The following is a 57,671-nucleotide window of genomic DNA, read 5'->3' on the forward strand; positions in this document are numbered from 1 at the left end:
AGGTTATCAATAACTCCATTCATCAAAAGAATAATTATTTGACTATAGATCGCGGGACTAAACACGGCATTGCAAAGGGCATGGGTGTTACATCTGCTAAAGGTATTGTAGGAATTGTCTTAAATGTGAGTCCAGATTTCGCTACCATACGTTCCATTCTACATAGCGAAACTAAAGTGAGCGCACAAGTTAATGGAAACATAGGTTCTTTAGTCTGGGGGGAAGGTAATAACGACTCCCGATATGTTTATTTGAAAGATATTCAGAGTCATTTGATTATAAAGAAGGGAGATAGAGTAGTTACATCCGAATTTTCATTATTCCCTGAAGGAACCAATATCGGTTATGTGGTTGAAAACAGAAAAAAAGGTGGTGATGGCGAAATGGACATCAAAGTAAAGCTAGATACAGATTTTTCGACTTTACAATATGTTTATGTGATAAATAATCTGCTATCTGCTCAACAAATTGCTTTAGAATCTCAAAATAAAATTGAATAATGGGACGAGTAGTAATCATTAACTTCATTCGCTTTTTTCTACTAATTGCCACTCAGGTATTTTTGTTGAAAAACATTGGCTATTACAACCTCAGCATCCCCTATTTATACATCCTTTTTATACTTCTACTTCCCTTTGGAATTCCGAATTGGCTTTTATTTTTCTTGGCATTTTCTACAGGAATAACAATTGATGTATTTTATGATACTTTGGGATTAAATGCTGCTGCATGCACGGTTATGGCCTTTATCAGAATCATTTATATCAGCATAACGGTACAGCGCGATGGATTTGACAATGAACCAGAACCAAGCTTGGGCGCTATGGGATTTAGATGGTTTATTTTCTACTCCACTATACTCACTATTTCTCATCATTTTATCCTTTTCACATTCGAAAATTTTAAGTTTGGTGAATTAGGATATACCCTCATTAGAGTATTATTAAGCTCTATTTTTACAGTTACACTCATTTTAATTAGCGAATTTGCATTCTTTAGCAAAAAAACACGTTAATCTATTTTGTCTTAGCAATATTCGCATACAATTTCTTTTGTACTTTTGTAAAAGAATTATACAATTTTCTTAAAAGATTGAAATTGTATGAGAATATTTAAATCTAAAATTAGAGAAACACAACATATAATTTCCTAAAGGTTAATGAATAGTTTTTTTGCCCGAAAGTATGTAGTCCAAGGAATATTCATTGTAATCATCCTTATTTTACTTAGCCGACTGTTTTACATTCAGGTAATAAGCGACGAATATTTTCTTTCGGCAGAAAACAATGTCATCCGAAGATTACCCATCTATCCTGCTCGAGGAGTAATTTTAGATCGTAATAACAAAATCCTTACTCAGAACGAACCTGTTTACGATCTGATGCTTATCCCCCGCGAGGTAAAAGCTTTTGACACTTTAAAATTTTGCGAATTAATAGGAATCGACAAAAAGGGATTTGATAAACGCTTCAAAAAGGCAAAGAATTATTCTCCTTATAAAGCCTCCATTTTCGAGAAGCAATTATCGGTACAAACTTATGCCTCATTTCAGGAGAAGCTTAGTGAATTTCCAGGCTTTTATGTCCAAAAAAGAACGGTAAGAAGGTATCCCGATAGTATTGCGGCGCATTTTCTTGGTTATATTGGCGAGGTAAATCAAAAAGTAATCGAAAAATCTAAAGGCTTTTATAGTCAGTCGGATTATCATGGCATTACAGGCATTGAACGCTCTTATGAAGAATTATTGAGAGGCCAACGAGGTGTATCAAACTTCATGGTGGATGCTTTAAACAGACCTCAAGGAAAATATGCAGAGGGCAAATATGATACTGTGGCCGTTTCAGGAGATAATTTAATATCCTCATTAGACAAAGACCTTCAAAAGTTTGGTGAGCAATTGATGCAAAATAAAATCGGTAGCGTTGTTGCCATCGAACCCGCTACAGGCGAAATTTTATCCTTTGTTAGCAGTCCCGGTTACGACCCCAATTTAATGGTTGGCCGTCAGAGAGGCAATAATTATATGGAGCTGCTTAATGACCCATACAAGCCCATGTTTGTTAGGCCCATACAAGCAGAATATCCACCAGGATCAATTTTTAAGCTTGTAAATGCGCTAATTGCTCAGCAATACGGATTGATTAATGAAAATACGGTCTTTTCCTGCCCTGGAGGCTATCGATATGGCCGTAAGGGATTTATGGGCTGCACACACGTTCATGGTGCTGTAGACCTTAGAAAGTCTATCTCTGAGTCTTGTAATACTTATTATGGCTATGCCTACAGTCGTATGATTGATTTTGCCGGCATGCGCCCTGTAAATGCCTTTAAAAGATGGCGGAATTCTGTTTCGGCCTTTGGAGTTGGTTCTAAACTTGGAATTGACTTGCCAGGAGAACGCGATGGACTTTTACCAAGTGATGAACTTTATACTAAGCGATTTAAAAGTGATCGCTGGGGATCAGCCTTTACCATTTCGCTTTCCATTGGTCAGGGGGAGCTCGGAATTACACCGCTACAGATGGCGAATATTGCAGCTATTGTGGCTAATCGAGGTTTTTTCTATAAACCACATCTTATAAAAGCTATTGGAGAAAAGAAAATCATCAAAGAAGAGTTTGTTAAGAAAAACGATGCAGGAATCAAGCCTCAGTATTTTAAAACTGTAATTGATGGCATGAGCGATGTGGTAAACCAGCCCAATGGTACAGCATGGTATTCAAAAATTGTGGATATTGAGATGTGTGGTAAAACAGGTACCGTTCAAAATCCTCATGGTAAAGATCACTCGGTATTTATAGCCTTTGCTCCGCGCGATAATCCTAAAATAGCTATCGCCGTAGTAGTAGAAAATGCAGGATACGGTGCTACATGGTCGGCACCAATTGCCAGCCTCATGGTAGAAAAATATATTAAAAAGAGCATTAGCAGGCCCCAAATTTATGTAGATCGTATTCTTGAAGCAAACTTATTACCTGGCGCAGCGGTTAAAAGCAAGCCTAAGACTAAAATAGCAAGCGATAGCATTGCCGCTAAACAAACAAATACGCCCAAAAACGATAATGTAAAAAATGAATAATCAAAGAAGCCTATTTTTCAATGTCGATTGGCCCATTATCTTGACTTATATCACGCTATGCATTATTGGCTGGTTCAATATTCATGCTGCAGTTTATGATCCCTCGAATCCCAGCATCATTGATCTAGACACCAATTATGGTAAGCAGTTCTTTTTCATTATTTCGGCTTTCATAATCGGATTGGCTATTTTACTGCTCGATAGCCGATTTTTTAATACATTTTCACCAATTTTTTATGGGATAACCATCCTGCTACTGATTTTAGTGCTCATAATCGGCCGGAATGTGGGTGGTAACCAAGCATGGATTCCTATTGGTAGTTTCCGACTTCAACCCTCCGAATTTGCGAAATTTGCAACCTGCCTAATGTTGGCTAGATACTTAAGCTCTGGAACCATAAAAATTCAGGATATTAAAACACAGCTTTTTGCTGCTTTCATCATTCTTATTCCTACAGCGCTCATACTCCTACAACCCGATGCTGGTTCTGCACTAACATTCAGCTCTTTGATATTGGTTTTATATCGTGAGGGGCTTTCGGGTTATTTCTTGCTTATTGAAGGATTAGCCATCATTCTTTTCGTTTTGACAGTACTTTACAATAAATATTTAGTCCTTGCAGGTGTTTTAGTAGCGGCAGGAACTTGGGTCTATTTCAACCGAAAAAGCCAAAATATGATTAAAGTGACAGGCTGGGGCGTACTTTTTTCGGTACTTTTTATCTTTTCGGTAGATTTTGCCTACAATAAAATACTAAAACCGCATCAAAGAAATAGAATTGACCTGATTCTAGGGAAAGTTGATGATCCACGCGGAATTGGCTATAACCTCAATCAATCAAAAATTGCAATTGGCTCTGGCGGACTATGGGGCAAAGGTTATCTTCAAGGAACACAAACAAAATACGATTTTGTGCCTGAGCAGAGTACCGATTTCATTTTTTGTACTGTAGGTGAAGAATGGGGATTTGCAGGAAGCTTTATGGTGGTGATTCTCTACCTCTTCCTCCTCATGAGAATTGTTAATATCGCAGAGCGACAAAGATCATCCATGTCGCGCATTTATGGCTATGGAGTGGCATCCATCCTATTTTTCCATATTTTCATAAATATTGGAATGACCATCGGATTAATCCCAGTAATTGGAATACCACTGCCATTTTTAAGCTATGGAGGTTCTTCGCTATGGAGTTTTACGATTTTATTATTTATTCTACTCAAATTCGACTCTAATCGAATGGGAATTAATTAGAAAATCGGCGATTTAAAATTTCGTAGAATTTATCAGCAACATCCTGCTTTTCAGCCCAATTATTCTTAATAGCATAATTTTGCTTCAAGAAATTATCGGCAGCATCAAAGTTATCAAAACGATTGATAAGCTCTATCGCTTCGCTATAAGCTAAACTATAACCGTTAAAAAGATCACGCACAAATTGAAGTTTATCATTTAAGCTGATTAAACTCTTTAAATCTTTTACTTGCCTTTGGTTAAACTGCCCTGAGACAGTATTTTGAGAGGTTTGAGCAGAAAGCATCTCATTTAAAGTAAGTGATGGAGCCTCTTGTTCGGTCGCCTTAACTGGAGACTCATTTTCAATAGGCTTGACCTCCTCTTTTGGCTTTTCAATTTGTGAAACAATCGGCTTGAAAGAAACTTCAGGTATAAACTCTTCCTCAGGAATGGTTTTCAATCTTGTTTTCTCATCAATCACCCGCATCTCTTCTTCGGTTAAAGGTCGGTCAAAAAGCTCCTCTGCCGACTTATCCTCAAATTCAAACGTTTCGATCAGGTCATCCTGAATTTCTAATTTCCATTCAGGAATTTTAATCTCTATTTTTCCCTCTTCAAAAGCCTCAATTTCCTGAGCTTCAATCGTAAAATTGTGCACCACAGGCATTTGCTCTTCTTCTGGCTCTGGCTCAGGAACAATAGGTTTTGAAATAACAGGTTCTGAAACTATAGGTTTTGAAACTATAGGCGCTGAAACCTGTGTAGATTCAGCATTTAGCTTCAAAAGAATTGAAATATGATCGGAAAGAAAATCAGCATTTGCAGCAAAAAGTTCAAGCTCCAAATCATTTAAATGATCTGCATTTTTGGAAAGGTATTCAAATTGTTCGTTGAGCTCAGAAATAATACCAGCAACTCTATTAAAAATCTCTCTCTTATTCATCATTATTACAACATGTTTTTGGGTCTCAAAAATGCCTCCAATGGGCTTTGGGTTAAATAGATTGGTTCAAATATAAGCACATTTATCCTAAATAGGTATTAATATTAAAAGCGCTTAGTCCTCAATCTGCAAGAAATTTCGGATATTAGCGCAAAGAAAAACAGGGAAAATAGCATGTTATTTAGTGAGCAAAATTTTAAACGTAGAAATGAACTTGGTGGAAGCATTGAAGTAATTTGTGGATCTATGTTTTCCGGAAAAACGGAAGAACTAATCCGAAGACTTCGTCGCGCACAAATTGCCAAGTTGAACGTTGAAATTTTTAAACCTAAAACAGACACCCGCTACGATGAAAACTCAGTCGTTTCGCACGACCAAAACTCTATTCACTCCACCCCCGTTGAAAATGCCGCATCCATACTTCTATTAGGCGCAAATACAGAAGTTGTAGGAATCGACGAAGCCCAGTTTTTTGACGACGAACTGCCCGATGTATGCAATAAACTGGCAAACCGTGGCATTCGTGTGATAATTGCCGGATTGGATATGGATTATCTTGGAAATCCTTTCGGTCCGATGCCTGCCCTCATGTCGATTGCCGAAATAGTAACAAAAGTACATGCAGTTTGTTTGCAATGTGGCGGACCAGCAACTTATTCGTTCCGGACTTCCAGCAGTGAGGCGAAAATACTTCTTGGTGAAAAAGAAAGCTATGAACCGCGTTGTAGGACATGCTATAATAGCGTAGGCTAGAATTATCTCACAAACCCATCTTTTCAAATTTCTTGCGCTATTCTTTTCAATGAAATTAATTTCATTACTGAAAACTTAGGGATCCAAATATTACGTATATCAAAATAAAATTTCTTGTTTTAAATTATTACAAGCTATTGTTACCTTATTTTATATTTGATAAATCTTGACTCCACAATAATGAAAAATACGTTTAAAGTGCTATCTACCATTCTCTTCATTGTGGTTATTGCTGCCAGTTGTAGAAAAAATACTAGCGAAATTGATGCAGTATTAAGCTTTCCTGCTATAAAAGCGGCATTTGGAGGAAATATTGATTTAAATAATCTGAGTAATTATGCGGGGCAAAGCAAACCACCTTATATTGTTAAAGATAATACAGGTGCAAATCCAATAGTTAATGCAAAAGCAACTCTAGGAAGGGTTCTTTTTTATGATAAAAATCTAAGTATAAACAATTCAATTTCATGCTCCAGTTGCCACAAACAGGAATTTGCATTTAGTGATACCGCTTTAGTAAGTAGCGGCATTCTTGGGGGTGTCACTACAAGACATTCCATGAGATTGGTTAATTCAAGATTTGCAGTAGAGCAAAAATTTTTCTGGGATGAACGAGCAGCAAGCCTAGAACTACAAACTACCCAACCGATTGCAGATCATTTAGAAATGGGTTTCAGTGGGCAGAATGGCCGACCAGCCCTTAGTACCTTATTAAGTAAATTACAGGGAATTAGTTATTATAATGAACTTTTTAAATTCGCATACAATGATGTGACTGTCACTGAAGCGCGTTTACAAGAGTCTTTAGCACAGTTTATCAGAAGTATTCAATCATTTGATTCCAAATATGACGCAGGAAGAGCATTGGTTGCTAATGGCAATCAAAATTTCCCGAATTTTACTGCAGAAGAAAATTTGGGGAAAAATATATTTACAAACCCACCAGTTTTTGATGCAAATTCAATGAGAATTTCAGGTGGTGCAGGTTGCAATGGCTGTCACAATGCACCAGAGTTTGATATTGATCCCAACACTCGCAATAATGGAATTATTGGAGTGATAAATAGCACAAACAGAGACCTAAGCGTTACTCGTGCTCCTTCCTTAAGAGACTTAACCAGGGTTGGCGGAAAAGTTAATGGTCCGATGATGCATACCGGAGCAAACCGAACCTTAAGGGCAGTGCTTAACCACTATAATACCATAAACTTAAACCAAAATCAGAATCCAAATCTAGATCCAAGGTTGGCACCTAACAGAATAGGTCAGAATTTAAACCTTAGTGAAACTGAAATAAATGCACTCATCGCATTTTTACAAACACTTTCAGGAACAAACGTTTATGTTGATAAAAAATGGAGTGATCCTTTTCTATAAAATTGGAAGATTAAGGCAAGATTAATTTTATCGAGAAATAATCATTTTCAATGATTTCTCTTTGCCTCCATAAAGCATTTTATAGATATAAATACCAGGAGATAAATCGCTTAAATTAGGGCTAATGGTATGGAAACCTCTCGTAGTCAATCCATTATATAATTCCCTAACAGACTGTCCGACTGAATTATACAATTGAATAGAAACCATTCCCTCTACAGCCACACCAAACTCAATGGTACTTAAATTAATTGCTGGGTTGGGATAATTTTGCTTGAGTATAAATCCAGCAGCAGTAAGCTCATTTAGTTCCTTATATAATTCATCGTATTTTTTCTGAGCCGCAGCTGCAGATGCTTGTAAATCAGTGAGATTATCGCCTGCCAACAAGGCAAAAGCCACCTTCACCGAACCGTTCGGAGGAATATTAAATGGTCCGTTGCCCGAAACAAACATCACATCATAACCATTTGCAGAATTTTCGCCTAAACTTGTCGACTTAATACCACTTGATAAAGTAGAAAATTTCTCTGAAATGCTGAAGCCACTACCCGTCTCCAGTGGGTCGCCCACCACTTGATATGACATAGGATAATAAATCGGTCTGCCAGTGGTAGTCAGTTGCTTAACACCTGCATAAGGAGTAGCACCAAACTTACCATAAACATATCCCAAACGATTAAAAACATCATATTGAGTAACATCCCTTCCATTGGCATCCACATCCCAATCCGTAAAAAGTCCCAAATAGATGCCATTTAAAGCTGTAAAACTTGTATTCTTAAGCTCATATTCGGCGAGGATATATTTATCATCTGGGGACTTAGAATAGGCTCTAATAGTGTTTTTAACGGAAATATTAATGGGTTTGGGACTTGCAGAATCATCAAACTCACTTTGGCCAAAGAAAGCCACATCAACCGCATCATTTTCAAAGACCTTAATTTTCTTAAGAAAATGTTCATCGGCACTCCCCAAGTCATTTCTTGTATTATTTGATACTTGGGATGAAGAAGCACCGATCATCAATGAGGCTTCATACAATAAAGGATCATTTTTATAGATAAAACCTAAACCCTTTTCGGCATTGGCATCACTAAATCCAATACGACCGATGCTTGTCATGCTGCTAGAAACCTGATTTACCTCAATATTTAGGTAGTCAAGTGCAACATTAATTTGAAACTTTTCTTGATCAGTATATGGATTTGATGCAGTATAAGTAATGGTAAATTCAACAAGCTCATTTTCAGTGATTGTTGGTTTTAGATACACTCGGAAAGGGCCAACCATTCTTTTAATCTCTGAGGTGGCCATATTACCGACGGCAAGTTCTTGATCTAAAATTTGAATATTGGGATTGCTGGAGCTCAATTTAGCTATCACTGCGCTTGCTGGTGATAAAATATTCTTGAGGTCGAAAAATAGACGCAAGGTATCCTCTGCTGGTCGGGAGCCATTGGCCTTATCCAAAATAGTCAATTTTTGATTACGAATGGCAGGTCTAGTATCCGAAACGGCACGAAAAACATTCAAGCGACCTCTACCCAATTTCCCAGCAAAACTAGGGTTTAAGGCATCAATATTATCTGCGGTAGCCAATAACTGTTCACGCACCTGCACCATATCAAAAAGAGGAAAACGTGCTTTCACCAGTGCGGCGGCACTTGAAACGATGGGAGCAGATAAGGAAGTCCCGCGACTAAAGCCGTATCGATTTGCATTGGCAGTGCTAAACACATCGCCAGGAGCTAGGATAGAAATCGTGCTTCCATAATTAGAATAACTTGCTTTACGGTCGCTAGCATCTACTGCCGCCACCCCTAGCACTCCTGGGTAACTTGCAGGGAAACTAGGTGTAGTACTATTTTCATTTCCTGCGGCAGCAATTACAAGGCTCCCACGCGAAATGGCATAATTGATAATATCCTGACCGAAAGAACCCCCTCCTGGACCGCCCCATGAACAATTAATAATATGTGCCCCATTATCAGCAGCATATTTAATGCCCTCATAACCCCTATAAATTGCCTTCCCATTATTATCAGCACCAGCCTTAACAATCATTAATTTGGCATTAAAAGCAACACTCGAAATACCAAGTCCGTTGTTAGAAACCGCCGATGCAACACCACTCACGCGCACCCCATGATCGGTACTATCACTCTTCACATCCGGATCATTATCCTCTATGGGATTGCTTCCGCTAAGGCCCACCAAATCCTTCCCAGGCAAAATAATATTGGCCTTGAGATCCACATGGTCTAGATCTGAACCCGAATCAACAATGGCAATAATTGAATTTGAGGAGTTCCGAATGATATCCCAAGCCTGATCTGCCTTAACCTGACGTAAAAAATTCTGATTAGAGAGGTAAAATGGATCATTTGGGACAAAGTCTGTCGAATAAATATAGCTGGGCTCCGCATACTCGACCTTAGGATCTAAAAGTAGTTCGTTTATAAGCTCAACAATATTTTTCTTCGAGGAATAATTAAGCTCATAAATTCGATTTAAACCGATGCTATCCGCCTTTGGCGAATTATTGAATTCTGGATTAGCTTTTGTTTGCAAAGCATCCTGAAAAAGAGCTTTGAAAGTATTTATATTGGCTGACTTCAATTTCAAATCTTTCACACTAAAGCTTTGAATAGTTGAACGAAGCTCAGAGTCAGACTTGGCTTCCTTAAATTTGACGATAATGGTATTAGGAAGGTAATTCTTGGAGCTTACACCAATTGGCAAAGTAAATTTCCGTGGCTGAATAGACTTAGGATCATCATTCCCAAATGAAGAAAAAGCAGCGAAAAAAAAGAATAGCAGAAATACAGCTCTCATAAAGGAATATTTACAAAAATACTAAAATATAGCGATATTTTCATTAAAACCGGATCAATACGAATTAAATCGAATTTTTATTAATTGTAAATTAATATTTTAAATTAGAACAGTCAATTGATTTCAATCCATTGCAAAAAAGATTATTTAGCAGTCTCTCATTGACGAACCATTTACCGTTCACGTGGGTACAGAACAGGAATAAATTCTTGCCTTAAAATATGGCTCTTTTCTGTATTTACCAGTATAGAACTATTTACCAGTCCCATCGGGACGACCCATCTTGTAGCAATGGATTTCAATCCATTGCAATAAATAAAATCAATCAGTTGAAAATTTATTACATTACAATTTAACGTCATTTATATTGATTTTTATAACATTGATTAACCCTCGCAATGGCATGGTGCTTAAAACATTAAGAAATTAAGGGTCTTAAGAAAGATTGGTTTTCATGAAAGAGGACAGGTCGCGACCTGTCCCTACGAGCGATCTCATATCTCATATCTCAAGTCACGACCTGTCTCAAAATTTGGTTTAATTTTAAAACATTAAGAAATTAACGGTATTAAGAAAGAACAATTGGTTTTCATGAAAGAGGACAGGTCGCGACCTGTCCCTACGAGCGATCTCAAATCTCATATCTCACATCTAATATCTCAATACTACCTACTAACTACTATTTTCCCTATTTTTATTCCAAATCCCAAACTCATGAAAAAATTACTCATTCTCTTAATCTTCATTCATCAGCTTGCCATTGCGCAAAAGAATCCCAAGGAAAGTCCCAATTTGATCGTCATTACCACCGATGGTTTGAGGTGGCAGGAAGTGTTTAATGGCGTGGATAAAGACATTTTGACCAGCAAAAGTGTGAATAAGAGCGATAGCGCAGCCATTGCTAAGAACTATTCGGCGGTTAATCCCCAAGAAAGTAGAAAGAAATTAATGCCTTTTTTATGGTCGAGCGTGCAGGAAAAGGGCATGATTTTCGGAAATAGAAATCTAAATAGTCTGGCGGAAGTGGCTAACCCCTACTGGTTTTCCTATCCCGGATATAGCGAATTGCTGACGGGTTATGTGGATACTTTAATCAATACGAACGACTATAAACCAAATCCGCATACAAATTTATTTGCCTTTTTAAACAAGCAGAATGCTTACAAAGGAAAAGTAGCTGCTTTTGGAGCTTGGAATGCCTTCAACCGTATTTTGAATGAAGAAAAGTCAGGTTTTCCGGTTATCAATGCTTTTGAGCCTTTAAATAGTATTTTGAAAGATGAGCTGAGTAATCAAATTTCTGCCATGTTAAAAGACAGTTATAAGCCTTTCCATGAGGTGGAATGTTTGGATGTATTTACTCATTATCAGGCGCTTCACTATTTGAAATCTCAGAAGCCTAAGGCGATGTATATCTCTTATGGCGAGACGGATGAATGGGCGCATCATGATAAATATGCGAATTATTTGGATGCCGCACATCAAGTGGATCAATGGATTGGCGATATCTGGACTTGGGTGCAAAACACTCCGGGATACAAGGATAATACTTATATTTTAATTGCTACGGATCATGGCAGAGGTTGGAGAAATGAGTGGACAAGCCATGGTGCTAGTATCAAGGATGCCAATTATGTTTGGTTTGCATTAATGGGTCCGAATTTAGCTAGCAAAGGTAAATTAGGAGAGCAGGAAGGTGGAGATAAGATTTTTCAGAAGCAGTTGGCGGCAAGTATGTTGGAATTGATGGGGTTGGAATTTAGGGTGGAGCATGAGGTTGGGGTTGGGATTTTCCGGTAGAGGCACACGGCCGTGTGTCTCCTATCATCCCATTTCAAACACAATTATCCGTTTCAATGAAAATTAAATGAAAATCTGGGTGGATGAAATAAAATAAACTGGGGATTGAATTGATGGTTGGAAAAGACACACGACCGTGTTTCTCTACGTATTTCGGGCTAATTATGCGTTTTAATTGGATAAATGGATGGATGGTAGAGACACACGGCCGTGTGTCTCTACCGTGCAAAAATGCCAATTTCACCAAATAAAAAAGCCCCAGATCTACATCTGAGGCTTTTTGTACCCAGCGCCGGAATCGAACCGGCACAGTTTCCTATCGGTGTTTGAGACCGACGCGTCTACCAGTTCCGCCAGCTGGGCATTTTAATTGGCTTGGTTTTGGATCACCAAGCTCAGCGGTATTTGAAGAATTAATCTTCGCGACAAACATAAATAAAATTTTAATATTTTAAAGGCCTTTTGAGCAAATTCGCTCCAATTTTAGCCCCTAAATTTATTCATGCTCTCTCGTATCCTAAGCAAATATTTTTGTCGGTACCATATATCTTTGATAGTCAGAAGGATAGAATCCACATCCTTGCCCTCTCTCCTATCAAACTCATCTGTAGATTGCTTCAACTCATCAAAAAGGCTGAGCTCCATACCATCCACCATTTGCGTTAATTCGGCTAATTTCACCTCATCATGGTCAAATTCCATCTCCATCAAAGCTTCATTCACATCCATCATATCCATCAGGAAGTCCTGCGGCAATACATATTTATCGCCATCGGCAAGTAAATTTTGTAAAGCAAGAATATATTCAATGCGCTTTAAAGGATCAGAAAGCACCTGAAAAGCCTTATTGTTTAGGGTAGAAAGCTCTAATATTTCGGCCTGTTTCTCCTCATCTTCATTCACATAAAAATCAGGATGATAGCGCTTGCTCAGCTCATAGAATTTCTTCTTAAGCTTTTGCTCGTCTATCCCAAAACTTATGGGCAAATCATAAAATTCGAAATAATTAATCTCGCTCATGATGCTTTTAAATGATTCTAATTAATTCGCTTGAAATGGACTTTAATTGATGATGTGCTTGAAAATATCACTTCCAAATACGAATACCATCAGGCTGACTAAAATCACGAATCCTACCATTTGAGCACGCTCCATAAACTTATCGCCCAATGGCTTTCCTTTAATCATTTCAATGATCAAAAAGACTGCATGACCACCATCCAAAGCTGGTATCGGCAATAAATTCATTAGGGCTAGGGCCATAGAAAGTAATCCCACTAGGCTCCAGAATTTCACCCAATTAACGGTCCCACCAAACATAGTTGCAATGCCTATCGGTCCCGTGAAAGCCTTATTTGCCTGCACCTGTCCCGTAGCCACCTTTCCTAAACCTTTGGCATTATCCATGAATGAACCCCAAGCTTTTGAAGCTCCCACAGGCAATGAACTCAAAAATCCGTATTCAACGGTCTCAATTGGGAGATTAAAATATTGAGGAATCGCAATGCCTATCGTTCCATCTTCCCCTACATTGGTTGGTACTTCCAAAGTTTTATTGTCGCGCACAAGACTCAGTGTAATTACCTTGTTTTTATTGGCTTGTACTTCAGATTTAAACTCATCATAAAATACTACAGGCTTCGCATTGACAGCTAAAATACTGTCTCCCACCTGAATTCCTGCTTTTTCGGCATTTCCACCCGGTGCAATTTGAGCTATTCCTGATAATTTTACTCTTGGCTCCACAAACTGTGAAATACCTAAATCTGAAACTTTTTCAAGGATATTTCCAGGAACCTGAATTGTTTTTGTCTCAGCACCACGTGCAACACTCAGTTCGGTATTTCCTAAAAGGACTTTAGAGCTTGTTAATTCATCAAAACGGGCAATAGGCTTACCATTTACCGCTGTAATTTTATCGCCACTTTGAAGTCCGATTTCCTTTCCAATCAAGCCTGGCGCAATCCCATTAGGCAATTTATCATTGGGAATGAAGGTTTCTCCATTTTTTAGGGTGAGCATCCAGAAGATGAAAATACCTAAAACGATGTTTACAGTTACGCCACCAAGCATCACAATTAAGCGCTGCCAAGCTGGTTTTGAACGGAATTCCCATGGTTCTGGCGGACCAGCCAATTGTTCGGTATCCATCGACTCATCGATCATACCTGAGATCTTTACATAACCACCCAAAGGAAGCCAGCCAATACCATATTCGCAGCCTTTATAATTGAAACTGAATAATTTAAAGCCCCAAGCATCAAAAAACAGGTAAAATTTCTCTACCCTGATGCCAAAAGCACGAGCCGCAAAAAAGTGCCCTGCCTCGTGTAAAATGATTAAAATTGATAATCCCAATAACAGCTGACCTGTCATTACTAATCCATCCATGCCTTTTCTTCTATTTTATTTAATTTAATAACTATTATTTATCACTAATTCTTGCGCATAAATGCGTGTATTTTTGTCGCTCTCCATATAATCTTGGAGTGTCGGATTGGCCACAAAAGCCATTTCGCGCATACATTTTTCTATCACATCGCTCATTTGTAGGAATCCAATACGCATATTCAAAAATTCGGCCACAACCACTTCATTGGCTGCATTGATCACACATGGCATATTTCCGCCCTTATTTAAGGCCTCAAATGCTAAAGCCAGGTTGCGGAACGTCTTTTTGTCAGCCTCCTCAAAACTTAAATTGGGATAATCCATAAAGTTAAATCGTGGGAAGCTATTTTCTATCCTTTGGGGATAAGCTAAGGCGTATTGAATGGGTAATTTCATATCGGGAAGTCCCATTTGCGCCTTCATTGAGCCATCTTTAAACTGTACGATGGAATGTACAATGGATTGGGGATGTACAATCACATCAATTTGTGAAGCATCTAGATCAAAAAGCCATTTAGCCTCAATCACTTCCAAGCCCTTGTTCATTAAACTTGCCGAGTCGATGGTAATCTTCTCACCCATCACCCAATTGGGGTGTTTTAGGGCTTCCTTGCGGGAAATGGTGGATAGAAATTCGGCATCCCGCCCACGGAATGGTCCGCCAGAAGCCGTTAAATATATCTTCTCAATGGGATTATGGTCCTCACCTGCCAAACATTGAAAAATGGCTGAATGTTCCGAATCTACGGGTAAAATCTTTACGCCATGTTCCTTCGCCAAACTATAAACTAACTCGCCAGCAACTACTAAAGTCTCTTTATTCGCTAAGGCGATGTCCTTCCCAGCTTTAATGGCAGCTAAGGTGGGAATCAATCCCGCAAAACCGACCATCGCTGTTAAAACTAAGGTGATTTCAGGCTTCGAAAGTACCTCGCAAAGCTCATCTATCCCACATAAAACCTTGGTTTGGCTACTGCTCAAGGCATTTTTAACCTCCGCGAACTTAGATTCATTAGTCACCACAACAAATGGCGGATTAAACTCCAATGCCTGTTTAACGAGTAAATCAGCATTATTATTGGCGGTAAGCACAAAAACTTTAAAGCGATCCGAATTTTGACGAACCACCTCCAATGCCTGCGTGCCAATGCTTCCTGTAGAGCCCAGAATAGCAATATGTTTCATGTTAAATGCTTCGCCAAAATTTGTTGCCATCAAAGGAAATCGGTTATTTTTTAAGCCTGAAAATCAGGAATTGGTTAAAATATTAATTTTTTGAGGAATTTACACTATTTGATAATCCATTTATTCAATTCTTCTGCGATATGTCTGTCATTTGACAAACGCGGGACTTTATTTTGTCCGCCCAGCTTACCCTGACTTTTCATATAATTCCGGAAAGCGTCTTGTTCTAGTTCGCGCATCACTAAAGGCCTCAAAATCTTCCCTTCAATCAGATCGAAATAGTAAACATTCTTCTTTTGGAGGGCTTCATCCACCTTCAGACTAAAACTCGCTAAGTCGGCCGGGGGGCGTGCAAATTCAACGTACCATTCGTGGTAGGGTAGTTCGGAGCCTTCGGGACTAACCTGCGGGGCGACCGTAAATTCGGTGATTTCTACACCTTCTTGGCTTGCCACCGACAAAATAGCATGTTCAACCTCTTCCCCAATTACATGCTCCCCAAAAGCAGAAATAAAGTGCTTAATTCGCCCAGAAACGATGATACGATAGGGGTCTTTCGATACAAATTTCACGGTATCACCGATGCTATAGCCCCATAAACCGGCGCTTGTATTCAGGATTATGGCGTAATTTTTATTCAATTCGACCTCTTCAAGTGAAATACGGGTCGGATTTTCATTAAAATATTCATCTGTGGGGATAAATTCAAAAAAAATACCCGCATCAACGAGTAAAAGCAATCCTTTTTCCTCTTGAGAATCCTGAAAAGCGATAAATCCTTCGGAAGCAGGATAAGTTTCTATAGAATCTACTCTCCTACCGATACTTTCCTCTAAACGAGCACGATAAGGCTCAAAATTTACCCCTCCATAGACAAAAAGTGAGAAGTTTTTGAAGATTTTAGCGATTTTCTTACCTCCCGAACGTGCAATTAAACGGTCGAAATACATCTGCACCCAAGGTGGAATACCAGAAATGAGTCGCATATCTTCGTGGATAGTTTCTTCCACAATAGCATCTACTTTCTCTTCCCAATCATCAATACAATTGGTTTTATAGGATGGTAAACGGTTCTTTTGGAGGTATGCAGGTACGTGATTGGCTACAATTCCAGATAGACGGCCGGTATTTATTCCGTGAATCTTATCTAAAAGCGGACTCCCCTGTAAAAATATAAGCTTTCCATCCACAAAATCAGCCTTACCTGTTTCATGAATATAGCACAAAAGCGCATTTTTTGCGGCCTTAATATGCTCAGGCATAGACTCTTTTGAGATGGGAATATATTTTACACCGGAGGTTGTTCCTGAAGTTTTAGCGAGGTAAAGAGGCTTCCCTGGCCACATCACATGCTCTTCGCCAGCAACTACGCGGTCAATATAGGTACGAAGCTCTTCATAGTCGGCCACAGGCACATTCTTCTTGAAATCTTCATAATTCTTGATTTCTGCGAATGCATGATCCTTGCCAAAAGCGGTGTTTTGTGCCTTGGAGATTAAATGTTTTAACACCTTTTTTTGAGCCTCAAGGGGATTTTTTTTCCACTTTTCAATCTGCTTTACAGCGAGTGCGGCAATCGGTTTTGCTAAAAAAGACTTAATTCCCATCCTTATCCTCCGGATCGTTTAACATAATTTCTTCTTCATCAGTATAATTATTTACCAAATGACGATATGCAATGATCAGAATTATACTTGAGAAAGGAACAGTGAATAGTAGTCCAATAAACAGCGCCATCGCACCCAAAATATTAAGTCCCAACATGACCAAAAACAGCAAGCTGATGAACCAAAAATGGCCTTTTGTGAGGGTCCAACTCTGACTAATTGCCTCTGATGAACCTGATTCCTGATCTACGATAAAACATACCACAAAGCAAAAACGGATGGTAAAAAAGATGATTGGAATAGCAATTAGGATGAATACTGGTAAAAGTTCCCAGCTGAAAGGCTGACTAGTATCAATTTCGGGGGTATTTATGAAATAGATGGAGCTGATAATGGCAATGATACCCACAAGAATTAATCCCACAATCAGTTTAACAATCAAAAAATTGACCGCTTTCAATAAATTGGGCACAAAATCAGGTAGTTCTGGATGATCATCATCATCAATTAACTTAAAAAATACCTGGTAAAATGCGACGGTAAAGAAGGCATCGAACAAGCTAAGAACCACATTTTGAATGAGGGCGGCAGTCCCGGAGCCACCTCCCAAAACCACACCCAATACCCCAGTTATTGTTAAAATAAACAGAAATTGAACGATAGTAAAACCGAGCAAAATCCAAATATTTCTTTTTGCTAGTTCCCAGGCATCCGACAAAATAACGCTCACAGACATCCGCTGATCCATATTTTCTTATTTTCTTAAAATTATTCTCTTCCAAAAATCCTGCATAAAACCTAAGCCGTAGGCAGTGAGCTGCACGAAGGATGCAGCAATGCTCAAAAATGCAACTTTTGCTGATTTGTTTACCTTCCAAGAGTGAAAAAATATCAACAAAATGAAAATTGCTATTAAAGTATTGCAAAATTCGGCTAAAGGGTGAGCAAAAGCATTTAATATCAAGCTAGCCATCAAAAAAAGAGTAAATAATGCCGGGAAAAAATGCACCATTTTCAATTCTGAGGGGAAGTGTTTATAAATATTGATTCTTGCGCGCCCAAAAAAGTGCAATTGCTTATAAAATTGCTTTAAATCTGTCCTGCGTTTATGAAAAACTATTGCATCGGGAATTAAACCTATTTTAAAACCCATGGACTGGATGCGAATACTAAATTCGATATCCTCACCTAGGCGTGTCAGTATAAATCCGCCAGTGCGTTCCCACACTTCCCTCGAAATTCCCATGTTGAAACTTCTAGGATGAAACTGCCCAATATGCTTTTTATTCCCTCTAATTCCGCCAGTAGTAAATGGTGAAGTCATGGAATAACTAATCGCCTTTTGGACTGGGGTGAATGAAGGGTGGGCACCATCGGGTCCGCCATAAGCGTCTAATTGATGCTCCAAAAGGTAGTTTTTAACGATCTCTAAATAATCTATGGGAATGAGACAGTCTGAGTCGAAAATTACAAAATAATCGCCCTTAGCATGCTCAAAACCAAAATTACGCGCAAAACCTTGTCCCCCATTCTCTTTATAAAAATATTTAATATCCAGACTATCAGCATAGCTGTCCACAATGTCTTTGGCATCAATTTTAGAACCATCTTCAATAATCAACACTTCAAACTGAGTATATGTTTGCTGTGTTAAAGTATGAAGTAACTCATCAATTTCTTGAGGCCGGTTATAAAGTGGAATTATAATTGAAAAGAACATGATAAACGCTTTTATTTAAGCAAATTAGGATATTTATTCACAGCAGAAATTAGATGGTCTTTTCAATCTGATAAACATTCCTTTCGGTCGAATTTCTAGAAACCAATTCGGCGATAAAACCAGTAAGAAACAACTGAAAGCCTACAATTATGGCAACGAGCGCGATGTAAAATAAGGGTTGATCCACCACCTCTCGCGTATAGCGGATATGCATGGTGATGTGGTATAATTTCTCAACGATGATCCACAAGGCCATGATGGTACCTAAAAGAAAGCTTAACGCTCCAATGGTACCGAAAAAGTGCATGGGGCGCTTGGCAAATTTCCCCACAAAAAATATGGAAAGTAAATCTAAAAAGCCGTTTATAAAGCGACTGAAGCCAAATTTTGTCGTGCCATACTTACGTGCACGATGCTCCACTACCTGCTCTCCTATCTTTTTGAATCCCGCCCATTTTGCAATTACGGGGATGTAACGGTGCATTTCGCCATAGACTTCAATGCTCTTAACCACATCCTTACGATAAGATTTTAACCCACAGTTAAAATCATGTAAATTATGTATTCCCGACATGCGGCGGGTAGCAAGGTTAAAAAGTTTGGTAGGAATGGTTTTGCTGAGTGGGTCGTGACGTTTTTGTTTCCAGCCAGAAACGAGGTCGTATTTCTCTTCTACAATTTTCCTGTAAAGCTCTGGAATCTCATCTGGGCTATCTTGCAAATCGGCATCCATAGTGATTACAACATCCCCCTGGCAGGCCTCAAAGCCAACATTTAATGCTGCCGACTTCCCATAATTACGGCGGAATTTAATGCCAATAATGAAAGGATTTTCAGTCTTTAATTGTTCAATTACTTCCCATGATTCATCATTACTTCCATCATCAACTAGGATAATTTCATAGCTAAATGAATGTTTATCCATCACCCTACTGATCCAGCTTGTTAGCTCTGGCAGCGATTCTGCTTCGTTGTAAAGGGGGATGATGACGGAGATGTTCATTGGGAGATGTGAGATGTTAGATGTGAGATTTGAGATGTGAGATGTTAGATTTGAGACGTTAGATTTTAGATTAATTAAAACGTGCAAATTTCATCAATAAATTCGATAAAATCTGCACGCTCATTTTAAATTATAAATTATTCTTGTTCTTCTTCAATTGGAGTGGCAAAAATAGGTTCTTCTTTCTTAAAGATGGCTGCAAAAATTAGTGACATCACAAATTGTACGAGTACAGCAATACCTAAGTTCTTAAAAAACTGACCTACTGTAGGGTTGTACTGTTCTTTTATTCCTTCCATTTGCTTGCTTATTGCTTCATCAATTTGGTCTTGTTCCATACCCATATTTTCTAGGGTTTTGCTTGTCCCAGCTTCCATATAACCAGCAACTTTCTCAAATGCTTGTGGCTCTATAAAATTGTAAAAAGCATAATTTACTACTGAATAAAGTAAACCTGCAACAAAAGCCATTAGGAAAATGCCTTTTAAGGCTTCTCTAAAATTCCAAAATCCACCAATTTTCTTTCTTAAATCAAGCGTGAAAAAAACGTAGATTAAAATTGATACAACCATTGATCCGATTCCGAATCCGATAGATCCTAAAAGTGATGGTGCTGCATAATAAACCACAATTCCTACCACTACGGATAAGATACCTACGATAATACCATTTGTACTAGCTTCTTTGTTTAAGTTTTGTTTAGTTAATTCCATGTTTGTTTAATTTTGGTTGTTAAAAGATATAAGTAAAGCATAAACGGCAGAGTCGAAATCAGGGTTTGCACTATATTTAATAAATTCATTAAAATCCTCATCTACAGGATCAGGATCTCTGAAAAAGCCAATCATTGGGTAAAACAATTCCTTTAGTTCAGAATCTTCTGGAATTGAGGAGCTTACACGTGCAACTTCTTTTAAGCTACTCTCTACCAAAATTTGATTGGCAATAACCACTTCATAGATGCGATGCTCATCTTGGAATTCATCCTCATCTACTAATAAAAATTCACGCAAGAAATCGCTCAACTCAGGCTCAATAGCCTCATCCTGACACTCTTGCAAATAAAGAATTACATTGAGGAGCTCGGTACCACGGTCGATGGTTTGCTCTTCAATTTGTTCCCACTCGGGAGATTCTAAATAATCTTCCTCCAGCTTACGCACATCTTCATTGAAGAAATTAATCAATAAAAGATCGAAAAAGAGTTCGCGCAAAGGCTCAAACATAGGATGTTCATCAAAAGCGGCATCCATAGCGGCAAGCTTTTCCATATAAACCTTGTCCGAACTAAAAACAGATACAAGCACCTTCGAAAAAGCCTCCTGATCCTGATTATTTACCGAAGCAAACTGCGCTAAAGCAGAAAGCATGGCTTCTTTTACACTAGTATTCATATGATCTTTTAAGAGATTAAATATTGTTCATTGTTACAAACAAAATTCACCTTGCCTGTTAATTCCTGCCCCATTAGTGGTGAGTTAAATGATTTAGATTTATTCGAATCCTCATTCAAAGTCCATTTTTCTAAGGGGTTAAAAAGTATAAAGTTAGCAGAAATTCCTAAATCAAAAGATGGAATTTCAATTCCCATTAATTTTCTTGGTGAGATGGCTAATTTTTCTACAATTTGCTCGGGACTTAAGCCTGATTTTAATGCTAGAGGCAATACTGTTTGGAGTCCGATGATACCAAAACTAGCAATTTCAAATTCCACATCTTTAAACTCAATTTCATGCGGGGTATGCTGCGAAACAATCGCATCAATGGTGCCATCTTTTAGTCCCGCAATCAATGCTTTTTGATCAGCTTTAGTGCGGAGTGGTGGCTTAACTTTAAACTGACTGTCGAAACCTTCTAAATTTTCTTCGGTAAAAACTAATTGATGTGCCGCCACATCGCAGCTAACTTTCACACCTGCTTTTTTGGCCTTGCGGATTAAATCTACTGTCCGTTCGGTGCTAATCGTGCTAAAATGTATGCGTGCATCATTGTATTCGGCTAAATAAAGATCACGTGAGACCATTAATTCTTCGGCCAGAGATGGGTTTCCCTTCATCCCTAGGAAGGTGCTCATCACGCCCTCATTCATCTTTCCTTTAGCTGCAATGTCTTGATCCTCAGCATAAGAAAAGATTAAGCCATTGAAAGATTTGGTGTAAAGCAAGGCTCTACTCATCAATCCGGCATTCGAAACTGGCTTATTCCCATCCGAAAAGGCAATGGCACCCGAATCTTTCATATCGAACATTTCGGCCAATTCCTTGCCTTCGCGATGATGACTAATGCATCCAATTGGAAAAATATCGACTAGATTATGTTGAGATTTATTCAGCAGGTAGGAAACCTCCGCCTTCGAATGGATGGGAGGCTGTGTATTGGGCATCAAAGCAACAGCAGTAAATCCACCAGCCGCAGCAGCCGCACAGCCCGTATTCATATCCTCCTTCGTCTCTAAGCCCGGTTCTCCAAAATTGGCATTGATATCTAAAAAACCTGGCGATAAAAACTGTCCCTTTGCATCAATAGTGATTAAATTCTTATCTGAAGCATCAATTTTCTTGGCAATTTCAGAAATCTTCCCATCACTGATTAAAACATCAAGTGTTTGTCCGTTTAAAGGACTTTCAGGATGTAAAATGGTGGCCGACTGAATTAAATATTTCTTCAATTTATTTGAGGTTTAATTTGTATTTTATTGTAAAAACGGATCAATAATATCTCTGCTGCGAAAAATAAAAGAGCTAATATCAGACAAACTTTCCATAGTGAGGTGCCCTGATTTACAGTTTTTATCATATTTTCTATGGATGCTTGCTCTGGCTCTATCATTTCAGGTTTATTAGTCCCAAAATTAGCATTTATCTCATTATTGCTAGCATAGCTTAAATCAGATTCGGCCCCCGCATCGTTAAAGGATAAGATAGCGAGCAATCTATCGCCTTTAAATAATTGATAATGACCACTTTCTCTTATTTGATCTTCAACAAAAATTTGCGATAAATGATCATTTTGCCTTAAATCTGGAATAGTTTCATAGGACTCTTTCTTGAGTTTTAGCGTCTGATTGGGGTTTAGAATAATTTTAGGAAGATTGATCAATGTTTCAGCATTTAAATCATAAAATAGCTGCTGCTTTCTGATAGAAATTAAGGCCGATTGATACATGATAGGCACAAAAATGGCATGCTTAGGCAAATTGCTGGATTCATCGTTGAGTGCTACCGCTGACAAATATATTTTTCCTGTACCGACAGCATACTCACTCAAAAATAATTGATTTCCAGGAAGTTCTAAAATATTCTTACGATTTGTTTTGCTTAAAGAAGAGAATTTTAAATACTTTTTTACGGATGGTAAATCCATTTTCGGGATATTTTTATCAAATACTCCTTCAAAGAGAGGATGTTGTAAATTAATGGATGCTACACGCTCTTCCTTAGAAATTACCTGTTCTGGAAGGTCGGTGTTTAGTCCCTGGAGGAAATTTCTTAATCCCGCTTGATCAGCCTTCAAATCAGGAAAAATCATCAATGTGCCGCCTCTTTTGCAATAATCTTGCAGCTGTTGCGATAGTCCCGCGCTCAGCTCCGGCAATTCATTCAAAATCACCAAAGAGTAAGTATCTAATTCTGAATAGTTTACATTTCCTGAGAGATTATTGGTCACGCGGAAGAAGCTATCAGATTGAAACAAGGCATTCAAATAAGCATTTTCTGATGCACCATTAATAATCAAGATGGGCATGGATTGTTCCACTTTAAAACTGAAATAAAATTGATCATCAAAAATCAAAGGGAAATCGGTAATTTCTACACGTGCCTGCTGCCAGCCCGCTTTTAATCCGCTGAAGCTCAGGGTGTCTATAGCGCTAGACCTAGCTTTAATTGAAAGGCTTCCCAAGGCTTTTTGCTCTTTATTGATGAAAAGTTTAATGGGAATATTGAGCGCTTCTTCCTCAGAATTATTCTTTAACCTGACCATTACTTTCTCCAAATCGCCTGGCTTATGAATGTTAGAATTAAACCAAATGGAGTCGATGGAGATATTAGGCTGCGGATTTGACTTTATTCGTATCAATCTGATTGCGAGGGAGCTATCTGCAGGTATTGCATTCTCTCCTAGTATATTTTTCTGGAAATCTGAAATCAGGTAAATGCTTTTACGCGAGTTTGGTTCCTTCGAGAAAACCTCTTTTTGTCGGGAGATGATTTGGTTTATGTTTTTACTGGCGGGACTAATTTGAATTTCTTCAATCGCATTTTGAAATTCTTCTAGGGAGAGTAAGCGTTGGTCTTTACCTTCAAAATCGTTGGTCAGGATTTGAAATTTATCATTCAGGCTATGGGCCGATGCAATTTCTTTGGCTCTACGTTTAGCTTCATCAAGGAGCGTACCTTCTTTATTTTGCGCTTCCATACTGAAGGAATTGTCGATATAAACGCTCAAAACCTGATTTTGGAATGCATTATCTTGAGAGGCAGTCGGGATATACGGCCTTGCGAAAGCCAATACTAGGAATGAAAGCCCTAAAATCCTTGATGCAAGAATTAAACGATCTTTAAGCTGCCTCTTGGAAAATGTTTGCATGTCCACATTTTTCAGAAAGCGCACATTGCTGAAATAAACCTTTTTGAATTTCCGGAAATTGAATAAATGAATAAGGACAGGAATGACGATTGTCACAAGGGCAAATAAAAATCCGGGGGATAGGAATCTCATTAAGAAACAAAATTAATGATAATTAATGGAGTTTGAAAATGGATTGTTTCGCTATGCTCGCAATGAACTGTGTTAAAAAACAAAAATGTTTCTCAAACTATTGTAATAAAAACCTAGAAACAAGCCATTTAGGTTGGTAGATTTTAAAATACCAAATGATTTTTGTATATTTGTTTTCCTCCCAAGCTAATTGGGCCAAAAATATGATTCTAGTTTTCACACATCACGTACATTTCCATCATCGCTTTGCGGCGATGTGATTTTATATACGTTTCTACGTGAAACTGTTTCTTAATATTTTTTTTGGTCTGATTAAAACATAAAATTTGAAAACTCTCAAAATAGCTATCCAAAAATCGGGTAGATTAAACGAAAAATCTGTCGAGCTTCTAAAAAACTGCGGTTTAAGCTTCGAAAATTATAAAAGTTCATTAATTTCTAATGTCTCCAATTTCCCTCTAGAGATACTATTTCTGCGTGATGATGATATCCCTGAATACGTTCAAGATGGTATTGCCGACCTCGGAATTGTAGGCGAAAATGTAATTAGTGAGACTGGTGTAGATGTAGCCTTCCTGCAAATGCTGGGCTTCGGAAAGTGCACCTTAAAACTAGCGGTACAAACGCATAGTACCATAGAAAATATTGCCGACCTCAATGGCAAATCAATCGCTACCTCCTACCCTGTCATCCTAAAAAAATTCTTAGATGAGCAATCTATCAATGCGGAAATTAGGACTATTTCGGGTTCGGTAGAAATTGCGCCGGGCCTCGGACTAAGTGACGCCATTTTTGATATTGTATCAACGGGTGGGACTTTAAAAAGTAATGGTTTAAAACCCTTTGCGGAAGTAATGAAGTCGGAAGCCGTTTTAATTGGACGCAAAGGCATTGAAAATGAAGACCTTATCGTTGAGCTGATTCAAAGAATCCAGTCGGTTTTACGCGCTAAAGAGACTAAATACGTGGTTTTAAACGCAGAAGCTAAAAACTTGGATCAAATTCTAGCGCTTTTACCTGGAGTGAAGAGTCCCACAGTTGTCCCATTAGCTGAACAAGGCTGGGTAGCAATTCACACCGTTATTCCCGAGCGCGATTTTTGGGAAAAGATTAGTCTGCTGAAAAGTGCTGGCGCTCAGGGCATTGTTGTTATGCCAATTGAAAAGATCATCCTTTAAAAGATAAAAACACATGTTGAAAGTCTATAATTTCAAGGATCTTAATCGCAAAGAAATTGAGGAGCTATGCAAGCGTAACAGCGACTCGAACCAGAACATTCGCAGCACCGTTAATGACATCATTGAAGAGGTAAAAAGCAAAGGCGATGAGGCTTTAATTCGCTATGCTGAAAAGTTTGATGGCATTGTGCTAAACAAGCTTTTTCTCGATAAAGATGAGCTGAAAACGATTGCTCAAGGCGCTGGAGAGGCAGAAAAAAATGCTATTCGCACAGCTTACAACAATATTCGTAAATTTCATGAAACGCAAATTCCCACCGAACAGAAGGTTGAAACCACGAAAGGGGTTATCTGCTGGCGTGAATACCGTGCAATTGAGAAAGTAGGTCTTTATATTCCGGGGGGAACCGCCGTATTACCGAGCACCTTTTTAATGCTTGGAATACCAGCCATCTTGGCAGGATGTAAGGAGATTATCGTTTGCTCGCCTCCCCAAAAAGATGGTAAAGTAAATGCCTACCTCGCTTTTTGCGCCGAACTATTGGGAATTGAACGTATCTACCTTGCTGGTGGCGCTCAGGCAGTAGCGGCAATGGCTTATGGTACTGAAAGCATCACCAAAGTGGATAAGATTTTTGGTCCCGGGAACCAATATGTAACCAAAGCCAAAACAATTATTCAATCGGAAAGCCAAACGGCCATCGACATGCCCGCAGGACCATCAGAAGTGCTTGTCATAGCTGATGAGAGCGCAAATCCGGAATATGTGGCTGCCGATCTTCTTGCACAAGCTGAACACGGGATTGATAGTCAGGCGGTATTAGTATCTAATTCTCAGCGTATTATCAATGAAACTATACTTGAATTAGAGCGTCAATTGCCTTTATTGCCAAGAGCAGAAATCGCTGCCAAAGCAATCGCAAATTCTTATGCGGTTTATTGTGCCGACCTACATGAGTCCATGGAATACAGCAATATTTACGCTCCTGAACATTTAATATTGGCTACAGACCAATGGGAAATGATTATTCCCGAAATTATAAATGCAGGTTCTGTTTTCCTTGGCCATTTAACTCCTGAAAGTGCTGGTGATTATGCATCCGGGACAAATCACACTTTGCCCACAAGTGCCTATGCTAGAGCCTATTCTGGTGTTTCGGTAGATTCATTTATTAAGAAAATCACCTTCCAACATATCTCTAAAGAAGGAATTAAAAATTTAGGTCCCACAGTAGAAATTCTAGCTGCTCTGGAAGGTTTAGAAGCACATAAAAATGCGGTTAGTGTCCGTTTAAAAGACAATTAAGATAAATTATTGAATAAAATACTTTAATACAATACGATGTTCAACTTAGAAAATATACTTCGTAAAAATATCAAGGAGCTTGTCCCCTACTCATCGGCAAGAGATGAATTTAAGGGCGAAGCCTCCGTTTTTTTAGATGCCAACGAAAACGCTTATGGCTCGCCGCTAAGCACTAATTATAATCGCTATCCAGATCCATTACAGTACAAGGTTAAAAAGCGACTTTCAGAAATTAAAGGCGTTCCTCCTAGAAATATTTTTTTAGGAAATGGCAGTGATGAGGCTATCGACATCCTTTTCCGTGCTTTTTGCTATCCAGGGAAAGACAATGTGATTACTGTACCGCCAACTTATGGCATGTATGAGGTTTCTGCCAATATCAATGATGTTGAAATCAGAAAAATCAATTTATTGCCTGATTATCAACTAAATATGGAAGGTATTGCTGAGGCGATAGATGAAAATACTAAAATAATATTCATCTGCTCTCCCAACAATCCTACAGGAAATTCGATCAATAGAGAAGATATTGAAACAATTTTGGCCAATTTTAATGGTTTAGTAGTCATTGATGAGGCCTACATCAATTATAGTCGCCAAAAAACCTTTATTCAAGAGCTTACCGAGTATTCCAATTTGGTAGTTTTACAAACCTTATCAAAGGCATGGGGCTTAGCAGGCTTACGTGTGGGAATGGCCTTTGCCAGCGAAGAAATTATTGAAGTATTCAATAAAGTTAAGCCACCTTATAATATGAATGAGGCTTCACAAGAACTGGCTTTAGCTGCACTTCAAAATGTAGATCAAGTAAATAATTGGATAAAAGAAACGGTGACTGAACGCGAAAAGCTTCGCGCAGATTTAGGCCAAATGTCTTCAGTATTAAGTATTTATCCTTCAGATGCTAATTTTATCCTAGTAAAAACAGAAAATCCCACAGAAATTTATCAATTTTTTGTCGAGCGTGGTATAATTGTCCGCGACCGCTCAAAAGTTGCCCTTTGTGAAGGATGTTTACGAATTACTATCGGTACACCACAAGAAAATACAGTTTTAATGGAAGCTTTCAAAAACTTCGAAGAATCAAAAAAGAAATGAAAAAAGTATTGTTTATAGATCGAGATGGGACTTTAATTGTTGAACCACCAGAAGATTTCCAGGTGGATAGTCTCGAAAAACTAGAATTTCTACCTTTCGCAATTTCTTCATTAAAAAAGCTACAAGACTTTGGCTATGAACTAGTTATGGTAAGCAATCAAGATGGACGAGGCACCAGCAGTTTCCCTGAGGAAGATTTCCAAAAACCGCAGCAAAAGATGCTTAACATTCTTAAAAATGAAGGCATTAGCTTTGCTGAAATATTTATTGACGATTCTTTCCCAGAAGCAAATAGTCCCAATCGTAAGCCAAATACCGGCTTATTGACTAATTACCTCATTTCCAACTTAATAGACCTTCATAATTCTTATACCATTGGGGATAGAGAGACGGATATTCAATTAGCACAAAACCTAGGTTGTAAGGCTATTTACTATTCCGATAAAGCGCATGAGCATGCTATATTAACTAGTAAAAATTGGCTTGAAATCAGTAATTTTTTAACTCGAAAACAAGATCGTTTGGTAGAGTTGGAGCGAAATACGAAGGAAACCAAAATAAAGTTAAGCCTTAATTTAGATGGCAATGGAGAGCATCAAATAAACACAGGCTTAAAATTTTATGATCACATGCTCGATCAGTTGGCAAAACATTCGGGCGTAGATCTCGTTCTTACAGTGGAGGGTGATTTAGAAATTGATGAGCATCATACCATCGAGGATAGCGCTATTGCCCTAGGAAAGGCATTTAAGCAAGCTTTAGGAGATAAAAGAGGTATTGAGCGCTACGGATTTTTATTGCCAATGGATGAAGCATTAGTGCAATGTGCCATTGATTTTTCTGATCGTGCCTACTTCATTTATGAAGGCAAATTTGATAGAGAATATGTAGGAGATTTTCCAACCGAGATGTTTGAACATTGGATGAAATCATTCTCTGAGCATGCAGGAATGAATTTAAACCTGAAAATAATTGATGGAGACAATACCCATCACATGATTGAAGCAAGCTTTAAAGCATTAGCAAAAAGTATAAAACAGGCTATACAAATAACTGGGACTGCCCTACCAAGTACCAAAGGAGTTTTATGATTGGGATAGTTTATTACGGTGCGGGGAATATTTTCTCATTAACATCGGCTTTAGACCGACTAGGTTTAAGCTATGGCATGATTCACCATGTTGAAGATTTTGAGAAGTATGATCGCTTTATTATTCCCGGTGTGGGGCATGCAGGCACGGCAATGCAAAAATTAATTGATAGCGGACTCATACCAGCAATCATTCAATTGAAAAAACCGGTGCTAGGCATTTGCGTGGGAATGCAATTATTAAGTAATCATTCTGAAGAAGGCGACTCAAAATTAACGGGTATTATTCCTTTAGAAACAAAGTTATTTAGTGAAACACTTCAAGTAAAAGTACCACATACAGGCTGGAATAAAGTCTTCCAAAATATTGATAATCAATTATTTAAAGACATAGCCAATGGAACGCACTTTTATTTTGTACATTCGTATTTCTTAGAATTTAATTCTAATTTTACCATTGCAGCGGCAGAATACGGAATAAAATTTTCCGCAGCAATCCAAAAAGATAATTTTTACGGCGTTCAATTTCACCCTGAAAAATCAGGTATAGCCGGCGAACAATTAATAAAGAATTTTGCACAATTAAATTAAAGCCATGTATATAATTCCAGCAATTGATATTTTAGATGCTAAGGTTGTCAGATTACGTGAAGGTGATTATGATCAAGTAACATCCTACGATGTTACCTTAGAGGAGATGATTGAGAAATATCAATCAAACGGGACTGAATTCATACATATTATTGATTTGAATGGGGCGAAGGGAGATTTCAGCAATCAGAAATTTCTGTTTGATATCATCAAAAAAACGGATATTAAAATCCAATATGGTGGTGGTGTTCGCAGCATCGAAAAAGTAAAAGAGCTAATTGATGCAGGAATTCACCGTGTAATTGTTGGTACTCAGGCCATTACCAATGCTAATTTCCTTCAGGAATTAAGTCTTGAGATATGTGGCAAAGATAAATGCCAAGATCAGGTGGTTATAGCCATTGATGTTTTAGATGAAGTCATTAAATATTCGGGATGGATGGAAAGCTCGCCCATCAAACTGATGGATTATGTAGATAAATGCCTCAACCTAGGCTTCTTCCGTTTTTTATGCACAGATATTGATAAAGATGGGAAATTGGGTGGTGCTGGAGTGGAGCTCTACAAAAAATTAATGGAACACTCGCCATTCATTAAGCTGATTGCTTCTGGAGGCGTAAGTTCGATGCAGGATATTGAAGATCTTCAAAAAATAAAAGTTGAATCTTGTGTAGTTGGTAAAGCCATATACGAGGGAAAAATATCCATTGAAGAAATTAAGGCCTGGAATTTAAAATCCCTAATAAGCTTTTAAATTTAAGCCATAAGCATACATATCAAGGGTTTTAGGAATTAGTAATCCATGATTTATAATAAAAGATTTGAATACAGCACTAAATACAAAGCAAAGCATCACGCATTTGGGGACTGAACTCGCCAAGCGAATTATTCCTTGTTTAGACGTTAAAGACGGCCGCACCGTTAAAGGCGTCAATTTTGTGGCTTTGCGCGATGCCGGCGATCCTGTTGAGCTTGCCTATCAATATTCTGCTCAGGGTGCCGATGAATTGGTTTTTTTGGATATTACAGCCACTCATGAACGCCGAAAAACGATGGTTGAATTGGTGCGTTCGGTTGCACGACAGATAAATATCCCCTTTACCATTGGAGGTGGAATCAATGAAATTACGGATGCCGATATTCTTCTGAATTCGGGTGCCGATAAAATTTCAGTTAATTCAGCAGCCGTTAGAAACCCAAATTTTATTGATGAATTGGCCCTTGCCTTTGGAAAGCAATTTGTAGTGGTAGCCATTGATACTAAGCATATTAATGGCAAAAATTTTGTCCACCTAAATGGTGGCAGAATTGCAACCGAAATTGAAACCGAAGACTGGATAAAAGAAGTCGAAAATAGAGGTGCAGGCGAAATACTTCTAACCTCTATGGACCATGACGGCACCAAAGCAGGCTTTGACAACGATTTACTTAAGAAAGTCAATGATTCTATAAACATCCCTTTAATTGCTTCTGGTGGTGCGGGTAGCATTCAAGATTTTGTAGATCTATTTAAGCTAAGCAATGTAGATGCAGCCCTAGCAGCATCGGTTTTTCACTATGGGGAGATATTAATTCCCGATTTGAAAAGCGTTTTGCATGAAAATAATATTGAAATTAGGCTTTAAGCCCAAAAATATAAGAAATGACCATTGATTTTAAAAAAGGTGAGGGATTAGTCCCAGTAGTAATTCAAGATGAAAAAACGCTTGAAGTGCTCATGTTGGGATACATGAACGAAGAAGCCTATCAAAAAACAAAAACTGAAGGAAAAGTTACTTTTTTTTCAAGAAGTAAAAACCGACTTTGGACAAAAGGCGAAGAGAGTGGTAATTTCCTTCATGTAGTGTCTATCAAAGAAGATTGCGATCAAGATACGCTCCTGATTAAGGTAAATCCTGTGGGTGCAACCTGCCATAATGGAACCAGATCTTGCTTTGATAGTGAATATAATCAGAATTTCATTTTCGAGCTCGAAAAAATCATTGACGAGCGATATAATCATCCCCTAGAGGGCTCTTACGTTAATAAATTACGTGCAAAGGGCATCAATAAAATAGCACAAAAAGTGGGCGAAGAAGGTGTTGAGACCGTAATTGCAGCACTAAATGAAACTGAGCATGATTTTATTAATGAGGCTTCCGATTTAATCTTCCACTTATTAGTTTTGATGCGCGAAAAGAATGTAAGTCTGTCGAGTATTGCTAAAAACCTAGAAAATAGAAATTCAGGGAAATAAACGCGTAAAGAGCATTTCAAGGAGTAGAAAATGATAAAAATCGAGCACATTGATACCTTATCGGGACATCAAAACCCTATTTACAGCTTAGAGAATTCTCAAAAAAAAGGCATAATTTTCTCTGCAGGAAATGATAAAGGCGTTGTGGAATGGCGCGTAGATGCTCCAGGATTTATCAAAGTTTTATTTCCAGTTAGCTCATCAGTTTATGCATTACATTGTCCTGAGTCGGCACCGTTATTGCTTGCAGGTGAGCGTAACGGACAAGTAGATGTGTTTAATTTTGAAGAGCAAAGAATTAGCGCTGTTTTGCAGTTTCATAAGCTTCCTGTTTTTGACATCAAGACAATCGTTTCGAAAAACGAAATTCTAATCGCATCAGAAGATGGAAGCGTGTCGGTTTGGGACCTTTCTAGCTTTAAAATGCTCTATAACTTCAAGGTTTCCAATCAAACAGTCAGAGTAATTAGTGTTAGTCCCGATGAAAAAACAGTCGCATTTGGTTGTAAAGACAATAGCATTAAAATCTATAATTTAAGTGATTATAGCCTAAAACATGTATTAGATCAACATAGTCTGCCAATTAGCGCCTTGCAATTCTCACCTGATGGACGACAGCTTATTTCGGGTAGTAGAGATGCCCAGATGAAGGTTTGGAGCACGTCTGATTATTCACTCATTCAAAGTATCCCAGCACATTTATATTCCATTTATTCGATTGCTTTTCATCCTACCCTAGCAGTTCTAGCAACTGGAAGTAGAGATAAGAGCATAAAAATTTGGGATTCAGAAAATTTTCAATTATTGAAAACACTAAGTGTTGAAAAGGGCTTTGAAGGCCATCATTTATCCATCAATAAAATTGTGTGGGAGACTGTAAATCAGAAACTTATATCCGTTGGCGATGATAAACTTTTAAAAATTTGGGATATAAAATTTAATGATTAGCAAATAAAAATTAATTTTTTTCTAGGCTAAGAAAAGCGTTTCACAATCCTAAGTTTATGGGTATATCTATTTAATTCAGCATTAAAAATCCCCTGATTATCAATAGGATCAATTCTGACCGTCCCAGATGCATGAATAATGGTTTGATTATCTAACATGATTCCGACATGCGTAATGCGACCTTCATCATTATCAAAGAAAGCAAGATCACCGGTGCGAGCTTCCTGCAAAAAAGCCACTAATTCACCTTGTTCGGCTTGCTGCCATGCATCGCGTTTCAGCTTTATCCCAAATTGTTTGAATACCATTTGAGAAAAACCAGAGCAATCGATTCCGAAGATAGAACGACCGCCCCAAAGGTAGGGTGAACCAAGGTAGAATTGAGCTGAATCTTTTACACCAGATCGAAATTCAGAATATTTGGGATTTACGATTGTACCTTCAATTTTATATCGAGTATCACCTAAATAAAATAGGTCATCTACATGGTGTGGGATTGTTGAACCTGCCAATAGCTTTAAAAGAAGCTGATTATCAGTCTTGTATGCTTTACAAAAAACCTCCAATCCTAAAATGGACTTAGCATTGCTTAATCCATCAAACGCTGTCTGATTGATCTTTACATATTGTTTATTATCAATCCATCCCTCATATTCATCATATTCAGTCAGAATTCGGCTCCACTTTTCTCCAACTTCCAATAAAGTGAAATGATCACCAAATAATAGTTGCGAGCACATTTCGCTTTTATCAGATGCTTCAGTCCTGAGAGGAACTAAAGATAAATTGCACACCCCAAATGATAGATTCATGTTGCAAATAAACCAAATTTTGAGTAAATTAGCTAAGATGATAAAATTCCTATCATTATAAACGCCTAATATTATGGTGAGCCCAGAAAACATTCATAGAATTCTTATCGCGGTTGAAGACAGTCCCTATTCGGAGCAAGCTGTACATTATGGGGTGCTTTTGGCTAAAAACCTCGGTTCAAAAATTACTTTGGTCCACGTGGATGAAATCCCAATCAGCTCCCCCTACTCTGCCGACCCACTATTAAATGAATCGCCAGTAATGATTCCTGAGTTGATGCATATTCAAGAGGAAGCGAGTAAGGCCTTATTTAAGAAAATAGAAGATAAATATGGATCTGAGGTAAAACTTACAACAGTAACAAAAATTGGAAGAGCACAGGATGAGATTTTGGCTGTTGCCGATGATTGCAAGGCAGATATGATCATTTTAGGAACCCATGGCAGGACGGGTTTCGACCATTTTATTTCAGGTAGTGTATCTCAAAGTGTGGCTCGGAAGGCTAAATGTCCGGTATTGATCATACCTAATCCTGAAAAAAAATAGAACAAAAAAAAATGCGATCCGAAAACCGAATCGCATTTTTTATCTAAGAGTATTTTTACTCTACGTGAAGCCAAGCTTTCTTAGCTAGTAATTCTTCACGAGATTCGCGAACATCTTCATCATCTACACAGCAATCTACCGGACAAACGGCAGCGCATTGTGGTTCATCGTGAAAGCCAACACATTCAGTACATTTATCTGGTACTATGTAATATACTTCGTCAGAGATTGCCGATTGAACTTCTTCAGCCTCCAGATTAGTTCCATCACCGAAGTCGATTAAACCTCTAAGCTTAGTTCCATCCGAAAATCTCCATGTTGCACCCGCATCATAAATTGCGTTATTCGGGCATTCAGGCTCGCATGCCCCGCAGTTAATACACTCGTCGGTGATTTTAATTGCCATTTTGTATAATATTCTATTTGTTACGTTAATTTTGCATCAAAACTGAGCAAAAACTCATTTTTAAATGATAGTGCAAATATAACATTATTTGAAGTAAAAAAATTAGATGAGTAAGATTTTGACAAGCAAACAACGAATCGTGGCATTTATACAACTGGGAAAGTTTCTAAAAAACCCAGATGAGCAATTAAAACAATTAATCGCATCAGCAAAACAGTATAATGCATGGTTTACACCAGAAAGTACCGCACAAGCTGTCGAAGCTATTGCTAAGATGCTTAATGAAAGCGATTTAGAGAAATGGATGGGCCAATATCATGGTAAAAGCGATAAACAAAAAGCGATAGGTTTAATCCTTGCCGGAAATATTCCTTTAGTTGGCTTTCATGATATTTTATGTGTTTTAGCCTCTGGAAATAAGGCATTAATTAAATTGTCATCGCAAGACAAGCTTCTTACACCCTATATTTTGAATAAATTGGTGGAGATAGAGCCCGCATTTGCAGAACAATTTGAGTTTATTGAAAGACTTCAAAATTTTGATGCTGTTATTGCCACTGGAAGTAATAATACCTCACGTTATTTCGACTATTATTTTAGTAAAGTTCCAAATATTATTCGCAAAAATAGAAATAGCATTGCGGTATTAAATGGAACTGAAAGTAAGCAAGAATTACATGCACTAGGACATGATATTTTTGATTATTTCGGACTTGGCTGCAGGAATGTCTCGAAGGTTTTTGTCCCGAAAGGATATAAATTCGATACTTTTTTCGAATCTATCGAAGATTTTAAGTCGATTGCCGATCATCATAAATACAATAATAACTACGACTATAATAAATCCATTTTCTTGGTAAATTTGGATAAACATTTGGACAATGGATTTTTATTGGTGAAGGAAGATGAGCGATTTGCCTCCCCCCTAGCCGTTCTCTATTATGAAGAATATGAAAGTATTACAGCGCTAGATAAAAAATTAGTCGAGCAAGCAGATCAAATCCAATGCATTGTTTCAAATGAAAGTTTAAGCATGGATACATTTGCTTTCGGACAAAGTCAATGCCCTGCATTGTGGGATTATGCGGATGGGGTGGATACGATGGGGTTTTTGGAGGGGTTAGGGAGATGAGTTGTCAGTTATCAGTTATCAGTTATCAGTTATCAGTTATCAGGCTAGCGACATCTGGTTACCTGGTGGCTGAGGTTCTCGAAGCCCGGTGGCTGAGGTCTTCTCGAAGCCAAAGACCAGATACCTGAGAAGCGTTCAAATATTCTCCCGCAGATTGCACAGATAAACGCAGAAATATCATTAAAACATTTAGATCTTAACAAAGATCTGCGAAAATCAGCGACATCTGCGGGAGGCAAATAAATTAGCTGGAATTAAGGCCTTTTGTCCTTTCTCTTTGCTCCTTATTCCTTACTCAAACAAGAGTTGTCAGTTGTCAGTTATCAGGCTAGCGACATCTGAAATTCTTTTGTCCTTTCTCTTTGCTCCTTATTCCTTGCTCTAATCTCCGCAATCACAAAAATCATATAAATCATAGTTCAGACAGGTTGTGAGATGTGAGATGTGAGATGTGAGATATGAGATGTGAGATGTGAGATGTGAGATGTGAGAATTTAGCTTAAATTAACAATAATCCACACGAATTAATAAATTAAACAATTAACTTTGCCTTTGATGTATGTGATTAAAGTTAAGGGAGTTGCAAAAATTCCAGATTACGTTCAACTTCGTGATGAAAAATTCACTTTGTTGGCCTATTTTCGCTTAGACAGACCTGAGAAAGCATTAGAAAAAGCTGGGTATGGAGAGCGTGCAGACTACATTATGGATAAAATTAAAGAATTGCCTTTTGGGCAAATTTTAAAACTTGAATTATGATAAGCAAGTCGGTTATAAAATTAGAGGGTGTTGACATTTATCAGCAGAAACATCTTGTTCTAAACAATGTAAATCTGGAAATCAACCCGGGGGAATTTGTCTTCCTTATTGGTCAAACGGGTTCTGGTAAAAGTAGCTTATTAAAAGTTATTTATGGTGAGCTTCACATAGCGAATGGCGAAGGTCAGGTTGCTGGCTTCGATCTAAAAAATCTGACAGATAAAGAAGTACCATTCCTTCGCAGAAAGTTAGGAATTGTATTTCAAGATTTCCAATTATTAACTGATCGTAGCATTGAGGAGAATTTAGAATTTGTACTTAAAGCTACTGGCTGGAATGATAAAAACCTTATTTCTACACGAATATTAGATGTTTTAGAGAAAGTCGGACTACGTTCAAAAGTTAAAAAAATGCCTCATGAGCTATCGGGAGGTGAACAACAACGCGTAGTTATTGCTAGAGCCTTACTTAATGATCCTGAGTTAATTTTAGCTGATGAACCTACAGGAAACTTAGACCCTGATACCTCTGAAGATATTGTTGGCTTATTGAAAGAAATCAGTCAATCGGGTACTGCGGTATTGATGGCATCTCATGATTATCACATCATCCGTACCTTTCCATCAAGAATTATTAAATGTGAAGGTGGAGCAATTCACCAGGATGCACAGATTTAATTAAATTCCAAAATAAGCATTTATTTTATGTCAGTTTGAGGGTATTTATACCTAAAATGCTGACAGCTTGACTGATTTATTTTTTGGCAAAAAAATTGTCATTAGATAATATGAAATTTTCAGAATTATTGAACAAAAAGAAGAAGAAAAATATGGAAGAGAATCAGACGACTGAAAATACAGATCAAAAAGATATTTTGGATGAAAATGAGGCAATAAGCAATGAAGTCCCTGAGACCGAACAGCAAGAAAATGCTAGTCCCGAAGCTGAACTTTCTGAAGAAGAAAAGCTAAAAGCTGAGGCATCTGAATGGAACAATAAATATTTAAGATTATATGCTGAGTTTGATAATTTCAAGCGTCGTACAAGTAAAGAGCGCCTGGAATTAATGCAAATGGCAGGTAAAGATGTTATTGTTGATATGTTGACAGTCTTAGATGATTTTGAAAGAGCTCAAAAATCGATGGAGACAGCCACAGATATTGAGGCGGTAAAAGAGGGTGTAAACCTGATCCACCTTAAGCTAAAAAACCTTTTAGCAAGCAAAGGCTTAAAGGAAATGAATGCAAAAGGCAGCGAGTTTGATGCGGATATTCATGAGGGTATCACCAATATTCCTGCTCCTTCAGATGATTTAAAAGGAAAAGTTATTGACGAATTAGAAAAAGGTTATTACCTGAATGACAAGGTGATACGTTTCGCAAAAGTTATTATAGGAGCATAAATTTTATGCCAGCCTTCATGCCCGGCTTATAAAAAAGGCATCGTCTTTATTGAAAAAAATGGCAAAAAGAGATTATTACGACATACTTGGAGTAACACGCAGCTCCACTGCAGATGAGATTAAAAAAGCTTATCGAAAAATGGCAATTAAATATCACCCAGATAAAAACCCGGGCGATAAACAGTCGGAAGAGAATTTCAAGGAAGCAGCTGAAGCCTATGAGGTTTTAAGCAATGCTGAAAAGAAAAGAAGATACGACCAATTTGGTCATGCCGGCGGCGCTTCAAGTCCCAATGGTGGCGGTGGCTTCGGCGGTGGCCACATGAATATGGAAGATATTTTCAGCCAGTTTGGAGATATCTTTGGCGGTGGCGGAAGTCCCTTTGATAGTTTTTTCGGCGGTCAGCAACAGAGTCGCGGTGGACGAAGAGCAGCACGTGGCAGCAATCTCCGCATCAAGGTAAAGCTCAGCCTAGAAGAAATTGCAAATGGCGTAGAGAAAAAAGTAAGAGTAAACAAGCAAGTTATTTGTGATACCTGCGACGGTAGCGGAGCAAAAGATAAATCATCATTTAATACTTGCCAGACTTGTAATGGTAGCGGGGCTGTTAGAAGGGTAACCAATACCATTCTTGGCCAGATGCAAACTACTAGCACCTGCCCTACTTGTAATGGCGAAGGAACTCAAATTACTTCCAAATGTACTTCTTGCCATGGCGATGGATTAACACGTGGTGAGGAAACCATCAGCATCAATATTCCTGCCGGCGTAAGTGAAGGCATGCAATTATCCATGGGTGGAAAAGGTAATGCTGCTCCTCGTGGTGGTACTCCTGGCGATTTGATTATTCTTATCGAAGAAACTCCTCATGAATCTCTAAAACGTGAAGGCAACAATGTAATTTATGATTTACACATTAGCTTCATTGATGCAGCTATCGGTGCAAGCATTGAAGTGCCTACCATTGATGGAAAAGCAAAAATTAAAATTGATGCTGGAACACAAGGTGGTAAAATATTACGTTTAAAAGGCAAGGGTGTGCCCGAAGTTAATTCTTACCATCGTGGCGATCAGTTGATTTATGTAAACATCTGGACACCAAAAGCACTTTCAAAAGACGAACTAGAAATCTTAGAACGATTGAAAGACTCTCCAAACTTTAAACCTCAACCAGGGAAAAATGAAAAGAGCTTTTTCGATAAAATGAGAGAATATTTCGATTAAAGAAAATAATTTAATATTTTATTAAAGCCATCCCGCAAGGATGGTTTTTTTATGCGTTCTATCAGCATACATAGAACATGAAAAATTATCCAATTCATTCAAAAATTTTACATCCAGAAGAATAAAATAAAGCCTTTTAACCCTCATTATTGATAGATTTGTATAGCATAGAAATTCAAAGGCATAAAATCTCAAAAATGATTCCAAGCATACTTAATATCAACAAAGGACTAAAATTAAGCGCATTATTTAGTCTCATTTTCAGTTTCAGTTTTGCACAAAGCAAAGTAGATTCGGTGCAAAAGGTAGATGAAATTATTATTCGTGCCTATCTTTCGGAACAAGCCATTTTACAGGTTCCTTCATCAGTAAGTCTCATATCAGCCAAACAATTGAGGAACCAGCCAGGAATTTCTATGCTCCCGGCGCTAAATTCAGTCCCAGGTATAAGAATGGAAGAACGCTCTCCGGGTAGCTATCGCCTATCGATTCGTGGAAGCTCTTTGAGATCACCATTTGGAGTGAGAAATGTTAAAATATACTTGGATGAATTCCCACTAACTGATGCTGGAGGTAATACCTACCTAAACTTAATCGATGTTAACAGCTTGAACAATATAGAAGTGCTAAAAGGTCCGGATGGTAGTCTTTTTGGAGCTAATTCAGGTGGTGTAGTATTAATGAATCCTGTAGATAAACGTGCAGATAGCTCTTGGGTAAATGCTGGAATTACAGGTGGCTCTTACGGTTTGTTTCAGCAGCAAGCGTCATTTCAGAAGAAATTCAAAAATCAATATCTAAACTTTAGTCAATCCTATCAAAGATCCGATGGCTACCGCGAGCATAGTGCCATGAATAGAAGCTTTGCTCAAATGATGTATCGGGTAAATTATGCCAAAGCAAATCAATTTCGTGTTTTAGCATTTTATTCTGATTTGGAGTATAAAACACCTGGCGGACTAACCTTGGCGCAATACAATGCTAATCCGAGAGCGGCGCGACCATCAACAGCAACAATTGCTGGTCCGGTAGCTCAGCAAGCAAGAATTGAAAATAGAACTCTTTATGCTGGGGTTGTAAATGAAGCACAAATTTCGAGCAATTTCAAACATGTTGCAGCTGTTTATGGTTCGAGCACCGATTATTTAAATCCATTTATCACAAATTATGAAATCCGTAAAGAAAATACGGGTGGAATTAGGACTTATTTTGAGTTACAAGGGAATAAAAAACAAGGATTTAATTGGAAGTGGAATGCGGGACTTGAATTACAAAGCACAGGAGCCGACATCGCAAATTATACAAATAACAAGGGGATAAAAGGTCTTCTGCAGGCCCAAGACAATATTATTTCGAATCAATTCTTCTATTTCACACGATTTGCAGCAAATATCAATGAAAAATTAAGTGCAGAAGTAGCAACTAGTTTAAACTACAATAATTATAAATTCTCAAAAGATTTTCAGCGCGGACAAGTCACCGAGCGAAAATTCAACCCTGAATTAATGCCAAGAATGGCACTTTCCTATAAAATAAGTGATAATTTAGCTTTGAGATCTTCCATAAGTAGAGGTTATTCGCCTCCAACAATTGCAGAAATTAGAGCATCTGATAATAAAATTAACACGAATCTGGAATCAGAAACTGGATGGAATTATGAAGCTGGCTTCCGACTCAGAAATAGAACGGATAGACTATGGCTTGACGCTTCCATTTTTCAGTATAAACTAGAAAATGCCATTGTTCGTAGAGTAAATGCTGATGATACCGAATTTTATTTAAATGCAGGTGGAACCGAACAAAATGGTATTGAAACGCAAGCAAGCTATTGGTTAATTGAGCCAGGTTCGAAAGGCATTATTTCGGGCTTGCAAGTTCAGAATAGCTATACTTTAAGTCGCTATTATTTTAAAAATTATATAAATGGAACAAGCAATTATTCAGGTAACCGATTAACAGGAACGCCTAGAACCGTATTAATCAATGGACTAGATATTCAACTCCAAAAGAATTTTTACTTATTCGCACAACACAATTATACCTCCAGAATTGCATTGAACGATGCCAATAGCGTTTTTGCAAAGTCTTTTAACCTAATCCACTTTAAAGCAGGCTGGAGAGCTGCAAAAATTGGAAAAACAGGATTAGATATTTTTGCCGGAGTTGATAACCTTTTAAATGAAACCTATAGCCTTGGAAATGACATCAATGCCTTTGGAGGAAGATTTTTCAATGCAGCGGCGCCGAGGAATTTCTTTGGAGGAATGAAAGTAAGATTATGATAATTTATAATTCATCCGATAGCTGGCTATCGGATGGGTTTACACAAACCTATCTTCCTTCAATTTCTCTGTCGGATTCATCATATAGCTAATCAATGTGCCATCATTTAATAACTCAACAACTCTAAATCCACGGTAAGGCGTGCCCCAATTACCTCCTACGTGAGAATCAAACATGAATGGGATATTATCAATCATTTTCACGCCATCTTGATCATGTTCATGACCATGCAAACCCGCACGCACATTAGGGTATTTCTTCAATAAATCAAAGAAATCAGGAGTATCAATGGCATGTTTTGAGACTTTAGCCTGAGGAATATGAAGAATCAAAATCACGTTCTTTTTGCTTTTGTACTTCTCCAATTGAGTCTCTAACCAAGCTAAATCTGGAGAAATATATTCGCCCTTTTCATTGGATGTATCGGCGAGAACAAATGCGGTATCTTTTACTTCAAAACTCAGGTTCAAAGGCATTCCCCACACCTCATTCCAAAATTCGCTTGTAACCATGTCATGATTACCTCTGGTGACATAATAAGGAACCTCTAATTGATCAATTTTCTTTTTAACAAGAGGCAAAAAGGACTTATCATCATGAATAATATCACCATTTATCACACAAAAATTAAGTTTATTGGTTTTATTAAACAAATTGATCTGACTAATTGCCTTTTCAGTCATTTCTTCAAAGGGAGTCTTGGCTTGACCATAATGAAAGTCGGATGCCACAACAAACCTTAATTTCACTTTCGACTTTAATGCAAAAACTTCAGCGGCCGAAAGATCTGTAAGCTTCCCACAAAGAAGCATGGCAGAAGCCATTGATAAGTGCTTGATAAATAGTCGCCTAGATGACTCTTTGATATTTTTGTCCATAAATTAAAATTGCTTTTAAAAGCTTAATAATCAAAGCGAATTGAAAATAAATTTAAAATATATTTTTTGAACCTAAGACACAAATATTTACCCTATGAATAATAGCTCAACAACATTAACAAGAATAATTACAGTCGTTTTTTTTATTTTTTTAATGGTTAGCGGACTATACTTCGCTAGGCAATTTTTAATACCGATAGCCATAAGTGCCCTACTAAGTATGCTGCTTATTCCCCTTTCAAACTACCTAGAGCGAAAAGGTATACATCGAATGATGGCAAGTATATTTTGTGTTCTTTTTATGATTAGCATATTTGGGGGAATAATTTATATCATTTCCTGGCAAGCAGCAGGAATATCAAGCAATTTGCAGGAAATTAGTCTGCGAATTCAGGAAATAATCATCGAAATCCAAACATTTCTAGCCGAAAGCATCGGAATATCCCAAGAAAGTCAAAAAATATGGATCGATAAACAAACAAGTAATGGAACAAATGACGCCTTTGTTTTGGCAGGATCCTTTTTAAGCTATTTAATGGGAATTATGATAAAAAGCATTTTGGTAATCGTTTACCTCTTTTTATTTCTCAGCTCACGATCGCACATAAAACAATTTATTCTTATGCTTGTCCCAAAAGAGGAGGTTAAAGAAACGGAGCGAATGCTATCTGATGCCGGTAAAGTATCCCAAAATTACCTCTCTGGATTAGGCATTATGGTTGTAATACTCTGGATTATGTATGGCATAGGCTTCAGCATTATTGGTGTGGAAAGTGCGATATTTTTTGCGGTGCTCTGCGGAATCCTTGAAATTGTACCTTTTATTGGTAATTTGACCGGCACAGGATTAACCATATTGATGGTCATCTCTCAAGGAGGAAGCAATAGTATGGTGCTTGGAGTATTCTTAACCTATATATTCATACAGTTTGTCCAAACCTATTTCTTAGAGCCCTTAGTTGTTGGTGCTGAAGTAAATATCAATCCACTTTTCACCATTTTAGTGCTGGTTTTCATGGAAATTATTTGGGGTATTCCGGGTATGATTATGGCTATCCCAATGCTTGGAATTGTAAAAATTATCTGCGACCATGTGAAGCCGCTAAAGCCCTATGCTTTTCTCATTGGGAAACATAAAAAATCATAAATTTTTCTTGAAAAACAGGTACAATTCTGCTAAAAGGGGGAATTAAATGCATATAATTGATGTTTTTTAGTAACAATAATCAATAATAAGAGTCTAAAGGCCAAAAACGAATAAAAATGCTAAGTATCAGAAATATCGTCAAGCAATATGCCAAACACCGTGCTTTAGACAATGTATCTATTGAAATTGAAGATGGATCTATCTTCGGGCTCTTGGGTCCGAATGGTGCAGGTAAAACCTCATTAATCCGCATCATCAATCAAATAACTGCTCCCGATCAAGGTGAGATATTTTTGAAGGGCGAAAAATTAAATCCCAAGCATATCTCCATGATTGGCTATCTCCCTGAGGAGCGCGGTTTATACAAAAAAATGGAGATTGGCGAACAAATGTTGTATTTGGCACAGCTCAAGGGACTCTCAAAATCGGATGCCACTTTAAAAATTAAGCATTGGTTTGAGAAAATGGAAATTGAAAGCTGGTGGCATAAAAAGGTAGAAGATTTGAGCAAGGGCATGCAGCAGAAAGTCCAGTTTATTGCTACCGTTGTACATGATCCTAAACTCATTATTTTGGATGAGCCCTTTTCAGGATTTGACCCAGTAAACGCACAACTCATTACAGATGAGATACTTGACTTAAATAAAAAAGGAGCGACAATTATTTTTTCTACCCATCGTATGGAATCAGTAGAACAATTATGTGATAGCATAGCCCTCATTCACCAATCGAAAAAAATATTGGATGGAAAAGTTAAGGATATCAAAAATCAATACAGAAATAATACCTATCGGATAAGTTTTAGTGGGAAATTAGAGCGCCAAGAAAATGATTTTTTCACTATTAATAGCGAGAAATTAGATGATGGCATTACCCATTTAACCATTCAGATTAAGTCGGGACATTCAGTAAATGATTTACTTCATTATTTAATGCCTCAAGTACAAATTTCTGAGCTCATGGAAATTATTCCGAGCATGAACGACATATTTATTCAGAACGTAAAAAATTAATCCAAGATGAACAAAACGCTACTAATCATACAAAGAGAATACCTAAGTAGAGTAAAGAAGAAAGCATTTTTAATCATGACTTTCCTTGTCCCATTATTAATAATTGCTATGTATGCATTGATATTTTTCCTATCAATGCGTGGCGGCGATAATACTCCAACGGTAGAAGTTATTGACGAAAGCGGAATTTTCAATAAAAGCTTCGAAAATAAGCGTTCCGTAAATTTTAAGTCCTCCACACTTTCGCTTTCTGAGGCCAAAAAAAAGGTTATAAATGAGGAAGAGGCATTTATACTTTTTATCCCTAAGGATATAAAAAGCGGCGGAAGCATTGAGCTTTTTGCTCAGAAGAATGCTGGTTTATCTGTTATCAGCAGCATTGAAAATCAGCTGAATGAACAAATGCGCGTGAAGCTTTTGCAGGATGCAGGAATTGATTCGGAGACGCTCGACAAAATCAAGCCAAACTTAAGCGTGGTTTCTAAAGAATTAACAGTGGAGGGCGAAAAAGATAGTAGCTCAGGAGCTGCCATGGCTGTAGGTTTCGCTGCAGCGATATTAATTTACATGTCGCTTTTTATTTATGGCATCCAGGTGATGAGGGGCATTATTGAAGAAAAAACTAGCCGAATTGTAGAGGTTGTTATTTCATCTGTAAAGCCCTTTCAATTGATGATGGGTAAGATAATCGGTATTGGCTTGGTAGGATTAACCCAATTTTTATTATGGATTGTTCTTTCTGTGGGATTGATGAGCATAGCTAGTACTATTTTATTTAAAGATCAGGTAGAACAAGAAAAATCTGAAATCCCAATGGCTGACCAATCGGCAGCTGCAGCCACACCGAAAGGTCCCGGTACCGACATTCTAAAAGCCCTACAAACCGTAGAGTGGAATTATATTTTGCCTGCATTTATTGTATTTTTCCTTGGCGGATACATGCTTTACTCGGCATTATTTGCAGCCGTTGGTTCTGCGGTAGAAACAGATACAGAAACACAACAATTTATGTTGCCCATTACATTGCCCCTATTATTTACCTATATCATGTCATTTAGCTTTATTGTGAATAATCCTGATAGCAGTCTTTCATTCTGGCTAAGCATTATTCCCTTTACCTCCCCTATTGCCATGATGGTACGACTTCCATTTGGCGTTCCAAACTGGGAGCTAGCCTTATCGATTGTACTTCTAATTGGCGGATTTCTTTTCACCACTTGGGTGGCATCACGAATTTATAGAGTTGGGATATTGATGTACGGAAAGAAAGTTAGCTTTAAGGAATTAGGCAAATGGTTTATGTACAACGAATAGTTATATTTAGCTGGATGAATTAATTAGCAACACATTTCACAATCAAAATGAACAATAGAATAGCCATCATCGATTTAGGCACCAATACCTTTCATTTATTGATTGTAGAAATTAATGGGAAAACTCCGATATTAATTCACCAGGAGACCATTCCCGCGAGCTTAGGCGAAGGCGGAATGAAAGATGGCAATATTAAGTCCTCTGCATTTGAACGCGGCCTAGAGGCTCTAAAACAGTTTAACAGGCAAATTGAGCTCCATCAAGCAAATAAAGTAAAAGCTTTGGCAACATCGGCTTTAAGATCTGCTTCAAATGGTGCAAAATTTATAGATCAAGTGCTTTCTGATACAGGAATCCAAATCGAACTTATTAATGGTGATCGCGAAGCCGAGTTAATCTATTCAGCTGTATCTGCAGCCATTAACATGGGAAGTAATACTAGTTTGATCATGGATATTGGCGGCGGAAGTGTTGAATTTATCATTTGCAATCAAGAGCAAATATTCTGGAAAAAGAGCTATGATATTGGTGCTGCAAGGTTGATGAATCGATTTCACCATTCAGACCCCATTTCAAAATCAGACATGGAGGACTTGCAAGCTTATTTAAATACTGTGTTGGAGGACTTGAAAAATGAGATACAAAAATTCAATCCCATTCAATTAATAGGCTCGGCGGGTGCATTTGAGACTTATGCCTCATTAATTGATGCCAATTTTAAAGCGAGTTTTGAAAAACCAGGGTTCCAGATTGATTTAAAGGAATTTGAAAAGATAGCTCAATATATTATTGAAAGTAAAAAAGAAGAACGAGCTAAAAACCCTGCTATACCAGAAATTAGAGTAAATATGATTGTGGTAGCCTGTTTACTAACGCGTTATGTTTTAAGTTTACACACCTTTCAAGAATTGAAACTTTCTACCTATTCAATGAAAGAGGGAATTTTATTCGAAATGATTAAAAATTAATCGACTAATTTCTGGAGTTCTGAATACAAACGCTGTGTTGGTAAACCCACAATATTGCTATAAGAACCATGAATTTTCTCTACCGCCACTAAGCCTATCCATTCCTGAATGCCGTAAGCACCAGCCTTATCCATTGGCGAATAAGTTGAAATATAATGCCTTATCTGCTCATCGCTTAAGGTTTTAAAAAAGACTTCAGAAATCTCATAAAAGCTAGTAAGCTGATGATTTTTCAAAAGGCAAACTGCTGTAATTACTTCATGCCTTTTGCCAGATAAATCAGAGAGAATTTCGAAGGCATGTTCTTCATTTTCGGGCTTTCCTAATATTTTACCGTCCAAACAAACAATCGTATCGGCAGTAATAACAATTTCATCATGGATTACTTCATCAAATGCCTTGGCTTTTTTCTCGGCAATATGAACAGCAATTTCTGTGGGAATAAGTCCCTCTGGATAAGTCTCATCCACATCTCTAAGCACCACTTTAAAGTCGATGCCCATTAATTGGAGCAGTTCTTGCCTACGCGGTGATTTTGAAGCTAAAATTATGGGTGAAATTTTGTTGAGCATATCCAGATATTTTGGTCAAAAATAAGAAAAGCGGCCGAAAGCCGCTTTTCAATTCAAAATTTTAATTTTTTATTCCTCATTCTGGCTCGATCTTGCTCAAGAATTACCTCAAAGTCTTTCCTTGAGCAAAAGCGAAAATTGAAACACTAATTAAGAGCCCCCAAGTCAAGAATATTTTTTTCTTCTATTATTTAAAAAGAGAAAAGAATATACGAAAAAAAGATGAATTTGTCAATTTTATTTAGTTGCAGAACCATCATCAGCAGATGGAAGCTGATCATGCCAAAGATTTTGAATCTTTAGTACTTTTTCAATAATGTCGCGCACACAACCCTCTCCCCCATTTTTGGGAGAAATATAGTGTGAAATTGCCTTAATTTCTTCGATGGCATCAGCGGGGCAGACTGCCAATCCGGCGAGTTTCATCACTTGAAGATCAGGCATATCATCACCTACAAATAATACTTGTTCTGGAGATAAATTATTCTCAAGGAGATACTTATTATACACCTCGATCTTTGAATCTAGTCCGAGGAAAACATCCTCAATACCTAAACCCTTTAAACGGTATTCAACACCTTTAGAACGTGCGCCAGAAAGTGCGGCAAGCTTCAAACCCCTTTTAACAGCGAGTTGGAGCGCATAACCATCTTTAATATTAAACTGACGCAGTTGCTCTCCAGATTCGGTAAGCAATAAAATCCCATTAGTAAGCACACCATCTACATCCAGAAGAATAGCTTTAATATGTTTAAGTTTTTCTAGAAACATATTTAGGGTCTTTTGTGGATTATAAATTAATGCTTAAGATATATTACTGATTATCACGCCATTCGTAAACCCAGGCGGACTGAATTTGCTCTAAATGCCCTTCATTGCTTTCTTCGCGAGTACCGGCAAAGTTTGGCAGACTTAAAACCCATTCAAGAAGGTCGGTAAACCTGATTCTATAGATTTTTGATTCACCGAAATCATCGCCAAACTTCTCATAAAGTCCCATAGCAATATCTTCATGGTCATTCCAATGAATTGGTAATTCAAATTTATCGTTTGCCATTTCTTATTTATTAATGTCCTAAAAATTGATGCTGATCAGGAAGAGTAACTTCAATATCACCGTTTATCACAACACATTGACATCCTAATCGGGAGTTTATGCGTGGATTTATTGCGCGATCTATAAAATCTTCTTCTTTATCTGAAATCTCTTGTAGAAAATCCATGCCTGAATTTACATATACTTGGCAGGTACTGCAACCGCAAACACCGCCACAATTATGCTGTAGTTCTATCCCATTATCGAGACAAACATCCAAAACCGACTCTCCTTCAGCGATGGGTAACTCCAAAGATGGCTTTGAAGTTTCCTCAAAATTGATTTTTAACTTAAAAATGTTCATTGATGCAAAAATAGCAATTTAAATTCAGCCTTTCGAACGCTCTTGCAAATTGACTATGCTCTGACTTAATTTTTTATAGATATCCTGCATTTCAGGATTGTTTTTCAATAGGTCGAGATGAGCATTTACAGTTTCCTGATCACCGCGCGAAGCCGGACCGGTTTGCATTTTTAAAGGATCATTCGATTGAACTTTAGCTGCTGTTTCGGCAATTAAAGGCCTTAAAAGATCAAAATCTAGGTTCTGTTCTTTCAATAATTCTTGCCCTAGGGCATAAAGATGATTACTGAAATTACAAGCAAATACAGCCGCAATATGCAATGATTTTCTTTGTTCAGAACTTAATTCAATCACCCTTTCTGAAAGACGATCAGCAATAGCATGGATTGTAGATGTTACTTCTGGGGTATTTCCTTCAATAGCAAATGGAATTTGTCTGAAATCTACCACCTTTGTCTTTGAGAATGTTTGTAATGGATATAAAACACCATATTTTGAGGATGAACCCTCTAAAACATCTATTCCAGTCGAACCAGAGGTATGAACAATTAACTTATCACTAACTTTTAATTCACGAGCTAGTACATTGATAGCCTCATCTTTTACCGAAATAATGTATAGATCTGCTTTTCTATCCAAATAATCAAAATCTGAAATAGCTGTTGCAGCCAAATTATCGGCAAGCTCGCTTGCATGCTCAATATCACGGCTCCAAACCTGAACAATATCTTGTCCCGCTAATTTGAAGGCACGACCCAATTGCGTAGCTACATTGCCGCTACCAAGCAATACAATATTCATTAGGCTTGCTTAAATTCTTTGTTCCTACGGAAAATTGATAAAATGAAGCCAATCACCATAATGATTGTACCACCCCAGAATAAATTAATGTATGGGAACTCAATGGCCTTTAATACTACCCAAGCCTTTTCAGCTTTAGGTTTCTGATAAAGCATTAACTCCAATTTATTTTTATCAGGGAAAACATTGGTGAAACGAAATTTTAAGCCCTTTTCATCCACTTTTTTACCAAAATCAAATTTAGAACCATCTTTTAACATGTAAATTGGCTCTGAAGGATATGTTTTACCGTCCGAATTGACTTCCAACTGCAAACCGATGGCAATATCATTCTCGCCAAGAGGAATATTTTGAACTTTTGCATCCCGATTTATCCCTTTCACCACAATATATCCTTCTCTAAATCTTAGGGTATCGCCGATATTTATTTCATAGGTTACAGGCTTCTCATAATTCTCATCATCCGAATGACCTTCATGCTCTTCATGATCTTCCTCTTTAAGAGGAACGCTACTTACGTGCGTATAAATATCATGGAACAAATAATGCTTGGTATCTGGAGATGCAATAATCTGTCGCATTTTAGCATTAACCTGAGCATTTGGATAAAGAGTAAAATTCTCCTTTTCCTTACCTGATTTTTCGTCTAAAACCTTATAATTGATTCTATAATAGGTATTTACACCCTCTACCGAATCACCTAAATAGGTTACAGTATAACGATCCATTTTTACTGGTTCATCTTGGTAAAGAATAATATTTTCACGAGGATTATTGTTTTTTGCGAACTCATCACCAAAGCCAATCCCGGTATTATTGATGGAAACCACTTTATTTGTTGCGGCAGCTACGAGAGCACCGACTAATAAAAGAGCGAATCCGATATGTGCTACTGCCGAACCTGCTAAACGCCATTTACCAGCAAAAGCATCACCTAAAATTCTGGCATTGGCAACAATTGAAAATATAGCCGCAAAAGTTAAGAGGATATACATCACATTAGAATAGATATTCATGATGTAAACTGCCGCTGCGGTAATAAAAATAGATAAGACAAAAGAAACAGAAATACTGATGTAAAACTTCTTAGGATCTGTTTTCTTATACTTCAAATATTGAGAAAAAGCCGAAATTATGGCAATAACTACTGCAAAAGGTACCTGCCATTTATTATAATGTGCGATAACATCAGCTGGAGGTGCAATTTCTGTCCCGAATACTGCATTAAACACCGGAACCGACGTAGAAGCTAGAATTTGCAAGCAAGCGATTGAAATGACTAAAGCCCCAATGAACAACCAAAATTCGCGGGAATAGGTCTCCTCATCTTTTTTAGTAATAGGAAGCTCCTTCCAGCGAATAACCAGAAAGAAAATAGATAGGAAAAAGAAGACGAAAATATATAAAACAAGATGCCAAAACATCCCTAAATCTGTAAATGAATGTACAGAAGTTTCACCTAAAATACCGCTTCTAGTTAAGAATGAAGCATATAAAACTAGCACAAAGCTAATTAGAACTAGGAAAGTAGCTGTAAAATATGAGTGTCCAGAATTCTTGTAAGCAATTAAAACGTGTACCGCTGCAATGAGAGTCAGCCAAGGTATAATGGAAGCATTTTCTACAGGATCCCAAGCCCAGAAGCCACCAAAGTTTAGTGCCTCATAAGCCCAGAATGAACCCATGATGATACCTGTACCCAAAATCATTACCGCGAATAAAGTCCAAGGTAAAGCAGGCTTAACCCATTCAGAATATCTCTTTTCCCATAGTCCCCCGATTGCATAAGCAAAAGGAACAATCATAGATGCAAAGCCTAAAAACAAGGTTGGTGGGTGAATAACCATCCAATAGTTCTGGAGCAAAGGGTTAAGACCATTACCATCAGTTATTACACTTAAATAATCGCCACGCTGAAAAATCGGCCCAGGCATTGCATCTCTCAATAAAATAAAAGGAGAGCTACCAATTTTAAGTCCGAAAACCTCCACCCCTACAAGCATCGAAGCAATAAATGCTTGAGATAACATCATGATAGTCATGACAGAGTTTTCCCAAGATTTGGCTCTCTTAAAAATAATAAAACCTAAGAAAGACTGCCAAAACATCCAAAGCCAGAAACTACCTTCTTGTCCTTCCCAAAAAGAAGAGATGATGTAGTAAACAGGCAAAATTTTAGATGAATGCGCCCATGCATAGTGATATTCGAATAGATGATTGTAAATGATATAATAAAGCGAAGAGCCGATACCAATTACAGCTAGAATATTGATAAGAAAAGCAAGTCTTGCAATTTTCTTCCATCCTTCAGAGCTTGCTCTAACAAGCGAATCTTTTGAAAGATTTGTAGTCGTAGCAAAATAATATGCAATAGTTGACAGCAAGGCTGTGCAAAACGATAAAACGATAAAGAATTGACCAATCTTTCCAGGAAGAAGGTTTTCTCCAATAAATTGTATATCCATTAAGATTTAATTTTGGGCGGTGGTAGCCGAAACTTCAGTAACTTCTACCTCATCGGCTGTATATTTCGATGGGCATTTCATTAAAATTTTTGAGGCATGAAACTCATTACCAACCATTTTACCGGTTAAAACTATTTGTTCAGATCGCTCAAAATCTTGAGGCTTTGATCCATTAAACACCACTTTACTCTCACGCCCTTCATTGTCGCGCATGTAGAATGCAAAGTAATTAGCATCTTGCTTAGGATCATAAAAAAGCTCTTTTTCTTTGTTTAGCTGACCAACAACATGTAATTCTGAAGTCGACTCTTTGGCATCTTTAAATGAGCCATAGGTGCTAGAATCAGCATATGTGCTAATAATTATACCAATCGCTAATGCGATTATTAAAATACCTGCTATAGAACTCTTCTTCATGGCACTCGGTTTATATAACGAATCAAATAATAATGCAAAAATACTAATTAGTAAACATTGGGAGTAAATATAACAAGAATGTTTCTATATTAGAATCATTCTAAATAAAAATGGAGCGAAATATTTAAATCCCGCTCCATTCCCAATATAAAAAGACCAATTATGGCCAAATTCCCATGTTCATATATGAAATTGCAACCTTATCGATTGAGCTTACAAAAGCGGCAGTTCTTAATCCATCAATTTTAGGATTAGCCATTTGCACATCTCTAATTTCATGGTAAGATCTAATCATGGTATCTTCCAATCCAGAATTTACTAATTCAAGTTCGGTAGCACCTTTAATAATCAGACTTCTTTGTACCGCATCAAGAGTAACACCTGTAGTTTTTTCAACCATGTTAACCAAGTTTAGGTTAGCATTTTCTTCATAGCGCTTATCCATTCTTCCGAAAGCAACATGCGAAAGATTTTTAAGCCACTCAAAATACGAAACTGTTACTCCACCGGCATTACAGTACATATCTGGTATAATGATACAACCTCTATTCATTAATACTTCCGCTGCTTCGGGAGTTGTTGGTCCGTTAGCCGCTTCAGCAATAATTTTAGCCTTGATATTAGCCACATTGCTAATTGTAATTTGATTCTCTAATGCTGCAGGCACTAGGATATCACAATCTTGCTCTAATCCTTCGGCAGAGTTTTTAAATTCTTTTTGAGCACCCGGAAAACCTAAAATTGAGCCTGTCATTTTACGATGCGTAAACACCTCATCTAGATTTAGGCCTGAAGAATTATAGATTGCACCTTCGTACTCGCAAATTCCGACTACCGTAGCACCAAATTCAATTAGATACTTAATGGTATGATATCCCACATTACCAAGACCTTGAACAATTACGCGCTTACCCGACATGCCGGCGGTAAGACCCATTTTCTTCATGTCTTCTGCGATATCAACGCACTCGCGAATGGAGATAGCTACTCCGCGACCAGTTGCTTCTTTTCTACCGGCAATGCCATGCAATGCCAAAGGCTTTCCAGTAACACAACCCAAAGCATCCAACTGACCAGGATTCATTGTTTGGTAAGTATCAGCAATCCAGCTCATTTCACGCTCACCTGATCCATAATCTGGAGCTGGTACGTCAATTGCGGGACCGATAAAATTCTTTTTTATTAATTCAACAGTGTACCTACGAGTAATGGTCTCAAGTTCGGCAGTGGTGTATTCTTTAGGATTAATTTTTATCCCACCCTTTGCACCACCAAAAGGAACATTTACAATGGCACATTTGTAGGTCATTAATGCTGCAAGTGCCATTACTTCATCCTCATTCACCATTTCGCTGTAGCGAATACCACCTTTTGTTGGCGATTTATGATGTGAATGCTCTACCCTCCAGGCGTCAATAACCTCGAAACCATTTCCTCTGCGAATTGGGAAACGAAAACGATAAACACTATTGCATGATCTGATTTGGTCAAGCAATCCTTCAGGATGAGAAGTAAATTGTGCTGCATGATCAAAAAACTGGCAAACATCACCGAAAAACGATGTATCTGAGTGCGCTGCGTCTATAGACTTAGCCATAAAATTAATTTATAAGTTTGAATAATTGGTTTTTCTGGTACAAAGTTGAAAGAAAAAAGTCGATACTTAAAATGAAAATTACTTAGTGTATAAAGTACATATTCATCGAAAACAGAAAAATCTTATTTTAAAGATTTTAAAGCTTGATTTTCGACTATTTTTGCTTCTCAATTTTTTTTAATCGATTATCAATTGAGAACAAATAAATTGCAATTCCTATGAAAATAACTGCAAGAACCATCACTACTACATAGATTTTCCCTGATTCTCTGAGTTCGGTTGCCATATCAACCCCATTCGAGTTTTGAGCAAAAGCTACTATTGATAATGATAAGATAAAACAAATTGCGAGGATAACACTTTTCATGTGGCAAGAATTTAATTTAAAAATTTGTTTATATTTTTTATTTAAAAGAAATTAATTTTCTCCTAGTGTTTTATTTTCAATTTTCCGAATACGGTATCGAATATTTGTAATCCAAACACCCATTAATATCCAACCTAAAACTGCGGGATAAAATACAGGTCTCAATTCTGGAGCCATATCCTTTGTATTAAAGCCTGGGTTTCCTCCGTTTCCGGGATGCAGCGAATCGGTTAATCGTGGTAAAATAAATAGTAATACCACCATAATTGGGAAGGCAAAAATATTATAAACAGAAGATATTCTGCCACGTTTTTGTTCTTCTTCAAGAGAATTTCGCAGGACTAAATAAGCTAGGTACACGAGTAGTGCAATTGCAGCACTATTTTGTTTCGGATCATTACTCCAAGCCTCCCCCCATGTAAATTTGGCCCATACTGCACCAGTAACAAGTCCTAATACGCCAAAAACAATGCCAACATTGGCACTTTCAACAGCCATTAAATCATCATTTTCGTTGGAATTCCGCAAGTAACGTACACTGTAAACAAATGAAATTGTTAACATCACAATCATAGAGAACCACATAGGCACATGAAAGTGAATATTGCGAATAGTTTCATTTAAAATTGGCTTCGCGGGAACATGAAAAAGAAAACCAGCAATTATGGAGAATAGTACAAGAAGTACAGCCAAAATCTTCCACCAACTTTTATTCATAGCATTGTATTTTAATCGCGCCAAAGGTAAGGAAATAACAATAAAGAAGTAGTGACTACAATCACATTTATAGCCAAAATAACGCCAATTTCATCATAAGAAACCGACCTATCTAGACCATCCATTGCATTTTTTGAGAATTTGATCAAAACAACCAGCAAAGGAATAACCAATGGAAAACTTAAAATAGCCATTAGTCCGCCACCATTACTCGCCTTCGAAGCAATTCCAGAAATCATCGTGAAAATGGAAGCAAAACTGATGCTTCCCAGCAATACTGAAAGCAGATAAAACATCGGGTCGCCCATAGGATTATTGAAAACGAGGGAATAAAAGCCCAATGCTATCATCGAAAGGAGAATCATCAGGAAAATATTATAAATTATTTTGGAGATGATGATTGCCTTCGGACTAGCGATGGTATAATAATAAAGCTGTCTGGCGCGACTTTCCTGAATAAAACTTTTGGTAATTGCATTTACAGAGGCAAAGAGCATAATTATCCAGAATAGGGCATTCCAAGTCTGGGCGCTACTAACCTGACGAAAAGCTAAGTAGCAGACAAAAACGGTAGAAACCACGTATAAAAGTATTCCGTTCAAAGCATATTTTGAACGCAATTCAAGCATGATTTCCTTCCGGATTAAGAACTTTATTTGATTAAATAAATCCATCGCGACAAATATAAACTTTGAATTTCAGTTTTAGGTATTTAGCTGCTAGATTCCAAGATTTGTATGTAAATTGGAGCAATGTTTTTATCTGCACTAGAGAGTCCGATAGGGAAAATAATCATCAAAGCGACTGAAATTGAAGTTTTTTCAATCAATTTCACAGAAGATATTATTGAAGAAAATCCGAGTAAAATAAGTGAATTAACTAAAAAACAGCTGATTGAGTATTTTGAGGGCAAAAGAAAATCGTTCGATTTCCCAATGGATCAATCGGGCACTGATTTTCAGAAAAAAGTATGGCTTGAGCTTCAAAATATCCCCACAGGAAATACGATAAGCTATGCAACTTTAGCTAAAAGATTGGCAAATCCACTAGCTATTCGTGCCATTGCGGCGGCTAATGGGAAAAATAAGCTTTTGTTAGTCGTACCCTGCCATCGTGTAATTGGCAGTGGCGGGAAGTTAGTAGGATTTTCGGCCGGATTATGGCGCAAAAAGTGGCTTTTAGAACATGAAACAAGAATGACTATGCTGGGACAGTCATTCTTGAATTATAAATTTTGAGGATTATTTTCCTGCTGTTCTCGGCGCTAATTCTACGTGGTAGCGAACAAGCTCATCTATAGGAGAGCGAATAATTTTACCCACTGTCATGCCGTATTCAATAGCAGTTTCTTCTAGTACATTTCTGAAATTATATCCCACAGAACCTATGCAATTGAAGGTATAATCTTTATAATTTGGATAATGACTGACTAAATTTTCAAAGAAATCAACAAAGGAAGTCTTTACAATTTTCCTTGAATACTCAGCATGAACATTATTATCGTAAACAAACTTACTGAAGCTAGCACAAAAACGGTTGGCTAGAGGCTTAGTATAAACCTGATCGGTAATTTGTTCAGGAGTTAATTTATAAGTCTCCCAAAAACGCTCTCTAACTACTTCAGGCATATATCCACGAAGGTAATCAGTCAATAATTTCTTACCGATATAGCATCCACTACCTTCATCACCTAAAATATAGGCTGCCGAATCAATGTTTAATGATATGTCTTTACCATCATATAAACCTGTGTTTGTACCAGTTCCTAATATTGCTGCAAATCCAGTATCCAAACCTAGTAAAGCACGAGCAGCAGCTAAAAGATCATGACCGATGTAAATGCTAGCATTTGTAAAAACATTTGCCATGGCATCAGACACGATTTTTAGTTTATCATCTGTAGAGCAACCTGCACCGTAATAATTTACTTCAGTAACTTGATCTAAATCCAAATCTGAAGGAAGATCCTTAAAAAGAGACTCGGTAATATATTCTGTGCTTACAAAATATGGGTTATACCCTTCTGTATTAAAATAAATTTTTTGACCAGCATCATTTAATAAACACCAATTGGTTTTGGTTGAGCCGCCGTCAGCAATAATGATCATAATTTTATATATTAAAATTTAAAGGTATAAAATATTACTTATTGTCAAAAGGACACTATGTATTTTTATTGAATAGTTGGCAGTTGCCAGTTGTCAGTTATCAGTTGTCAGTTATCAGACATGTGGCATCTGTTATCCGGTGGCTGAGGTTTTCGAAGCCGGGAAATGAGTTGTGAGTTATCGGTTGGCAGTTATCAGTTGTCAGTTATCAGTTCAGACATACGGCATTGGTTAACCGGTGGCTG

General features: G+C 37.6%; 56 protein-coding genes and 1 tRNA gene (1 of these 57 only partly in view). 28 read left to right on the forward strand and 29 right to left on the reverse strand.

Translation table 11 applies throughout. The features are described 5' to 3' along the window. From mreC to rodA, 4 genes are all read left to right on the forward strand, one after another. Nucleotides 1-500, forward strand: the 3' portion of a protein-coding gene (gene mreC / locus QZ136_RS04360) for a rod shape-determining protein MreC (RefSeq protein ID WP_291400748.1). Its footprint begins 328 nt before the window's first position; only the last 500 of its 828 coding nucleotides appear in the window; the start codon falls outside the window, past its left edge; its stop codon occupies nt 498-500. Further along, the gene (locus QZ136_RS04365) at nt 500-1,015 is read left to right on the forward strand and encodes a rod shape-determining protein MreD (protein WP_291400751.1); all 516 of its coding nucleotides are present in this window, start codon (nt 500-502) and stop codon (nt 1,013-1,015) included. Before mreC ends, QZ136_RS04365 begins: the two co-directional genes overlap by 1 nt. A 144-nt stretch (nt 1,016-1,159) precedes the next feature. Then, nucleotides 1,160-3,079, forward strand: coding sequence for a penicillin-binding protein 2 (gene mrdA / locus QZ136_RS04370; RefSeq protein WP_291400753.1), 1,920 nt, complete (start codon nt 1,160-1,162; stop codon nt 3,077-3,079). Next, nucleotides 3,072-4,331, forward strand: coding sequence for a rod shape-determining protein RodA (rodA, locus tag QZ136_RS04375; RefSeq protein WP_291400755.1), 1,260 nt, complete (start codon nt 3,072-3,074; stop codon nt 4,329-4,331). The genes mrdA and rodA overlap by 8 nt, the downstream gene beginning before the upstream one ends. On the opposite strand, the gene QZ136_RS04380 is transcribed toward rodA, so the two are convergent. Next, the gene (locus QZ136_RS04380; protein WP_291400757.1) at nt 4,324-5,259 is read right to left on the reverse strand and encodes a hypothetical protein; all 936 of its coding nucleotides are present in this window, start codon (nt 5,257-5,259) and stop codon (nt 4,324-4,326) included. The genes rodA and QZ136_RS04380 overlap by 8 nt on opposite strands. Before the next feature lie 171 nt (nt 5,260-5,430). Between QZ136_RS04380 and QZ136_RS04385 the strand changes: the two genes are divergently transcribed. Beyond that, nucleotides 5,431-6,009, forward strand: a complete 579-nt coding sequence (locus QZ136_RS04385; protein WP_291400759.1) for a thymidine kinase — start codon at nt 5,431-5,433, stop codon at nt 6,007-6,009. 180 nt (nt 6,010-6,189) lie between these two features. Further along, complete coding sequence (locus tag QZ136_RS04390; protein ID WP_291400761.1) at nt 6,190-7,386, forward strand: cytochrome c peroxidase; 1,197 nt, start codon at nt 6,190-6,192, stop codon at nt 7,384-7,386. A 27-nt stretch (nt 7,387-7,413) separates the two neighbouring features. Here the strand turns inward: QZ136_RS04390 and QZ136_RS04395 are convergent, their stop codons facing one another. Continuing rightward, nucleotides 7,414-10,224 carry a S8 family serine peptidase gene (locus QZ136_RS04395; protein ID WP_291400763.1) on the reverse strand — a complete coding sequence of 937 codons (2,811 nt, stop codon included), beginning with the start codon at nt 10,222-10,224 and terminating at the stop codon, nt 7,414-7,416. A gap of 714 nt (nt 10,225-10,938) precedes the next feature. Here QZ136_RS04395 and QZ136_RS04400 point away from each other — a divergent pair. Then, nucleotides 10,939-12,024: a phosphoglyceromutase gene (locus QZ136_RS04400; protein WP_291400765.1), complete on the forward strand. Its 1,086-nt coding sequence runs from the start codon at nt 10,939-10,941 to the stop codon at nt 12,022-12,024. A gap of 283 nt (nt 12,025-12,307) precedes the next feature. On the opposite strand, the gene QZ136_RS04405 is transcribed toward QZ136_RS04400, so the two are convergent. The 12 genes from QZ136_RS04405 to QZ136_RS04460 form a co-directional block, all read right to left on the reverse strand. Further along, nucleotides 12,308-12,387: transfer RNA gene (locus QZ136_RS04405), tRNA-Leu, on the reverse strand. 120 nt (nt 12,388-12,507) lie between these two features. After that, nucleotides 12,508-13,044: a Fe-S protein assembly co-chaperone HscB gene (gene hscB / locus QZ136_RS04410; RefSeq protein WP_291400767.1), complete on the reverse strand. Its 537-nt coding sequence runs from the start codon at nt 13,042-13,044 to the stop codon at nt 12,508-12,510. A 42-nt stretch (nt 13,045-13,086) separates the two neighbouring features. Further along, complete coding sequence (gene rseP / locus QZ136_RS04415; RefSeq protein WP_291400769.1) at nt 13,087-14,415, reverse strand: RIP metalloprotease RseP; 1,329 nt, start codon at nt 14,413-14,415, stop codon at nt 13,087-13,089. Nucleotides 14,416-14,439: 24 nt separating this feature from the next. After that, nucleotides 14,440-15,600 (reverse strand): 1-deoxy-D-xylulose-5-phosphate reductoisomerase, encoded by a 1,161-nt coding sequence (locus QZ136_RS04420; RefSeq protein ID WP_291400863.1) that lies wholly within the window; start codon nt 15,598-15,600, stop codon nt 14,440-14,442. A gap of 104 nt (nt 15,601-15,704) precedes the next feature. Further along, the gene (locus QZ136_RS04425) at nt 15,705-17,207 is read right to left on the reverse strand and encodes a GH3 auxin-responsive promoter family protein (protein WP_291400771.1); all 1,503 of its coding nucleotides are present in this window, start codon (nt 17,205-17,207) and stop codon (nt 15,705-15,707) included. Next, nucleotides 17,197-17,955, reverse strand: coding sequence for a DUF975 family protein (locus QZ136_RS04430; protein ID WP_291400773.1), 759 nt, complete (start codon nt 17,953-17,955; stop codon nt 17,197-17,199). Before QZ136_RS04430 ends, QZ136_RS04425 begins: the two co-directional genes overlap by 11 nt. A gap of 6 nt (nt 17,956-17,961) precedes the next feature. Then, a complete protein-coding gene (locus QZ136_RS04435; protein WP_291400775.1) occupies nt 17,962-18,927 on the reverse strand; it encodes a glycosyltransferase in 966 nt (321 codons plus the stop codon). A 49-nt stretch (nt 18,928-18,976) separates the two neighbouring features. Next, nucleotides 18,977-19,930, reverse strand: coding sequence for a glycosyltransferase family 2 protein (locus QZ136_RS04440; protein ID WP_291400777.1), 954 nt, complete (start codon nt 19,928-19,930; stop codon nt 18,977-18,979). 137 nt (nt 19,931-20,067) lie between these two features. Then, nucleotides 20,068-20,643 carry a DUF4199 domain-containing protein gene (locus QZ136_RS04445; protein WP_291400780.1) on the reverse strand — a complete coding sequence of 192 codons (576 nt, stop codon included), beginning with the start codon at nt 20,641-20,643 and terminating at the stop codon, nt 20,068-20,070. Between the two features lie 6 nt (nt 20,644-20,649). Further along, the gene (locus tag QZ136_RS04450) at nt 20,650-21,324 is read right to left on the reverse strand and encodes a hypothetical protein (RefSeq protein ID WP_291400782.1); all 675 of its coding nucleotides are present in this window, start codon (nt 21,322-21,324) and stop codon (nt 20,650-20,652) included. Between the two features lie 8 nt (nt 21,325-21,332). Next, the gene (locus tag QZ136_RS04455) at nt 21,333-22,598 is read right to left on the reverse strand and encodes a dihydroorotase (RefSeq protein WP_291400784.1); all 1,266 of its coding nucleotides are present in this window, start codon (nt 22,596-22,598) and stop codon (nt 21,333-21,335) included. Further along, nucleotides 22,595-24,649 (reverse strand): BatA and WFA domain-containing protein, encoded by a 2,055-nt coding sequence (locus tag QZ136_RS04460; RefSeq protein WP_291400786.1) that lies wholly within the window; start codon nt 24,647-24,649, stop codon nt 22,595-22,597. Before QZ136_RS04460 ends, QZ136_RS04455 begins: the two co-directional genes overlap by 4 nt. A 326-nt stretch (nt 24,650-24,975) precedes the next feature. Between QZ136_RS04460 and hisG the strand changes: the two genes are divergently transcribed. From hisG to QZ136_RS04505, 9 genes are all read left to right on the forward strand, one after another. Beyond that, nucleotides 24,976-25,827, forward strand: a complete 852-nt coding sequence (gene hisG, locus QZ136_RS04465; protein WP_291400788.1) for an ATP phosphoribosyltransferase — start codon at nt 24,976-24,978, stop codon at nt 25,825-25,827. Between the two features lie 13 nt (nt 25,828-25,840). Further along, a complete protein-coding gene (gene hisD, locus QZ136_RS04470; protein ID WP_291400790.1) occupies nt 25,841-27,133 on the forward strand; it encodes a histidinol dehydrogenase in 1,293 nt (430 codons plus the stop codon). Between the two features lie 36 nt (nt 27,134-27,169). Further along, nucleotides 27,170-28,231 (forward strand): histidinol-phosphate transaminase, encoded by a 1,062-nt coding sequence (gene hisC, locus QZ136_RS04475; protein ID WP_291400792.1) that lies wholly within the window; start codon nt 27,170-27,172, stop codon nt 28,229-28,231. Next, on the forward strand, nt 28,228-29,322 hold the full coding sequence (hisB, locus tag QZ136_RS04480) for a bifunctional histidinol-phosphatase/imidazoleglycerol-phosphate dehydratase HisB (RefSeq protein ID WP_291400794.1): 1,095 nt from the start codon (nt 28,228-28,230) through the stop codon (nt 29,320-29,322). The genes hisC and hisB overlap by 4 nt, the downstream gene beginning before the upstream one ends. Further along, complete coding sequence (hisH, locus tag QZ136_RS04485) at nt 29,319-29,912, forward strand: imidazole glycerol phosphate synthase subunit HisH (RefSeq protein WP_291400795.1); 594 nt, start codon at nt 29,319-29,321, stop codon at nt 29,910-29,912. Before hisB ends, hisH begins: the two co-directional genes overlap by 4 nt. Before the next feature lie 4 nt (nt 29,913-29,916). Then, entirely contained in the window at nt 29,917-30,666 is a 750-nt protein-coding gene (locus QZ136_RS04490) for a 1-(5-phosphoribosyl)-5-[(5-phosphoribosylamino)methylideneamino] imidazole-4-carboxamide isomerase (RefSeq protein WP_291400797.1), read from the forward strand. Nucleotides 30,667-30,733: 67 nt separating this feature from the next. After that, nucleotides 30,734-31,537 (forward strand): imidazole glycerol phosphate synthase subunit HisF, encoded by an 804-nt coding sequence (gene hisF, locus QZ136_RS04495; protein WP_291400799.1) that lies wholly within the window; start codon nt 30,734-30,736, stop codon nt 31,535-31,537. Between the two features lie 17 nt (nt 31,538-31,554). Beyond that, on the forward strand, nt 31,555-32,148 hold the full coding sequence (gene hisIE, locus QZ136_RS04500) for a bifunctional phosphoribosyl-AMP cyclohydrolase/phosphoribosyl-ATP diphosphatase HisIE (protein ID WP_291400802.1): 594 nt from the start codon (nt 31,555-31,557) through the stop codon (nt 32,146-32,148). A gap of 30 nt (nt 32,149-32,178) precedes the next feature. Next, entirely contained in the window at nt 32,179-33,096 is a 918-nt protein-coding gene (locus QZ136_RS04505) for a WD40 repeat domain-containing protein (protein ID WP_291400804.1), read from the forward strand. A 26-nt stretch (nt 33,097-33,122) separates the two neighbouring features. Here QZ136_RS04505 and QZ136_RS04510 read toward each other — a convergent pair whose 3' ends face one another. Beyond that, the gene (locus QZ136_RS04510) at nt 33,123-33,908 is read right to left on the reverse strand and encodes a C40 family peptidase (protein ID WP_291400806.1); all 786 of its coding nucleotides are present in this window, start codon (nt 33,906-33,908) and stop codon (nt 33,123-33,125) included. A 73-nt stretch (nt 33,909-33,981) separates the two neighbouring features. Here QZ136_RS04510 and QZ136_RS04515 point away from each other — a divergent pair, with 73 nt between their 5' ends. Continuing rightward, nucleotides 33,982-34,455, forward strand: a complete 474-nt coding sequence (locus tag QZ136_RS04515) for a universal stress protein (protein WP_291400808.1) — start codon at nt 33,982-33,984, stop codon at nt 34,453-34,455. A gap of 55 nt (nt 34,456-34,510) precedes the next feature. Here the strand turns inward: QZ136_RS04515 and QZ136_RS04520 are convergent, their stop codons facing one another. Beyond that, the gene (locus QZ136_RS04520; RefSeq protein ID WP_291400811.1) at nt 34,511-34,861 is read right to left on the reverse strand and encodes a 4Fe-4S dicluster domain-containing protein; all 351 of its coding nucleotides are present in this window, start codon (nt 34,859-34,861) and stop codon (nt 34,511-34,513) included. Between the two features lie 106 nt (nt 34,862-34,967). Between QZ136_RS04520 and QZ136_RS04525 the strand changes: the two genes are divergently transcribed. The 6 genes from QZ136_RS04525 to QZ136_RS04550 all read left to right on the forward strand — a co-directional run bounded on the left by QZ136_RS04525 (nt 34,968) and on the right by QZ136_RS04550 (nt 41,661). Then, the gene (locus tag QZ136_RS04525; protein ID WP_291400813.1) at nt 34,968-35,993 is read left to right on the forward strand and encodes an acyl-CoA reductase; all 1,026 of its coding nucleotides are present in this window, start codon (nt 34,968-34,970) and stop codon (nt 35,991-35,993) included. A 555-nt stretch (nt 35,994-36,548) separates the two neighbouring features. Next, on the forward strand, nt 36,549-36,752 hold the full coding sequence (locus QZ136_RS04530) for a fructose-6-phosphate aldolase (RefSeq protein ID WP_291400815.1): 204 nt from the start codon (nt 36,549-36,551) through the stop codon (nt 36,750-36,752). After that, nucleotides 36,749-37,429 (forward strand): ATP-binding cassette domain-containing protein, encoded by a 681-nt coding sequence (locus QZ136_RS04535; RefSeq protein ID WP_291400817.1) that lies wholly within the window; start codon nt 36,749-36,751, stop codon nt 37,427-37,429. The genes QZ136_RS04530 and QZ136_RS04535 overlap by 4 nt, the downstream gene beginning before the upstream one ends. Before the next feature lie 110 nt (nt 37,430-37,539). Continuing rightward, a complete protein-coding gene (locus QZ136_RS04540) occupies nt 37,540-38,154 on the forward strand; it encodes a nucleotide exchange factor GrpE (protein WP_291400819.1) in 615 nt (204 codons plus the stop codon). A gap of 58 nt (nt 38,155-38,212) precedes the next feature. Continuing rightward, nucleotides 38,213-39,379: a molecular chaperone DnaJ gene (dnaJ, locus tag QZ136_RS04545; protein WP_291400821.1), complete on the forward strand. Its 1,167-nt coding sequence runs from the start codon at nt 38,213-38,215 to the stop codon at nt 39,377-39,379. Between the two features lie 197 nt (nt 39,380-39,576). Further along, nucleotides 39,577-41,661 (forward strand): TonB-dependent receptor, encoded by a 2,085-nt coding sequence (locus QZ136_RS04550; RefSeq protein WP_291400823.1) that lies wholly within the window; start codon nt 39,577-39,579, stop codon nt 41,659-41,661. A 39-nt stretch (nt 41,662-41,700) separates the two neighbouring features. On the opposite strand, the gene QZ136_RS04555 is transcribed toward QZ136_RS04550, so the two are convergent. After that, the gene (locus QZ136_RS04555) at nt 41,701-42,540 is read right to left on the reverse strand and encodes a metallophosphoesterase (RefSeq protein ID WP_291400824.1); all 840 of its coding nucleotides are present in this window, start codon (nt 42,538-42,540) and stop codon (nt 41,701-41,703) included. 94 nt (nt 42,541-42,634) lie between these two features. Between QZ136_RS04555 and QZ136_RS04560 the strand changes: the two genes are divergently transcribed. From QZ136_RS04560 to QZ136_RS04575, 4 genes are all read left to right on the forward strand, one after another. Beyond that, entirely contained in the window at nt 42,635-43,687 is a 1,053-nt protein-coding gene (locus tag QZ136_RS04560) for an AI-2E family transporter (RefSeq protein WP_291400826.1), read from the forward strand. A 116-nt stretch (nt 43,688-43,803) separates the two neighbouring features. Beyond that, a complete protein-coding gene (locus QZ136_RS04565) occupies nt 43,804-44,700 on the forward strand; it encodes an ATP-binding cassette domain-containing protein (RefSeq protein WP_291400828.1) in 897 nt (298 codons plus the stop codon). A 6-nt stretch (nt 44,701-44,706) separates the two neighbouring features. Next, complete coding sequence (locus QZ136_RS04570) at nt 44,707-46,014, forward strand: ABC transporter permease (RefSeq protein WP_291400830.1); 1,308 nt, start codon at nt 44,707-44,709, stop codon at nt 46,012-46,014. 47 nt (nt 46,015-46,061) lie between these two features. Then, on the forward strand, nt 46,062-46,982 hold the full coding sequence (locus QZ136_RS04575) for an exopolyphosphatase (protein ID WP_291400832.1): 921 nt from the start codon (nt 46,062-46,064) through the stop codon (nt 46,980-46,982). Here QZ136_RS04575 and QZ136_RS04580 read toward each other — a convergent pair. From QZ136_RS04580 to QZ136_RS04630, 11 genes are all read right to left on the reverse strand, one after another. After that, a complete protein-coding gene (locus tag QZ136_RS04580; protein WP_291400834.1) occupies nt 46,979-47,554 on the reverse strand; it encodes a Maf family nucleotide pyrophosphatase in 576 nt (191 codons plus the stop codon). The genes QZ136_RS04575 and QZ136_RS04580 overlap by 4 nt on opposite strands. A 237-nt stretch (nt 47,555-47,791) precedes the next feature. Continuing rightward, complete coding sequence (locus tag QZ136_RS04585; RefSeq protein WP_291400836.1) at nt 47,792-48,325, reverse strand: HAD-IIIA family hydrolase; 534 nt, start codon at nt 48,323-48,325, stop codon at nt 47,792-47,794. A gap of 43 nt (nt 48,326-48,368) precedes the next feature. After that, nucleotides 48,369-48,611 carry a Fe-S cluster assembly protein IscX gene (iscX, locus tag QZ136_RS04590; protein ID WP_291400838.1) on the reverse strand — a complete coding sequence of 81 codons (243 nt, stop codon included), beginning with the start codon at nt 48,609-48,611 and terminating at the stop codon, nt 48,369-48,371. 10 nt (nt 48,612-48,621) lie between these two features. After that, nucleotides 48,622-48,954, reverse strand: a complete 333-nt coding sequence (locus QZ136_RS04595) for a 2Fe-2S iron-sulfur cluster-binding protein (RefSeq protein ID WP_291400840.1) — start codon at nt 48,952-48,954, stop codon at nt 48,622-48,624. A gap of 24 nt (nt 48,955-48,978) precedes the next feature. After that, the gene (locus QZ136_RS04600; RefSeq protein WP_291400842.1) at nt 48,979-49,755 is read right to left on the reverse strand and encodes a Rossmann-like and DUF2520 domain-containing protein; all 777 of its coding nucleotides are present in this window, start codon (nt 49,753-49,755) and stop codon (nt 48,979-48,981) included. Continuing rightward, nucleotides 49,755-52,220 carry a cytochrome c biogenesis protein CcsA gene (gene ccsA / locus QZ136_RS04605; RefSeq protein ID WP_291400844.1) on the reverse strand — a complete coding sequence of 822 codons (2,466 nt, stop codon included), beginning with the start codon at nt 52,218-52,220 and terminating at the stop codon, nt 49,755-49,757. The genes QZ136_RS04600 and ccsA (QZ136_RS04605) overlap by 1 nt, the downstream gene beginning before the upstream one ends. A gap of 6 nt (nt 52,221-52,226) precedes the next feature. After that, nucleotides 52,227-52,637, reverse strand: a complete 411-nt coding sequence (locus QZ136_RS04610) for a cytochrome c maturation protein CcmE (RefSeq protein WP_291400846.1) — start codon at nt 52,635-52,637, stop codon at nt 52,227-52,229. A gap of 160 nt (nt 52,638-52,797) precedes the next feature. Beyond that, nucleotides 52,798-54,234, reverse strand: coding sequence for a Glu/Leu/Phe/Val dehydrogenase (locus QZ136_RS04615; protein ID WP_291400848.1), 1,437 nt, complete (start codon nt 54,232-54,234; stop codon nt 52,798-52,800). Between the two features lie 154 nt (nt 54,235-54,388). Then, nucleotides 54,389-54,601, reverse strand: a complete 213-nt coding sequence (locus QZ136_RS04620; protein WP_291400850.1) for a CcmD family protein — start codon at nt 54,599-54,601, stop codon at nt 54,389-54,391. A gap of 51 nt (nt 54,602-54,652) precedes the next feature. Further along, nucleotides 54,653-55,318: a cytochrome c biogenesis protein CcsA gene (ccsA, locus tag QZ136_RS04625; protein ID WP_291400852.1), complete on the reverse strand. Its 666-nt coding sequence runs from the start codon at nt 55,316-55,318 to the stop codon at nt 54,653-54,655. Between the two features lie 11 nt (nt 55,319-55,329). Next, entirely contained in the window at nt 55,330-55,992 is a 663-nt protein-coding gene (locus tag QZ136_RS04630) for a heme exporter protein CcmB (RefSeq protein ID WP_291400854.1), read from the reverse strand. A 78-nt stretch (nt 55,993-56,070) separates the two neighbouring features. Between QZ136_RS04630 and QZ136_RS04635 the strand changes: the two genes are divergently transcribed. Then, the gene (locus QZ136_RS04635; protein WP_291400856.1) at nt 56,071-56,556 is read left to right on the forward strand and encodes a methylated-DNA--[protein]-cysteine S-methyltransferase; all 486 of its coding nucleotides are present in this window, start codon (nt 56,071-56,073) and stop codon (nt 56,554-56,556) included. A 3-nt stretch (nt 56,557-56,559) separates the two neighbouring features. Here the strand turns inward: QZ136_RS04635 and QZ136_RS04640 are convergent, their stop codons facing one another. Continuing rightward, nucleotides 56,560-57,426, reverse strand: a complete 867-nt coding sequence (locus QZ136_RS04640; RefSeq protein ID WP_291400858.1) for an N-acetylglucosamine kinase — start codon at nt 57,424-57,426, stop codon at nt 56,560-56,562. Between the last annotated feature and the right edge of the window lie 245 nt (nt 57,427-57,671).

Origin of the sequence: Daejeonella sp., from assembly GCF_017495225.1 — a bacterium.
Lineage (GTDB): Bacteria > Bacteroidota > Bacteroidia > Sphingobacteriales > Sphingobacteriaceae > Daejeonella.

Coding starts and splice junctions, on each gene's coding strand:
- QZ136_RS04365 (WP_291400751.1), top strand. CDS start 500: ATGGGACGAGTAGTAATCATTAACTTCATTCGCTTTTTTCTACTAATT.
- mrdA (WP_291400753.1), top strand. CDS start 1,160: ATGAATAGTTTTTTTGCCCGAAAGTATGTAGTCCAAGGAATATTCATT.
- rodA (WP_291400755.1), top strand. CDS start 3,072: ATGAATAATCAAAGAAGCCTATTTTTCAATGTCGATTGGCCCATTATC.
- QZ136_RS04380 (WP_291400757.1), bottom strand. CDS start 5,259: ATGATGAATAAGAGAGAGATTTTTAATAGAGTTGCTGGTATTATTTCT.
- QZ136_RS04385 (WP_291400759.1), top strand. CDS start 5,431: ATGTTATTTAGTGAGCAAAATTTTAAACGTAGAAATGAACTTGGTGGA.
- QZ136_RS04390 (WP_291400761.1), top strand. CDS start 6,190: ATGAAAAATACGTTTAAAGTGCTATCTACCATTCTCTTCATTGTGGTT.
- QZ136_RS04395 (WP_291400763.1), bottom strand. CDS start 10,224: ATGAGAGCTGTATTTCTGCTATTCTTTTTTTTCGCTGCTTTTTCTTCA.
- QZ136_RS04400 (WP_291400765.1), top strand. CDS start 10,939: ATGAAAAAATTACTCATTCTCTTAATCTTCATTCATCAGCTTGCCATT.
- hscB (WP_291400767.1), bottom strand. CDS start 13,044: ATGAGCGAGATTAATTATTTCGAATTTTATGATTTGCCCATAAGTTTT.
- rseP (WP_291400769.1), bottom strand. CDS start 14,415: ATGGATGGATTAGTAATGACAGGTCAGCTGTTATTGGGATTATCAATT.
- QZ136_RS04420 (WP_291400863.1), bottom strand. CDS start 15,600: ATGAAACATATTGCTATTCTGGGCTCTACAGGAAGCATTGGCACGCAG.
- QZ136_RS04425 (WP_291400771.1), bottom strand. CDS start 17,207: ATGGGAATTAAGTCTTTTTTAGCAAAACCGATTGCCGCACTCGCTGTA.
- QZ136_RS04430 (WP_291400773.1), bottom strand. CDS start 17,955: ATGGATCAGCGGATGTCTGTGAGCGTTATTTTGTCGGATGCCTGGGAA.
- QZ136_RS04435 (WP_291400775.1), bottom strand. CDS start 18,927: ATGTTCTTTTCAATTATAATTCCACTTTATAACCGGCCTCAAGAAATT.
- QZ136_RS04440 (WP_291400777.1), bottom strand. CDS start 19,930: ATGAACATCTCCGTCATCATCCCCCTTTACAACGAAGCAGAATCGCTG.
- QZ136_RS04445 (WP_291400780.1), bottom strand. CDS start 20,643: ATGGAATTAACTAAACAAAACTTAAACAAAGAAGCTAGTACAAATGGT.
- QZ136_RS04450 (WP_291400782.1), bottom strand. CDS start 21,324: ATGAATACTAGTGTAAAAGAAGCCATGCTTTCTGCTTTAGCGCAGTTT.
- QZ136_RS04460 (WP_291400786.1), bottom strand. CDS start 24,649: ATGAGATTCCTATCCCCCGGATTTTTATTTGCCCTTGTGACAATCGTC.
- hisD (WP_291400790.1), top strand. CDS start 25,841: ATGTTGAAAGTCTATAATTTCAAGGATCTTAATCGCAAAGAAATTGAG.
- hisC (WP_291400792.1), top strand. CDS start 27,170: ATGTTCAACTTAGAAAATATACTTCGTAAAAATATCAAGGAGCTTGTC.
- hisB (WP_291400794.1), top strand. CDS start 28,228: ATGAAAAAAGTATTGTTTATAGATCGAGATGGGACTTTAATTGTTGAA.
- hisH (WP_291400795.1), top strand. CDS start 29,319: ATGATTGGGATAGTTTATTACGGTGCGGGGAATATTTTCTCATTAACA.
- QZ136_RS04490 (WP_291400797.1), top strand. CDS start 29,917: ATGTATATAATTCCAGCAATTGATATTTTAGATGCTAAGGTTGTCAGA.
- hisIE (WP_291400802.1), top strand. CDS start 31,555: ATGACCATTGATTTTAAAAAAGGTGAGGGATTAGTCCCAGTAGTAATT.
- QZ136_RS04505 (WP_291400804.1), top strand. CDS start 32,179: ATGATAAAAATCGAGCACATTGATACCTTATCGGGACATCAAAACCCT.
- QZ136_RS04510 (WP_291400806.1), bottom strand. CDS start 33,908: ATGAATCTATCATTTGGGGTGTGCAATTTATCTTTAGTTCCTCTCAGG.
- QZ136_RS04515 (WP_291400808.1), top strand. CDS start 33,982: ATGGTGAGCCCAGAAAACATTCATAGAATTCTTATCGCGGTTGAAGAC.
- QZ136_RS04520 (WP_291400811.1), bottom strand. CDS start 34,861: ATGGCAATTAAAATCACCGACGAGTGTATTAACTGCGGGGCATGCGAG.
- QZ136_RS04525 (WP_291400813.1), top strand. CDS start 34,968: ATGAGTAAGATTTTGACAAGCAAACAACGAATCGTGGCATTTATACAA.
- QZ136_RS04530 (WP_291400815.1), top strand. CDS start 36,549: ATGTATGTGATTAAAGTTAAGGGAGTTGCAAAAATTCCAGATTACGTT.
- QZ136_RS04535 (WP_291400817.1), top strand. CDS start 36,749: ATGATAAGCAAGTCGGTTATAAAATTAGAGGGTGTTGACATTTATCAG.
- QZ136_RS04540 (WP_291400819.1), top strand. CDS start 37,540: ATGAAATTTTCAGAATTATTGAACAAAAAGAAGAAGAAAAATATGGAA.
- dnaJ (WP_291400821.1), top strand. CDS start 38,213: ATGGCAAAAAGAGATTATTACGACATACTTGGAGTAACACGCAGCTCC.
- QZ136_RS04550 (WP_291400823.1), top strand. CDS start 39,577: ATGATTCCAAGCATACTTAATATCAACAAAGGACTAAAATTAAGCGCA.
- QZ136_RS04555 (WP_291400824.1), bottom strand. CDS start 42,540: ATGGACAAAAATATCAAAGAGTCATCTAGGCGACTATTTATCAAGCAC.
- QZ136_RS04560 (WP_291400826.1), top strand. CDS start 42,635: ATGAATAATAGCTCAACAACATTAACAAGAATAATTACAGTCGTTTTT.
- QZ136_RS04565 (WP_291400828.1), top strand. CDS start 43,804: ATGCTAAGTATCAGAAATATCGTCAAGCAATATGCCAAACACCGTGCT.
- QZ136_RS04570 (WP_291400830.1), top strand. CDS start 44,707: ATGAACAAAACGCTACTAATCATACAAAGAGAATACCTAAGTAGAGTA.
- QZ136_RS04575 (WP_291400832.1), top strand. CDS start 46,062: ATGAACAATAGAATAGCCATCATCGATTTAGGCACCAATACCTTTCAT.
- QZ136_RS04580 (WP_291400834.1), bottom strand. CDS start 47,554: ATGCTCAACAAAATTTCACCCATAATTTTAGCTTCAAAATCACCGCGT.
- QZ136_RS04585 (WP_291400836.1), bottom strand. CDS start 48,325: ATGTTTCTAGAAAAACTTAAACATATTAAAGCTATTCTTCTGGATGTA.
- iscX (WP_291400838.1), bottom strand. CDS start 48,611: ATGGCAAACGATAAATTTGAATTACCAATTCATTGGAATGACCATGAA.
- QZ136_RS04595 (WP_291400840.1), bottom strand. CDS start 48,954: ATGAACATTTTTAAGTTAAAAATCAATTTTGAGGAAACTTCAAAGCCA.
- QZ136_RS04600 (WP_291400842.1), bottom strand. CDS start 49,755: ATGAATATTGTATTGCTTGGTAGCGGCAATGTAGCTACGCAATTGGGT.
- ccsA (WP_291400844.1), bottom strand. CDS start 52,220: ATGGATATACAATTTATTGGAGAAAACCTTCTTCCTGGAAAGATTGGT.
- QZ136_RS04610 (WP_291400846.1), bottom strand. CDS start 52,637: ATGAAGAAGAGTTCTATAGCAGGTATTTTAATAATCGCATTAGCGATT.
- QZ136_RS04615 (WP_291400848.1), bottom strand. CDS start 54,234: ATGGCTAAGTCTATAGACGCAGCGCACTCAGATACATCGTTTTTCGGT.
- QZ136_RS04620 (WP_291400850.1), bottom strand. CDS start 54,601: ATGAAAAGTGTTATCCTCGCAATTTGTTTTATCTTATCATTATCAATA.
- ccsA (WP_291400852.1), bottom strand. CDS start 55,318: ATGAATAAAAGTTGGTGGAAGATTTTGGCTGTACTTCTTGTACTATTC.
- QZ136_RS04630 (WP_291400854.1), bottom strand. CDS start 55,992: ATGGATTTATTTAATCAAATAAAGTTCTTAATCCGGAAGGAAATCATG.
- QZ136_RS04635 (WP_291400856.1), top strand. CDS start 56,071: ATGTTTTTATCTGCACTAGAGAGTCCGATAGGGAAAATAATCATCAAA.
- QZ136_RS04640 (WP_291400858.1), bottom strand. CDS start 57,426: ATGATCATTATTGCTGACGGCGGCTCAACCAAAACCAATTGGTGTTTA.